At 66.3% G+C, this 57,671-nt stretch carries 56 protein-coding genes and 3 tRNA genes (1 of these 59 cut by a window edge); 31 read left to right on the top strand and 28 right to left on the bottom strand.

Annotated features, from left to right (window positions below; all coding sequences use genetic code 11):
• Positions 1-263 precede the first annotated feature (263 nt).
• Complete coding sequence (locus tag G1H10_RS01025) at positions 264-674, bottom strand: DUF3151 domain-containing protein (protein WP_216852763.1); 411 nt, start codon at positions 672-674, stop codon at positions 264-266.
• Positions 674-1,696: a class II fructose-bisphosphate aldolase gene (gene fbaA / locus G1H10_RS01020; protein WP_163731365.1), complete on the bottom strand. Its 1,023-nt coding sequence runs from the start codon at positions 1,694-1,696 to the stop codon at positions 674-676. The genes G1H10_RS01025 and fbaA overlap by 1 nt, the downstream gene beginning before the upstream one ends.
• A 182-nt stretch (positions 1,697-1,878) precedes the next feature.
• On the opposite strand from fbaA, the gene G1H10_RS01015 reads away from it, so the two are divergent.
• Together G1H10_RS01015 and G1H10_RS01010 are read left to right on the top strand one after the other, a co-directional pair.
• Complete coding sequence (locus G1H10_RS01015; RefSeq protein WP_163731362.1) at positions 1,879-2,148, top strand: HPr family phosphocarrier protein; 270 nt, start codon at positions 1,879-1,881, stop codon at positions 2,146-2,148.
• Between the two features lie 193 nt (positions 2,149-2,341).
• Complete coding sequence (locus G1H10_RS01010) at positions 2,342-2,956, top strand: nitroreductase family protein (protein ID WP_163731359.1); 615 nt, start codon at positions 2,342-2,344, stop codon at positions 2,954-2,956.
• A gap of 148 nt (positions 2,957-3,104) precedes the next feature.
• On the opposite strand, the gene G1H10_RS01005 is transcribed toward G1H10_RS01010, so the two are convergent.
• Positions 3,105-3,893, bottom strand: a complete 789-nt coding sequence (locus tag G1H10_RS01005; protein WP_163731357.1) for a tyrosine-protein phosphatase — start codon at positions 3,891-3,893, stop codon at positions 3,105-3,107.
• A gap of 205 nt (positions 3,894-4,098) precedes the next feature.
• Here G1H10_RS01005 and purD point away from each other — a divergent pair, with 205 nt between their 5' ends.
• From purD to soxR, 9 genes are all read left to right on the top strand, one after another.
• Positions 4,099-5,373, top strand: coding sequence for a phosphoribosylamine--glycine ligase (purD, locus tag G1H10_RS01000; RefSeq protein ID WP_163731354.1), 1,275 nt, complete (start codon positions 4,099-4,101; stop codon positions 5,371-5,373).
• Positions 5,374-5,513: 140 nt separating this feature from the next.
• Complete coding sequence (gene folP / locus G1H10_RS00995; protein ID WP_163731351.1) at positions 5,514-6,338, top strand: dihydropteroate synthase; 825 nt, start codon at positions 5,514-5,516, stop codon at positions 6,336-6,338.
• Between the two features lie 72 nt (positions 6,339-6,410).
• A complete protein-coding gene (folB, locus tag G1H10_RS00990) occupies positions 6,411-6,773 on the top strand; it encodes a dihydroneopterin aldolase (protein ID WP_163731348.1) in 363 nt (120 codons plus the stop codon).
• Positions 6,770-7,336: a 2-amino-4-hydroxy-6-hydroxymethyldihydropteridine diphosphokinase gene (gene folK / locus G1H10_RS00985; protein WP_163731345.1), complete on the top strand. Its 567-nt coding sequence runs from the start codon at positions 6,770-6,772 to the stop codon at positions 7,334-7,336. Before folB ends, folK begins: the two co-directional genes overlap by 4 nt.
• Before the next feature lie 48 nt (positions 7,337-7,384).
• The gene (locus G1H10_RS00980) at positions 7,385-7,864 is read left to right on the top strand and encodes a DUF3180 domain-containing protein (protein ID WP_163731343.1); all 480 of its coding nucleotides are present in this window, start codon (positions 7,385-7,387) and stop codon (positions 7,862-7,864) included.
• A 288-nt stretch (positions 7,865-8,152) separates the two neighbouring features.
• Positions 8,153-9,088, top strand: a complete 936-nt coding sequence (locus G1H10_RS00975; RefSeq protein ID WP_163731340.1) for a CAP domain-containing protein — start codon at positions 8,153-8,155, stop codon at positions 9,086-9,088.
• Between the two features lie 60 nt (positions 9,089-9,148).
• Positions 9,149-9,742 (top strand): TetR/AcrR family transcriptional regulator, encoded by a 594-nt coding sequence (locus G1H10_RS00970; RefSeq protein ID WP_163731338.1) that lies wholly within the window; start codon positions 9,149-9,151, stop codon positions 9,740-9,742.
• A 117-nt stretch (positions 9,743-9,859) separates the two neighbouring features.
• A complete protein-coding gene (locus tag G1H10_RS00965; protein ID WP_163731336.1) occupies positions 9,860-11,092 on the top strand; it encodes a DUF2786 domain-containing protein in 1,233 nt (410 codons plus the stop codon).
• A gap of 139 nt (positions 11,093-11,231) precedes the next feature.
• A complete protein-coding gene (gene soxR / locus G1H10_RS00960; protein ID WP_163732047.1) occupies positions 11,232-11,696 on the top strand; it encodes a redox-sensitive transcriptional activator SoxR in 465 nt (154 codons plus the stop codon).
• A gap of 67 nt (positions 11,697-11,763) precedes the next feature.
• Here the strand turns inward: soxR and G1H10_RS00955 are convergent, their stop codons facing one another.
• From G1H10_RS00955 to G1H10_RS00925, 7 genes are all read right to left on the bottom strand, one after another.
• Positions 11,764-13,872, bottom strand: a complete 2,109-nt coding sequence (locus G1H10_RS00955) for a glucosidase family protein (protein ID WP_163731334.1) — start codon at positions 13,870-13,872, stop codon at positions 11,764-11,766.
• Positions 13,869-15,116 (bottom strand): enolase C-terminal domain-like protein, encoded by a 1,248-nt coding sequence (locus G1H10_RS00950; RefSeq protein WP_163731332.1) that lies wholly within the window; start codon positions 15,114-15,116, stop codon positions 13,869-13,871. The genes G1H10_RS00955 and G1H10_RS00950 overlap by 4 nt, the downstream gene beginning before the upstream one ends.
• 20 nt (positions 15,117-15,136) lie before the next feature.
• On the bottom strand, positions 15,137-15,940 hold the full coding sequence (locus G1H10_RS00945) for an SDR family NAD(P)-dependent oxidoreductase (RefSeq protein WP_163731330.1): 804 nt from the start codon (positions 15,938-15,940) through the stop codon (positions 15,137-15,139).
• Between the two features lie 42 nt (positions 15,941-15,982).
• Positions 15,983-16,798 carry a carbohydrate ABC transporter permease gene (locus G1H10_RS00940; protein ID WP_163731327.1) on the bottom strand — a complete coding sequence of 272 codons (816 nt, stop codon included), beginning with the start codon at positions 16,796-16,798 and terminating at the stop codon, positions 15,983-15,985.
• A gap of 12 nt (positions 16,799-16,810) precedes the next feature.
• Entirely contained in the window at positions 16,811-17,632 is an 822-nt protein-coding gene (locus G1H10_RS32655; protein WP_376778537.1) for a carbohydrate ABC transporter permease, read from the bottom strand.
• A gap of 107 nt (positions 17,633-17,739) precedes the next feature.
• Entirely contained in the window at positions 17,740-19,044 is a 1,305-nt protein-coding gene (locus tag G1H10_RS00930) for an ABC transporter substrate-binding protein (RefSeq protein WP_163731325.1), read from the bottom strand.
• Positions 19,045-19,222: 178 nt separating this feature from the next.
• A complete protein-coding gene (locus G1H10_RS00925) occupies positions 19,223-19,942 on the bottom strand; it encodes a FadR/GntR family transcriptional regulator (protein ID WP_163731322.1) in 720 nt (239 codons plus the stop codon).
• A 259-nt stretch (positions 19,943-20,201) separates the two neighbouring features.
• On the opposite strand from G1H10_RS00925, the gene G1H10_RS00920 reads away from it, so the two are divergent.
• Together G1H10_RS00920 and G1H10_RS00915 are read left to right on the top strand one after the other, a co-directional pair.
• Complete coding sequence (locus G1H10_RS00920) at positions 20,202-21,185, top strand: ATP-binding cassette domain-containing protein (RefSeq protein WP_163731317.1); 984 nt, start codon at positions 20,202-20,204, stop codon at positions 21,183-21,185.
• A complete protein-coding gene (locus tag G1H10_RS00915) occupies positions 21,185-22,039 on the top strand; it encodes an ABC transporter permease (protein WP_163731315.1) in 855 nt (284 codons plus the stop codon). Before G1H10_RS00920 ends, G1H10_RS00915 begins: the two co-directional genes overlap by 1 nt.
• A gap of 539 nt (positions 22,040-22,578) precedes the next feature.
• Here the strand turns inward: G1H10_RS00915 and G1H10_RS00910 are convergent.
• Positions 22,579-22,662: transfer RNA gene (locus tag G1H10_RS00910), tRNA-Leu, on the bottom strand.
• A gap of 204 nt (positions 22,663-22,866) precedes the next feature.
• Here G1H10_RS00910 and G1H10_RS00905 point away from each other — a divergent pair.
• The 6 genes from G1H10_RS00905 to pknB all read left to right on the top strand — a co-directional run bounded on the left by G1H10_RS00905 (position 22,867) and on the right by pknB (position 30,621).
• On the top strand, positions 22,867-23,577 hold the full coding sequence (locus G1H10_RS00905) for an FHA domain-containing protein (RefSeq protein WP_163731312.1): 711 nt from the start codon (positions 22,867-22,869) through the stop codon (positions 23,575-23,577).
• A 3-nt stretch (positions 23,578-23,580) separates the two neighbouring features.
• Positions 23,581-24,048 carry an FHA domain-containing protein FhaB/FipA gene (locus G1H10_RS00900; protein ID WP_163731309.1) on the top strand — a complete coding sequence of 156 codons (468 nt, stop codon included), beginning with the start codon at positions 23,581-23,583 and terminating at the stop codon, positions 24,046-24,048.
• A 7-nt stretch (positions 24,049-24,055) separates the two neighbouring features.
• Complete coding sequence (locus tag G1H10_RS00895; RefSeq protein WP_163731306.1) at positions 24,056-25,672, top strand: PP2C family protein-serine/threonine phosphatase; 1,617 nt, start codon at positions 24,056-24,058, stop codon at positions 25,670-25,672.
• Entirely contained in the window at positions 25,673-27,061 is a 1,389-nt protein-coding gene (locus tag G1H10_RS00890) for an FtsW/RodA/SpoVE family cell cycle protein (RefSeq protein WP_216852761.1), read from the top strand. It begins immediately after the preceding gene.
• Positions 27,058-28,524 (top strand): peptidoglycan D,D-transpeptidase FtsI family protein, encoded by a 1,467-nt coding sequence (locus tag G1H10_RS00885; protein ID WP_163731303.1) that lies wholly within the window; start codon positions 27,058-27,060, stop codon positions 28,522-28,524. The genes G1H10_RS00890 and G1H10_RS00885 overlap by 4 nt, the downstream gene beginning before the upstream one ends.
• Positions 28,525-28,647: 123 nt before the next feature.
• Positions 28,648-30,621, top strand: a complete 1,974-nt coding sequence (gene pknB, locus G1H10_RS00880; RefSeq protein WP_163731300.1) for a Stk1 family PASTA domain-containing Ser/Thr kinase — start codon at positions 28,648-28,650, stop codon at positions 30,619-30,621.
• Positions 30,622-30,758: 137 nt separating this feature from the next.
• Here pknB and G1H10_RS00875 read toward each other — a convergent pair whose 3' ends face one another.
• A complete protein-coding gene (locus G1H10_RS00875) occupies positions 30,759-31,376 on the bottom strand; it encodes an aminodeoxychorismate/anthranilate synthase component II (RefSeq protein ID WP_163731297.1) in 618 nt (205 codons plus the stop codon).
• Positions 31,373-32,104, bottom strand: a complete 732-nt coding sequence (locus G1H10_RS00870) for a DUF881 domain-containing protein (RefSeq protein WP_163731294.1) — start codon at positions 32,102-32,104, stop codon at positions 31,373-31,375. The genes G1H10_RS00875 and G1H10_RS00870 overlap by 4 nt, the downstream gene beginning before the upstream one ends.
• A gap of 120 nt (positions 32,105-32,224) precedes the next feature.
• On the opposite strand from G1H10_RS00870, the gene G1H10_RS00865 reads away from it, so the two are divergent.
• Positions 32,225-32,470: a cell division protein CrgA gene (locus G1H10_RS00865; RefSeq protein WP_163731291.1), complete on the top strand. Its 246-nt coding sequence runs from the start codon at positions 32,225-32,227 to the stop codon at positions 32,468-32,470.
• 264 nt (positions 32,471-32,734) lie between these two features.
• Here the strand turns inward: G1H10_RS00865 and G1H10_RS00860 are convergent, their stop codons facing one another.
• Together G1H10_RS00860 and G1H10_RS00855 are read right to left on the bottom strand one after the other, a co-directional pair.
• Complete coding sequence (locus G1H10_RS00860) at positions 32,735-33,415, bottom strand: rhomboid family intramembrane serine protease (RefSeq protein ID WP_216852760.1); 681 nt, start codon at positions 33,413-33,415, stop codon at positions 32,735-32,737.
• A 252-nt stretch (positions 33,416-33,667) separates the two neighbouring features.
• Positions 33,668-34,192, bottom strand: coding sequence for a peptidylprolyl isomerase (locus G1H10_RS00855; RefSeq protein ID WP_163731287.1), 525 nt, complete (start codon positions 34,190-34,192; stop codon positions 33,668-33,670).
• 318 nt (positions 34,193-34,510) lie between these two features.
• On the opposite strand from G1H10_RS00855, the gene G1H10_RS00850 reads away from it, so the two are divergent.
• On the top strand, positions 34,511-35,308 hold the full coding sequence (locus G1H10_RS00850; protein ID WP_163731284.1) for a hypothetical protein: 798 nt from the start codon (positions 34,511-34,513) through the stop codon (positions 35,306-35,308).
• A 269-nt stretch (positions 35,309-35,577) separates the two neighbouring features.
• On the opposite strand, the gene G1H10_RS00845 is transcribed toward G1H10_RS00850, so the two are convergent.
• The 3 genes from G1H10_RS00845 to G1H10_RS00840 form a co-directional block, all read right to left on the bottom strand.
• Positions 35,578-35,653, bottom strand: a tRNA-Ala gene (locus tag G1H10_RS00845).
• 223 nt (positions 35,654-35,876) lie between these two features.
• The gene (locus tag G1H10_RS32115) at positions 35,877-36,017 is read right to left on the bottom strand and encodes a DLW-39 family protein (protein ID WP_174263945.1); all 141 of its coding nucleotides are present in this window, start codon (positions 36,015-36,017) and stop codon (positions 35,877-35,879) included.
• Between the two features lie 128 nt (positions 36,018-36,145).
• A complete protein-coding gene (locus G1H10_RS00840; RefSeq protein ID WP_163731281.1) occupies positions 36,146-36,388 on the bottom strand; it encodes a helix-turn-helix domain-containing protein in 243 nt (80 codons plus the stop codon).
• A gap of 466 nt (positions 36,389-36,854) precedes the next feature.
• On the opposite strand from G1H10_RS00840, the gene G1H10_RS00835 reads away from it, so the two are divergent.
• Positions 36,855-37,160, top strand: a complete 306-nt coding sequence (locus G1H10_RS00835; protein ID WP_163731278.1) for a hypothetical protein — start codon at positions 36,855-36,857, stop codon at positions 37,158-37,160.
• A gap of 15 nt (positions 37,161-37,175) precedes the next feature.
• A complete protein-coding gene (locus tag G1H10_RS00830) occupies positions 37,176-37,469 on the top strand; it encodes a hypothetical protein (protein ID WP_163731275.1) in 294 nt (97 codons plus the stop codon).
• Between the two features lie 135 nt (positions 37,470-37,604).
• Here the strand turns inward: G1H10_RS00830 and G1H10_RS00825 are convergent.
• From G1H10_RS00825 to dnaA, 9 genes are all read right to left on the bottom strand, one after another.
• Positions 37,605-37,678: transfer RNA gene (locus G1H10_RS00825), tRNA-Ile, on the bottom strand.
• A gap of 80 nt (positions 37,679-37,758) precedes the next feature.
• Positions 37,759-38,301: a DUF3566 domain-containing protein gene (locus G1H10_RS00820; protein ID WP_163731272.1), complete on the bottom strand. Its 543-nt coding sequence runs from the start codon at positions 38,299-38,301 to the stop codon at positions 37,759-37,761.
• A gap of 509 nt (positions 38,302-38,810) precedes the next feature.
• Positions 38,811-42,614, bottom strand: a complete 3,804-nt coding sequence (gene gyrA, locus G1H10_RS00815; protein WP_216852759.1) for an intein-containing DNA gyrase subunit A — start codon at positions 42,612-42,614, stop codon at positions 38,811-38,813.
• An 11-nt stretch (positions 42,615-42,625) separates the two neighbouring features.
• Positions 42,626-44,629, bottom strand: coding sequence for a DNA topoisomerase (ATP-hydrolyzing) subunit B (gene gyrB, locus G1H10_RS00810; RefSeq protein WP_312856510.1), 2,004 nt, complete (start codon positions 44,627-44,629; stop codon positions 42,626-42,628).
• Between the two features lie 279 nt (positions 44,630-44,908).
• Positions 44,909-45,517 carry a DciA family protein gene (locus G1H10_RS00805; protein ID WP_163731270.1) on the bottom strand — a complete coding sequence of 203 codons (609 nt, stop codon included), beginning with the start codon at positions 45,515-45,517 and terminating at the stop codon, positions 44,909-44,911.
• On the bottom strand, positions 45,514-46,689 hold the full coding sequence (gene recF, locus G1H10_RS00800; protein ID WP_163731267.1) for a DNA replication/repair protein RecF: 1,176 nt from the start codon (positions 46,687-46,689) through the stop codon (positions 45,514-45,516). Before recF ends, G1H10_RS00805 begins: the two co-directional genes overlap by 4 nt.
• 9 nt (positions 46,690-46,698) lie before the next feature.
• Positions 46,699-47,616, bottom strand: coding sequence for a phosphogluconate dehydrogenase (NAD(+)-dependent, decarboxylating) (gnd, locus tag G1H10_RS00795; RefSeq protein WP_163731265.1), 918 nt, complete (start codon positions 47,614-47,616; stop codon positions 46,699-46,701).
• Positions 47,617-47,785: 169 nt separating this feature from the next.
• Positions 47,786-48,919 (bottom strand): DNA polymerase III subunit beta, encoded by a 1,134-nt coding sequence (gene dnaN / locus G1H10_RS00790; protein ID WP_163731263.1) that lies wholly within the window; start codon positions 48,917-48,919, stop codon positions 47,786-47,788.
• 433 nt (positions 48,920-49,352) lie between these two features.
• A complete protein-coding gene (gene dnaA / locus G1H10_RS00785; RefSeq protein ID WP_312856509.1) occupies positions 49,353-50,861 on the bottom strand; it encodes a chromosomal replication initiator protein DnaA in 1,509 nt (502 codons plus the stop codon).
• A gap of 490 nt (positions 50,862-51,351) precedes the next feature.
• Here dnaA and rpmH point away from each other — a divergent pair, with 490 nt between their 5' ends.
• From rpmH to G1H10_RS00745, 8 genes are all read left to right on the top strand, one after another.
• The gene (rpmH, locus tag G1H10_RS00780) at positions 51,352-51,486 is read left to right on the top strand and encodes a 50S ribosomal protein L34 (protein WP_163731257.1); all 135 of its coding nucleotides are present in this window, start codon (positions 51,352-51,354) and stop codon (positions 51,484-51,486) included.
• Between the two features lie 26 nt (positions 51,487-51,512).
• A complete protein-coding gene (rnpA, locus tag G1H10_RS00775; RefSeq protein ID WP_163731254.1) occupies positions 51,513-51,863 on the top strand; it encodes a ribonuclease P protein component in 351 nt (116 codons plus the stop codon).
• Positions 51,864-52,217: a membrane protein insertion efficiency factor YidD gene (yidD, locus tag G1H10_RS00770; RefSeq protein ID WP_163731251.1), complete on the top strand. Its 354-nt coding sequence runs from the start codon at positions 51,864-51,866 to the stop codon at positions 52,215-52,217. It begins immediately after the preceding gene.
• 6 nt (positions 52,218-52,223) lie between these two features.
• A complete protein-coding gene (yidC, locus tag G1H10_RS00765; RefSeq protein WP_216852758.1) occupies positions 52,224-53,165 on the top strand; it encodes a membrane protein insertase YidC in 942 nt (313 codons plus the stop codon).
• Positions 53,166-53,250: 85 nt separating this feature from the next.
• On the top strand, positions 53,251-53,742 hold the full coding sequence (locus G1H10_RS34345) for a Jag family protein (RefSeq protein WP_376778536.1): 492 nt from the start codon (positions 53,251-53,253) through the stop codon (positions 53,740-53,742).
• Positions 53,743-53,770: 28 nt separating this feature from the next.
• Positions 53,771-54,415 (top strand): 16S rRNA (guanine(527)-N(7))-methyltransferase RsmG, encoded by a 645-nt coding sequence (gene rsmG, locus G1H10_RS00755; protein ID WP_163731248.1) that lies wholly within the window; start codon positions 53,771-53,773, stop codon positions 54,413-54,415.
• 215 nt (positions 54,416-54,630) lie between these two features.
• Positions 54,631-55,584 (top strand): ParA family protein, encoded by a 954-nt coding sequence (locus G1H10_RS00750; protein ID WP_376778535.1) that lies wholly within the window; start codon positions 54,631-54,633, stop codon positions 55,582-55,584.
• On the top strand, positions 55,581-56,618 hold the full coding sequence (locus G1H10_RS00745) for a ParB/RepB/Spo0J family partition protein (protein WP_163731246.1): 1,038 nt from the start codon (positions 55,581-55,583) through the stop codon (positions 56,616-56,618). Before G1H10_RS00750 ends, G1H10_RS00745 begins: the two co-directional genes overlap by 4 nt.
• A gap of 623 nt (positions 56,619-57,241) precedes the next feature.
• Here the strand turns inward: G1H10_RS00745 and G1H10_RS00740 are convergent.
• Positions 57,242-57,671: the 3' end of a D-alanine--D-alanine ligase family protein gene (locus G1H10_RS00740; protein ID WP_163731242.1), read on the bottom strand. The gene runs 530 nt beyond the window's last position; 430 of the gene's 960 nt are visible here — the last part of the coding sequence; the start codon falls outside the window, past its right edge; its stop codon occupies positions 57,242-57,244.

Here is a 57,671-nt window from a genome sequence, read left to right as displayed (position 1 = left end):
ACGATTACTGAGCTGAGGTTACCGGACGTGTCGGTGGTCACAACCGGCGGCGGGCAGGATGAGCAACCGGCTGCGGCTGCGGCCCGCCGACGTGCATGATGAGGCCAGGAGATCTGTCGGAATCGCAGCAGGGGGCGATTCTGCCTGGTCTCAGCGCGGCCGGGGGGCTTGGCGTCGCCCCGTCGCGACGCCAGGCTCCCCGTCCTTCGCTCGTGTGGTGGTTCGGTCTCCGGCGCGCCGTTACGCGCCAGAGCTCATGACCTTTACAGCAGTTCGTCGGCGGCGGCCGGGCTGGAGTCACGCAGGAACTGCGTGCACCGCTCCGCTTCCTCCGTCTCGCCGATGCCCTCCGCCGCCCGGCCGAGTGCGCGCAACGCCCTCAGGAAGCCACGGTTCGGCTCGTGCTCCCACGGAATCGGACCGTGTCCCTTCCATCCGGCACGCCGGAGCTGGTCGAGACCGCGGTGGTATCCCGTCCGTGCGAACGCGTACGACGTCACGACGTCGCCCGCCTCGAAGGCCCGGTCGGCAAGCTCGGCCCAGGCCAGCGACGACGTCGGATTCGACGCCGCCACGGTGGCCGGATCAACGCCGCTGGACAATGCCTCGCGGGGCGCCGGGTCATCCGGCAGGAGCGTCTCCGGCGGCCCGCCGAGGAGGTCCTCGCCGGGCATCAACGCATCCTCTGCCCAGCCGAACGGAGCCACTGGGTGGCGCTGACGACGCGCTCCGCCATGCCGGCCTCCGCCGACTTGCCCCAGGTACGCGGGTCGTACATCTTCTTGTTGCCGACCTCGTCGTCGATCTTCAGCACTCCGTCGTAGTTCTTGAACATGTGGTCGACGACCGGCCGGGTGAAGGCGTATTGGGTGTCGGTGTCGATGTTCATCTTGATGACGCCGTAGTCGACGGCCGCCGCGACCTCTTCCGCGGTCGAGCCGGAGCCGCCGTGGAAGACCAGGTTGAACGGCTTCTCCTTGCCGTACTTCTCGCCGACGGTCTGCTGGATGTCCCGGAGGATCTCCGGGCGCAGCTTGACGTTGCCCGGCTTATAGACGCCGTGGACGTTACCGAAGGTCAGTGCCGTGAGGTACGTGCCCTTCTCACCCGTACCGAGCGCGGCGGCGGTGGCGAGGCCGTCCTCGACCGTGGTGTACAGCTTCTCGTTGATCTCGTGAGCGACGCCGTCTTCCTCGCCGCCGACCACACCGACCTCGATCTCCAGGAGGGTCTTGGCCTCGTTGGAGAGGGCGAGCAGCTCCTCGGCGAGCTTGAGGTTCTCGTCCAGCGGGACCGCGGAGCCGTCCCACATGTGCGAGCCGAACAGCGGGTCGCCGCCCGCCTTGACCCGCTCAGTCGACGCCGCCAGCAGCGGCTTCACCCAGTGCTCCACCGCATCCTTCGGAGCGTGGTCGGTGTGCAGGGCGATCTGCACGTCATAGCTCTTGGCGACCTCGTGCGCGTAGGCAGCGAAGGCGATGGCGCCGCGGACCCGATCCTTGATGGTCGGGCCGGACAGGTACTCCGCACCACCGGTGGAGACCTGAATGATCCCGTCACTCTCGGCCTCGGCGAATCCACGCAGGGCGGCGTTCAGGGTCTGCGACGACGTCACATTGATGGCCGGATACGCGAACGCGCCGGCCTTGGCGCGGCTGATCATCTCGGCATAGACGTCAGGGGTGGCGATAGGCATCGATACTCCGTTCCAGGTGGGGACAGCGACCAAGTTTCAACAGGCAACTATTCCGCCGTGACGTCCCACGCCTACGGGGGACGCGCCTTCGGCACCAAGTATCCACCGTTACCGCAGTGTTTCGGCAAGTCGGTGCCCAGGTAGTCTTGTATCCGGATTTCCCGGCACTCTGGGGAGGAACTGTGCCCGAGCGCAAGACAGTAGTAGCCAGCAAGTCTGGCCTGCACGCCCGTCCGGCAGCCGTGTTCGTCAAGGCGGCCGCGGAGCAGCCGACAAAGGTCACCATCCGCAAGCCGGACGGTGAGCCGGTGGACGCGTCCAGCATCCTGTCAATCATGACGCTCGGAGTCGAGCAGGGTGACGAGGTCATCCTGTCGGCAGAAGGCGACCGCGCAGGCGAGGCTCTCGATGCCCTCGTCGCGCTGCTGGAGAGAGATCTCGACGCCGAGTAGCCACAACTCGCACCGATGACCATCCGCACGGGCAGTCACACCACCACGGTGTGGCTGCCCGTATCCATGTGAAGACCGGATATCCATGTGACGCCAAGGAGAGACAGACGCGACGCGCCTCGCCGATGTGTCACAACGTCTCCGCGCCCGCCCATGCAACCGCCCATGCCCCCGATCAGGAAGGTGAAGCCTCGTGGAGTTCGCAGAGGTGGTCCGGCGCCGCCGCATGATCCGCAACTACACGGACGAGCCGGTGGATCCCGCCGTCATCGATCGCCTTCTGACCCACGCGATTCATGCACCCAGCGCCGGTTTCAGTCAGGGCTGGTCCTTCCTGCGTCTGGACACGCCCTCTGATGTCCGCCGCTTCTGGGAGGCGTCGACGCCACCGGGAGAGGGCACCGATGCCTGGTCGGAGGGCATGCGTCGCGCGCCTGTGATCATCGTCCCGTTGTCGTGCAAACGGGCCTACCTCGACCGGTACGCCGCGGCGGACAAGGGCTGGACCGATCGCGACGAGTCCCGGTGGCCGGTCCCGTACTGGGACATCGACACCGGCATGGCCGCGCTGCTCATGCTCCTCACCGCGGTGGACGAAGGACTCGGAGCGTGCTTCTTCGGCATCCCACCGGAACGCATCCCCGCCTTCCGAACCACGTTCGGCGTACCAGCCGATTACACGCCCATCGGCGCCATCACGATCGGCCATCGCGCCCCTGACCGTCGCTCACCGTCGCTGAAGCGCGGCCGTCGCGCCCTCGACGACGTCGTCCACCGCGGCCACTGGGGCAACGCCTCGACGAGCTGACCGCAGCCCTCCCCGCACAGGTGGCCAGAGACAGCCGGGGATGAGTTGTTCCCGGCCAGGGTAGGCTCGGGCGTCGGCCTGTGAGGAGCCCCGCGACGATTTGGCCGCGGGCGAGGCCGGGAACAACTCATCCCCGGCGCACGACGACTCACCCGAGCAGCCGCGCCCGCAGGGCGTCGCTGTCCTCGGACGTCCACCCCTCGCTCGACAACCAGGCCGCCAGACCGCCGACGTGCTCATCGGCCAGGTCCAGAAAGCTCTCCATCGCCTCAGGCAAGGCGAAGTGGCTGCTCATCGGCCGGCTGTTCAGGTCGTCGGCGTACGTTGAGGTCCTGGTCAGCCGTTCGACGATGCGCTCGATCCGGGTGTTGGTGAGCGCGTAGTCCTCGACGATCACCTCTCGCGGAACGCCGACGATGGTCAGGGTGAGGGCGACCAGGATGCCGGTACGGTCCTTGCCGGCCGCGCAGTGGGCGAGCGCCGCACCATCGCCGTATGCCATCACCCGCAGCGCGCCGAGGACGGATTCCGGACGCTCCTTCAACGTCTTCAAATAGAACTCGCCGGGCGGCAACCACGTGTTCTCCGCCTGCGCCGGGTAGTCCTTGGTCCACGGCAGCACCGCTTCGCCGTCGACCCCGGACTCGCCCTCGACCTCCGCCAGCAGGGAGAAATGATGAATGGCCACGTCCGGCACCCGGGTGAGCGGCCCCGGACCCTCGAGCGTGATCTCCGCCCCGCTGCGCAGGTCCAACACGTCCCGTAGGCCCAGCGTGTCCACCAGATAGTCGATATCGGCCTCGGTCAGATCCTGCAGGTTGTCGGCTCGCAAGATCCTGCCGAACTTGGTGGTCGAACCATCATGCGTGGGCAGTCCACCGAGGTCTCTGACATTGACCGCACCGACCAGGTCGATCCATCGTCCGTTACTGCTCACATACACCACCGCATGGCTTCGAATCTCACTGTCGAGGTTACCGTCCGGGACCGACAGCCGGCGGGGTCAGCAGACCGCCGGCCCCGCTCGCACTCGCCGCCGGCACGCCGCCCTGCAGCGGCCGCAGCCCAGTACGCAGCGCGGACGCCGCCTCTGCCTATCCTGCGCACGGATCTCGCAGCGGAGGGAGTTACGCTCGTCACACGTGAGGACTCTTGTCATTGGCTCGGGCGGCCGCGAACACGCACTCGTGCGCACTCTTCTCCGCGACCCTGAGGTTTCCGACGTTCACGCCGCCCCCGGGAATGCCGGAATGGCGGCCGATGCGACCATCCATCAGGTAGACCCGGCCGACGGCGATGCGGTGGCCGACCTCGCCGCCCGGATCGACGCGGATCTGGTCGTGGTGGGCCCCGAGGCGCCGCTCGTCGCCGGCGTGGCCGATGCGGTCCGTTCCCGGGGCATCGCGTGCTTCGGCCCGTCCGCCCAGGCTGCCCGGCTGGAGGGGTCGAAGGCGTTCGCCAAGGAGATCATGGCGGCGGCCAACGTTCCAACCGCGATGGCCGTCGTCTGTGACACCTCGGAAGAAGTGGCCGACGCGCTCGACAGGTTCGGAGCACCCTACGTCGTCAAGGATGACGGGCTCGCGGCAGGCAAAGGCGTGGTCGTCACCGACGATCGCGACACGGCGCTCGCGCACGCCGAGGCCTGCGGCAGAGTGGTGATCGAGGAGTACCTGGACGGTCCGGAGGTCTCCCTGTTCTGCGTGACCGACGGTGAGACGGTCATCCCGCTCCCACCGGCACAGGACTTCAAGCGCGCCTACGACGGTGACACCGGGCCGAACACCGGGGGCATGGGAGCGTATTCACCGCTGCCCTGGGCGCCGGAGGGGTTCGTCGACGACGTGTTGGAGCGCATCGTGACGCCCACGATCGCCGAGATGCACCGCCGCGGAACCCCGTTCGTCGGTGCCTTGTACACCGGGCTGGCGATCGGCTCCCGCGGACCGCGCGTCGTCGAGTTCAACGCGCGGTTCGGGGATCCCGACATCCAGCCGGTGTTCGCCCGTCTCCGCTCCGGCCTCGGCGGACTATTGCGTGCTGCGGCCACCGGTGAGCTGGCAGAACATCCGGGACTGCGATGGGACGACCGGGCCGCGGTCAGCGTCGTCATCGCCGCCGAGGGGTACCCGGAATCCCCGCGCAAGGGCGACCCGATACAGGGCCTCGAGGCTGCGGCTGCACTGCCCGACCTCGAGATACTGCACGCTGGTACCCGAGTCGACTCTGCCGGCGTGGTGGTTTCGAGCGGAGGCAGGGTGGTGTCCGTCACAGCTCTGGGCACCGATCTGGATGACGCACGCGCCCGGGCGTACCAAGGCGTGGAGACGATCACACTGGCCGGCAGCCACTACCGCTCGGACATTGCGCTGGCCGCCGCCCGCGGAGAGGTGAAGCTGTCCGCCGCGTCCGGCTGACGGCACGCGCACGCCCGCCGGGCCGCGCGGGCTGCGGCGCGCCGAGGGTGACCCCGTAGCCTGTTGCGGTGAGCACGCAGCGACGAGGACAACCGGCCGCGTACGCCGCCGGACTGCCACGACCTCAACGATGCTTGATCATGGGCGTCGTCAATGTGACCCCGGACTCCTTCTCCGACGGTGGACTGTGGTTCGACCCGAACAGCGCGGTCGAGCACGGCCTGCGGCTGGCAGCCCAGGGCGCGGACATCGTCGACGTCGGGGGAGAGTCCACCAGGCCTGGAGCACGCCGGCCCGACGTCGAGGAGGAGCTGCGCCGGGTGGTACCTGTCATCCGCGAGCTCGCGGCGGCGGGCATCGCCGTCTCCGTGGACACCATGCGGGCGGAGGTGGCCGAGCAGGCCTTGCGGGTGGGAGCGCGACTGGTCAACGACGTCTCCGGCGGCCTCGCCGATCCGGATCTGCTCCGCGTGGTGGCCGCTGCGGACGTGCCCGTGGTGCTCATGCATTGGCGCGGCCACGCCGATCAGATGCAGCGGCACACGCAGTACGACGACGTCGTCACCGACCTGCTGGACGAACTGCGGCCGCGTATCGACACCGCGCGGGCCGCAGGGATCCGTCCGGAGCGCATCGTGATCGACCCGGGGCTCGGCTTCTCTAAGACCTGGGACCACAACTGGACGATCCTGGGGCGGTTGCGCGAGGTGGTGGACACCGGATACCCCGTCCTTGTGGCGGCGTCGCGTAAGACGTTCCTGGGCGAGCTGCTGGCCGACCCCGTCACCGGCGAGCGACGTCCGCCCGCCGAGCGTGATGCGGCGACGGCGGCGCTGACCACCCCGATCGCGCTCGACGGCGTATGGTGCATCCGGGTGCACGACGTGCCGGCCAACATCGACGCCGCCCGGGTCGCCGCTCGCCTCGGATCCGAACGCGACCGGACAACCGGAGCGGCGAGCTGACGAGCGTGCGGGTGTCTCATTCCGCCACCCCTGGGGGAGCACCCGACACCCGCTTGCGGCTAGGGTCGTCTCGTGCCTGACCGTATCGAGTTGACTGGGATCACCGCGCACGGACGCCATGGCTGGTTCCCTCATGAGCAGGAGCAGGGCCAGCGGTTCGTCGTCGACGTCGCACTGACCCTCGATACGAGTCCGGCGGCAGCCACGGACGATTTGTCCGATACTGTCGACTACGGCACCCTCGCCGAGCGAGTGGTCGACATTGTGGAGGGGAAGCCGGTCAAGCTGGTCGAGACTCTTGCCCAGCGGATCGCCGACACGTGCCTGGACGACATCCGGGTGGAAGAAGTCGAAGTGACCGTGCACAAGCCGGAGGCACCCACGACGGTGCCGGTAGGTGATGTGACCGTGACTATTCGAAGGGCCCGCAAGTGAGCAATGTTCCGAACCCGAACGTGGTCGACGCCGATACCCTGACCGGCGATCTCCGCCCGCTGCGGCGCGCAGCGTACGCGCTCGGCAGCAACATGGGTGACCGGCTCGACTACCTGCAAGGCGCCGTCGACGCGCTCACCGACTCCCCGGAGATCGTCGCCGTGGCCGTCTCACCCGTCTATGAGACCGATCCGGTCGGTGGACCCGCTGACCAGCAGAAATACCTCAACGCGGTGCTCGTTGTGGACACTACCCTGTCGCCGCGGTCCATGCTGGAGCGGGCGATGGCCACCGAGATCGCCTACGGACGAACCAGGGAAGAACCCAATGCTCCCCGGACGCTCGATGTCGACGTCCTGGCGGTCGGCGACGTCACGGCCGACGACGACGACCTCAAGGTTCCGCATCCCCGCCTCGCCGACCGTGCGTTCGTCTTGATGCCCTGGGCAGATGTGGATCCGGAGTTCAACGTTCCCGGCCTCGGCCGGGTCGTGGAGCTCAGCTCGGCCGTCGACGCCACCGGGGTCCGGCGCACCGACGACGCCCTCGAACTGCCGTCCTGACTCACGCGTGGCAGGACCGGACTCCGCCGCGTAGGCTCGATCCCCACCATGCAGAAAACGAAGATCGCGACGCTGGTGTGGGTCGCCTTGCTGGCCGCGCCCATCGGCTGGTCGATCAGTCGTGTCATCCAGGACTCCACGCGCGAGTTGCCGCCGGTTCCGGTCGTTCTGCCGGTACTGCTGGCCCTGCTCGCCGCCTTCCTCTTCTTCGCCGCGCGGGAGATCAAGGCCTGGATCCGGGAACGGCGGCATGACCGGCATATCGGTCCGCTTCGGGTCGCTCGCACACTTGCGCTGGCCAAGGCGGCCGAGTTCTTCGGTGCGGCGCTGACCGGGGCCTATCTCGGCTTGGCGACGCTGGCCATCGACCATCTCACCGTCCCGATGGGCCGGGACCGGCTGTTGATGGCCGGCCTCGTCGTCGGCGCCGGCACGCTGGCGACGGTAGCCGCCGTGGTGCTGGAACGTGCCTGCATCGTGCCGCCGGGCGACGACGAGCATGCGCGCGACGCCGCCCGAGAAGACTGAGTGACACCATCTCTCACCCAAGGCCGCATCCGCCGCCGGCACTTGCGCCGCGGACGGGGGACGGACATGTCCGCTTACGGGCCGATATAGCGCGTTCAAGCGATCAACAATAGGACACTCGGCCCATAGTCTTCCCCGAGTGGGTGGAGTACAGTCCGGTGCTCGGAGCGGAAAAAAAGGGGAAGGGTAGGAGAACCGGTGGAGCACCAGCAGCCTCGCCACCGCAAAACCTCGCTGATCTTCGCACGGCTACGTTTCACGGCGGCTGTTGTCGTCCCATTGGCCGTCATGACCAGCGCATACGTGGCAGTTCGAGAGTACGAGCCGTCGGTCGACGACGTGCACACTCTCAGCGGCCCCGCGAAGCACACTCACGGGGCGCTCACCTTGGACGACGGCGTGCCAGGTGACCCCGGCGACGACGCCGGCCCGACGGCGGAGCCCCGGGATCGTCTCGTCCCCGAGCAGGACCCGGAGACGGTGGCACCCGACGATCGGTCCGACGGTGGCTCGCAGCCCGACGGCCAGCTCGGTGACGCCGACCCGGCGCCACGGTCGACTAGCGAAGGCAGAGGTGGCACCCGAGACGGGACACCGACCTCCCGGCGGACACCGGACGAGGCACCGCCACACTCCGAGCCGACCGGGCAGCCGGACGCACCACCACCGTCCCGCGAACCGGACGCACCACCATCGTCCGAAGAACCGGACGCGCCGTCGCACAGCCCGACCGCCGCGCCCACACCGGAGCCGACGCAGACCTACACGGTGCCGCCGCAGCAGCGTCCCACCGCGGAACCATCGCCGACGCCCAGCGACCCGCCACGCCGGATGCCACCGGCGCTCACGTCCGCCGAGCAGGCCGTGCTCGAGGCCACGAACCATGTCCGGCGCGAGGCCGGATGCCCCGACCTGCGGGTCAACGCCGAACTGGTGGACGCTGCCCGCGAGCACACCGCTGACATGCGGAGCCACCGGTATTACTCGCACGTCGGTCCGGACGGTCGAGGACCGCAGGAGCGGGCCCGGGCGGCAGGTTACCGGGGCGAGGTGGAAGAGAACATCGCTCGCGGGATCCGCGGCGGCGACGCGGTGGTCGACAGGTGGACGAAGGACGCCGAGGCACGGCAGAAGATCACCGACTGCGCCTACACCGAGATCGGCGTGGCGAACGAGCGGGGCTTACTGACGCAGTGGTGGACTCAGGTGCTCGGACGCCGTTGAGGCATCGGCGTCGATCGTCTCCCCACGAGGCCTCCGTCACACTAGGTATCATCACATCCGATGAAAGCCGAGCTGGGTCGACGGGAACGCAAGAAGATCGAGGCGATGCACCACATTCAACGGGTGGCACTCGATCTTTTCGAGGCGGACGGCTATGACGCCGTGACCATCGAGCGGATCGCGGCCGAGGCGGAGGTGTCGCCGAGTTCGGTGTATCGCTACTTCGGAACGAAGGAGCGGATCGTTCTCTACGACGAGTACGATCCGCAGCTGGTCGAGGCGTTCGACCGTGAGCTCGCCGGACACGATCCGGTGACCGCGCTGCAGGGCGCCCTCTCCACCGTCTTCCGAGAGATCATGCGGGAGGACGAAGAGCTGATCCGGCGACGGATACGTCTCGCGATGAACCACCCGACGGTGCGTAGCGAACTGATCCGCGACTCGGAGGAGACCGAGGCCCAGGTGCGCGCGATCATCGCTCGCCGCACCGGGCGATCGGCGGACGACCTGGACATCCTGGTGGTGACCGCCGCGATCGTTCGGGCGTTCATGGCGGCCCTCTCGTACTGGCACACCTCGGGATACCAGGAGCCCTTGGACGAGGTCGTAGACCGCACATTGACCGTGATCCGTCGCGGCCTGACGCTGGACTGATCTGCGGCCACCGAAGTTCTCCACAGGCACCGGCAGAAAAACCCGCTCCCGAGGCGACTTATCCACATCGGGCGCTCGAGAGCTGCCGATCCCGTTCACGATCGTCAGGATGGCTGCATGAATGACTTCAGCACCGACCTCGAGAGCGCACGTGCCGCGCTCGAGGCAGCCATACTGCATCAACTCCGCGGGCAACACAGCTCGGTCGACCGGATCGCCGGTGACCTCGCGGCCGACGGGGTCACGGCCCGAGCGGTCGACGCCGCCGCCACGCGGGTCATCCAGAGCCATCTGCAGCGTCTGTGGGACCACGGGTGGCTACCCGACGACGTCTGCCAGATGGTCCGGCGTAAATGCCGGGACATGGCGCTCTCACTCATCGTGGACGCGATCGCCGCACACGCCGCGGCCTACACGGCGGCGACGATCCATCCGCGGTGGCAAGAGCAGCTCGATCGGCTGGATGCCCGAGTGTGGTGGTCCCACAACGAGCCACAACCGAGCCAGTGGTCGCGGCGGCACGGAGTGACCCGGCGGGATCTCCTGCGTACCGTGATCGAGCTCGTGGCGCTGCTCCGGACGTTGGGGCCGCTTCCGCTGATCGTCCCGCCTCCGGGCAAAGCCGCGGACAAACACTCGCCCGGACCCGGCACGGTCACCGACGAGAAGATCCTCAGCAAGATCCGCTCGTTGCTCGCCAAGGCGGAGTCCACCGAGTTCCCGGACGAGGCCGAGGCGTTGTCGGCCAAGGCACAGGAGCTTATGGCGCGTCATTCGATCGAGAATGCGCGGGCCTCTACCACGGGCGCGCGCGAGCCCAGCGCCTCCGCGCGCCGGATATGGATCGACGCACCGTATGTCAGCGCCAAGTCGTACCTGGTGGGCAGCGTCGCCGGCGCCAACCGCTGCCGCTCGGTCAGCTACGACGGCCTCGGTTTCGTCACCGTGATCGGTGACGACATCGACCTCGACCACGTGGAACTGCTCGTCACATCGCTCATGGTGCAGGCCACACGTGCCATGCTGTCGTCCGGGTCGCAGGTCACCGCCACCGGAAAGTCGCGCACCCGATCGTTCCGGCATTCCTTCCTCATCGCTTACGCGGCGCGCGTCGGTGAACGGCTGCGGGAGATCAACCGTCAGAGCATGGCCGCCGCCGGTGCCGAGCTGGTCCCCGTGTTCGCGCGTCGGCGAGAAGCGGTCGACCGGCTATTCGCGTCTCTGTACCCAGGACGACTGGCCACGCGCTCGATCTCGGCCGGAAATGCCGCCGGGTATGGGGCCGGCCGTGCCGCTGCGGATCAGGCCGTCCTGCGGGCGGGGCGGCGGGAGCTCGGGCCACGTCGCTGAGGTCGGTCCACGTCGCTGAGGTCGAGTGCCGTGGGCGTGACCGGTCATGTCGCGCATTGGGGCGGCCTGGCCCTCCGCGGGTACGCTAAACCTCAACCGCTGTTGAGGTCGAGGTGGAAAGGCACGCGTGGACGACGACATGGGCACTCCGAGCTGGGACAAGGGCGAGCTGACCGTCGGCGAGCTGTCCGCACGCAGCGGGGCGGCGGTCTCGGCACTGCACTTCTACGAACGCAAAGGGCTCATCTCGTCGCGACGCACCAGCGGTAACCAACGCCGGTACCCGCGGGTCACGCTGCGCCGGGTCGCCCTGATCCGGGTCGCGCAGCGGGTCGGCATTCCGCTGGCCCAGATCAAAGAGGCACTCGACAATCTGCCGGACGGCCGCACTCCGACCAAGAAGGACTGGGAGAAGCTCTCCCGGGCGTGGCGACAGGAGCTCGATGAACGCATCCACGCATTGCAGCAGCTCCGCGACGACTTCACCGACTGCATCGGGTGCGGCTGTCTGTCATTGAACCGATGCAGCCTGGCCAACGCCCGGGACGAGCTCGGCAGCCACGGCGCCGGAGCGCGCCGTCTGGTGGAGGCCGAAGCCTCATGACCGGCCGATCATCAGCAGCCGGGTCGCCGACCTCGACGGGCCGGACCGGACCGGCAGCCTGACCCGGCTACCGCACCTGCACCGACCCGTCAGCGGCGATGTCGTAACTGGTCCCGCCGACCACCAGTCCGCTGAGTCTGGCCTGTGGGTCCAGCCGTCCCACGATCGGGGTCGCGGTCACCGTGCCGTCGAGCGAGACCGAGACGCCGAACAAGGACTCGATGACGAGCGCGGCCCACGCCCCGGCCGACGAACACGCCCAATCGATCAGGTACGGGAATTGCGGCGGCGATTTGACCGCGCCCCCGTTCACCGGGGCCGCGGCCTCCTCGACGAAATGCGCTTGACCGCACGGACCCTGATTGGCGGTTCGCGCCAGCCCCGGAAGCCAGTCCAGCGCCACGTCGCCGGCGCCCATCGCCACCAACGCGCGCGCGGCATCCGCCGGCCACGCCGGATAGGCGCCGTTCCACTGGTGATCCGGCCGGAGGCTGTAGGTGGCGTCCGCGTCGTACGGAGACAAGGCACGCATCCACGAGGGTGTCTGCAGCTCCCGCTGGAAGAACTCCACCATCTCCGCTCGCTGCTCCGGCGGCACGTCGTCCGGAATGGTCGTACCGACCGTGGCGAAGTCGTAGCAGTGCCGCACCGGAACCAGCGTTCCGTCCGGATACCGGGCGTGGAAGAAGCCGGAACCGGGCGCGTAGAGCTCGAGGACATCGTCGACCAGCCGTTCCGCCTCGCCGCGCAACCGCTGGGCGGCGGCCGCGTCACCGCCGAGCTCGACCATCTCCGCGGCGGCCCGCATGCACCACACGTTGGCGGCGTTGAGACTGGCCACTTCGTGGACGTACGTGCTGACACATTCGAGGAGGTTGTCGATCTCGCCGTAATCCGCGAGCCGGCTACCTCGGCGCAACTGTTTCCACGCCTCCGACCACTGCACAACGTGGCTGCTCAGCGGCTGTTCCCCTGCCCCCGCGGCGGCGAGCGGGTGAGTCAGAAAGGCCCGGTCGCCGCTGAATCGGACATAATCCCGCACCAATCTGGTCATCGCGTAGTCGTTCACCGAGTACCAGTTCCCGACCGGACCGCCGGTCTGCCATTCGGTGCCGAAGTGGGTGTGGATATCGGTCGCCACCCAGTGCTCGATGTGGCGTCGCATCGGCTCCGGGTCGAGTAGCGCATGCACCAGCGAACTGAGGCTGTAATCCCAGATGAACGTGGTGGTCTGCCAATAGCGAGGTGTCAGCGTGTCATAGGTGCGGCCCAGCACGCTCGCGGCGCTGTCCCGCCGGAACCAGATCACACCCAGCACGCCCCACCAATACAACCGGCGCAGCGGTTCGCAGGTGGTGTGCAGGATCGGCATGCTCCCGGAGAACTCACCGGAGCCGGCGGTGAATGCGGCCTCAAGCTGGCGGTTCCAGACCGTCTCCGCGTCCGTGATCGCCAGCGGAACGTCGCGCGCCAGCTCGTCGAAGGTGTCCATCGCGGCGGAGTCGGATCCTGCGAGCACGTGGACGTAGCCGATCTCGGTCGTCTCACCCGGGCTGAGAACGAGGTCGGCGGTCAGCATGCGGGGCGCACCGGCCTCTGCCGACACCGTCGCGGTCGAGCCGCGTGCAGCCCGAGCGTCCAGGCCCTGGACACTGCGCGCGGCCGTCTGGCCGGCACGGCCGATGACGGCTGGTGCTCCGGCGACGGGTGTCAGCGTGTTCGGTTCGCTCGGGGGAATCGAACGGCGCCACGGCGCTTGCTCGGTCACGCTGGAGGCGACGGCGAGCCCGAGCGACATCGTCCGCGTCGCCGACCCCGTGTTCGTCACCCGGATGTCCACAACGACGCCGGTCACGCCGGGCGGGCACGCGGTGGTCGTCTCGATCCGTATCCCGTCCACCTCGGTCCGGCGGTCTACCCGATCCGGCCGCCAGACCACGTGGACCGGGCGACCGTACGACCGGAACAGCCGTCCGTCGAGATACAGGGTTCCGGTCACGGTGTCACCGTGACCGAACGGTGGGAAGTTCACGCTGCGCACAGCGACGATGTCGTGATCGACCTGGACCGCACCGAGGAAGTTGGTCAGTCCGGGTGGGTTGAACATGTCGTCGAAACGATGCGTCAGCACGTCACTGGCGAGGTCGTCGACGGTGGGGATGGTCATATCGGTCACAGTCTGGCCTCGTTCCACGTGGAACCGGGGACGGTCGGGTCGGCGAAATCGGCGTTCGGCAACAGCGGGTACCACCCCGGCCGGCCGGGGTCGCGGTCGTATGGGTAGCCGCCCAGCTCCCGATAGAGCTCGGCGTACTCGGCGACCTTGTCCCCGTCCAGGCGCACACCCAGACCCGGGCCGGAGGGCACCTCGATGGCACCGTCGACGTACGTCAGCTTCCCGCCGTCGATCACGTCGTCGACGAGGTGGTGGTAGTGCGCGTCCGCGGCGAAGCTGAGGTTCGGCACCACCGCACCCATGTGCAGCATCGAGGCCAGCTGAACGCCGAGCTCGCCGGACGAGTGCACGGCCACGGAGAGCTGGAAGGTCTCACAGACCCCGGCCGCTTTGACGCACGGCCTGATGCCACCCCAGAAGGTGGTGTCCAGCAGGATCACATCGACGGCGGGGTCGCGCACGTTGGCCGCCAGCTGCTCGAAGTTGACGACTACGGTGTTCGTCGCGATGGCGAGCGAGGTCTTCTCCCGCACCCGTCGCAGCCCGTTGAGGCCGAAGGTCGGGTCTTCGATGAAGTCGTTCGGCAGATCCTCGATACCCCGGGCGAACCGGACCGCCTCCTCGACGCTGAGCGCCCCGTTGGGGTCGTAGCGGAACCGGTCGCCCGGAAACGCTTCAGCCAGCGCCCGGTAACACTCCAGCTCGTAATCCGGGCTGAAGACACCGCCTTTGACCTTGTGCACCCGGAACCCGTGTGCTCGGCGCAGCCTGCTCGCATGCTCCACCAGTTGCTCGGCCGTGCGTACCTCGCCGTCGCCGTCGGCGCTCGGATACCGGAAGAACAGGTAACTCGCGAACTCGACCCGGTCCCGCACTCGCCCGCCGAGCAGATCGTGCACCGGCACGCCCAGGTGCTGACCCTGCAGATCCAGGCAGGCGAACTCGATCGCCGCCAGCAGCTGGGTGCGGTTGTTGTACAGGCTCGCCGTCGGGTTGGCCAGCATGAATCGCAGCGCCTCGGTTCGCGCCGGATCGTGCCCGACCAGGTAGTCGCGCAGCGCTCGCACCGCCGCCTCCGCGCTTTCACCTCCGCCGCCCATCTCGCCGAGGCCCACGAGCCCGTTGTCGGTCTCCACTTCGACCAGGGTCCGGACGAACCGTCCCCAGTGTGCTCCGTTGCTGTGCCGCAGCGGGGCCTGCAACGGCACCGTGACGGTGGTCGCCCGGACATCGGTGATCCGCATCGTCGCTTCTTCCTCCGGCCCTACTGCGGCAACGCGACGCTGAGCGCCGCCGTCAAGCCGCCGTCGACCCGCAGTTCGGTGCCGGTGACGAAACCGGCCTCAGGTCCGGCGAGATAGGCGATCGCCTGCGCCACCTCGGCGGATGTGGCGACCCGGCCGATCGGGTGTGACCGGCCCCAGTCGGCGACAAGCTGATCCGGTGAGCGGCCGTCGTCCGCGAATCGCTCCGCCGCCCAGCGGAGCATCGGCGTATCCACCGAGCCAGGGCAGACGGTATTCACCCGGATGCCCTCCGCCGCGTGATCCACAGCCATCGCCTTGACGAGCGCCACCAGCGCTCCCTTGCTCGCGGCATACGCGGCGACACCACTCTGCACGGCGAACGCCTGCACGGACGCGACGACCACGATCGCACCGCCGCCACGACGGCGCAGCAGCGGCACGAACTCGCGGCACGCCGCGAAGACGCCACGGACGTTGACGTCCATGACCTCGTCGTAGAGCTCCTTGCTGGTCTGGTCGACGGTGCCGTACCGCTGCACGCCGGCCGCGCAGACCAGCACATCCGCACCCCCGTGCCGACCGGCGATCCGCTCCGCGACCGCCGCCATCTGCTCGTCGTCGCTGACGTCCACCGCCTCGCTCTCCACCCGCAGTCCTTCGGCGGCCCCGGCCTGGACCAACCGCTCCAGCGCATCCGCGTTCCGATCCAGCGCGACCACCGTGTCGCCGCCGCGCGCCAGGTGCAGCACGGCGGCCTCTCCGATTCCGGCCGCGCCTCCGGTCACAGCCACCACGCGTCCGGTGTCATGCGTCGGGCTCATCACTCACTCCATCTACTCGTCGGGTGCCAGGTGGTCGTCTGTCTAGAACTGTCCGAGGGCGAGACCCCGGGAGAAGATTCGCTGCGTGGCGAGGAACAGCAGCACGGTGGGGATGGACACCAGCAGACCGCCCGCCAGCACCACCGGCATCGCCGAGCCGCCGTAGGTGCTCTGCAGGCTGGTCAACGCCGGCATGATCGGGCGCACGTCGTCGGACTGGCTCAGAGTCAGGCCGAGCAGCAGGTCGTTCCAGATGAAGGTCGCCTGCAGGATGAAGATCGCCACCAGGGCGCTGCCGGACATCGGCAGATAGATCCGCCAGAAGATCCGCCACGTCGTCGCGCCGTCCATCACCGCCGCCTCGAATACGTGATGGGCGATGCCGCTGAAGAAGTTCCGCATCACGAACGCGGAGAACGGCACGCTGATCACCGAGTACACCAGGATCAGCCCCAGTCTGGTGTCGTACAGACCTGCGTCGGCGTAGCCGACGAACAGCGGCATCAGGATCATCTGGATCGGGAAGACCGTTCCGCCGAAGACGAAGACGAACCACCAGAAGCCGTGCCGCAGGCGCAGCGCGACGATGGCGAATCCGACACCGGCTCCGATCAGCACGCCGATCAGCGGACCGGTGAGGCTGTAGATGGCGGTGCTCAGCACGGTCACGCTCAAGTCCGCTCGTTCCCACGCGTCTCGCATGTTGTCGAGCAACGCACCACCGAAGGCGGGCTTCCACACCTCAGCCGACGAATAGTCGGCGGGAAGCTTGGCGGCGTTCACGATCAGCAGGTACACCGGCGCCAGCCAGAGCAGGCCGAGCACACCGAGGACGATCGGCCGGATTGCCTTGGTCATCGGGGTCACCTCCTACAGTGCCTTGCGCTCGGACAGCTGCCGGCGCAGGTAGGCGATGGACGCCGTCAGCGTCACCACGGTCAGGAACACCGACACCGCGCCACCGAGGCCGTACCGGCTGTCCACGAACGTCTCCCGGTACATCGTGATCGCCAGAGTCTCCGAGGACCGGCCCGGCCCGCCCTGGGTCATCACCCAGACCACGTCGAATGTCTTCAGGCTGGCCACGATGGACAGACCGACGACGACGGTGGTCAGCGGCCGCAGCATCGGCCACAGGATGCTGCGGAACAGCCGCCAGCCGGACGCGCCGTCCACCCGCGCGGCCTCCACCGGCTCCTTCGGAATCGACTGCAGCCCGATGACGAACAGCAGCGCGTTCACCCCGGAGGCCTGCCACGCCGCGGCGAGGATCATGACGAACGTGTTCAGCGGAGCATCGAGCAACCATCGTGAGTCGGCGCCGGGCACACCGACCGTGTCGAGTGCCTGGCTCAGCGCCCCGCCGCTCTGCAGGATGAAGCTCCAGATGACGCCGACGGCGACGCCGGAGATCGCGTACGGGATGAGGAACGGAAGCCGGAACCACGCCCCGAACCGCATGTTGTATGTCAACACGGCGATCAGCAGGCCGAATCCGACCGGAACGATGATCGTGCCGGCCACCCACAGCGCGGTGTTCCGCAGCGAGGTCAGCAGTGCCGGGTCGGAGAACATGGCCTGGTAGTTGTCCAACCCGGCCCACTCCGGGGAGCCGAGTCCGTTGTACCTGGTGAAGCTGAGGAACGTCGTCCACAGGAACGGCAGATACAGCAGGACCGCGACGATCAGCACGCCAGGGGCGGTGAAGCCCCACGCCGACCACCGGTACGGGCGCGGCCCGCCGGAGCCGGACCCGCGTCCGGTTCCGGCGGGTGCCTCCTGCTGGGCGAACGTCGCTGTCACTGGTTGGCCCAGTGCGCTTCCGCTTCGGCCTGGATCGCCTCCAGGTGCGGCATCGGATCACCCGGATTCGTCACGAATGCGCCGAACTCGTCGAGGGCGACGGTCAGCACCGATGGCGGCGTGGCCTCGAAGTACCGCTCGATCAATCGGACGTCGTCACTGCCGGCCTGCTCGCCCAGGTCGGCCAGGCGTTCGTCGTTGACCTCGGCGCCCGGGTTGAACGAGACGTCGCCGCGGGCGTCCGCCCAGGCAGACTGCGCGTCGGCGGTGACCCACCAGTCGAAGTAGTTCAAGGCCTCCGCTCGATCGTCGGCTTCCTCCGCGGCACAGAGCGGCCCGGACTCCACGATCAGCGACGTCTGCTCCAGGGACGGGTCGACGTTCGGGATCACGAACAGGTCGTAGTCCTCGCCGGAGACCATCCCGAGTTCGTTCAGCGCGCCGGTGAAGAAGGTTCCGAAGTTCAGCATCGCGACGTCGCCGTTGTTCAGCAGCACCTGCGGGTCGTCCGCGGCGCCGGGATCGCTGAAGTATCCCGCCTCCATCATCTCCCGCCACTGCTCCATGGCCGCCACCACGCCGGGGTCGGTGTAGCTCGCCTCGCCGGTGGCCAGTGCCTCGTACAGGTCGGGATCCGACCCGGCGAGCAGCGTCTGGAACCAGACGAACGAGAACAGGATGTTCGTCTGATAGAAGGCCGGAACCCCCTCGGCAGCGAGGGTATCGGCGATGTTGATCAGGTCGTCCCAGGTCTGCGGCGGCTGCAGGCCGTGCTCGTCGAAGACGTGCGTGTTGTAGTACATGACCCAGTAGGACACGTGCAGCGGAACGCAGTACTGCTCGCCGTCGTAGGTGTAGTACTGCTCGAGGTCGGCCGGGATGTCGCCGTTGCTGATCGCCTCGGACCATATCTCACTGGTCGGCGCCACGAGACCCTCGTCTACCAGCTCGCCCAGTTTGTCGCCGGTGTGCCAGGTGAACAGGGTCGGCTTCTCATCGGTGCGGAAGGACTGCTTGATGAACGCGGTGTACGCGTCCGAGTCGGAGTACCCGGTGAAGTCGAGATCGAAGCCGATCTCATCCTCGGACACCTCGCTGACGCGATCGAACTGGGGCTCCCAAGCGGCCTTGTCGGTGTAGAAGCTGAGCGTCCCGCTCGACTCCACCGATTCCTCGCCGCCGCCGGCTCCGCCCCCACCGCTGGTGTTGTCGCCGTCGTCGTCACTGTCGTCGCCACACGCTGTGAGCAGCAGCGCGCCGGCAGCCACCGATGCGATCGCGAACTTTGTGCTGGTTTTCATGACACCACCTCGTTGTGTGTTGACGTCTGTGGTTATGGGTCGTCGCGGCCGGTCCGCGACCGCCGGGCCGAGCCTCGATGTGTCGGCGCGGCACCGAACCCGGAACGCAACCGACCGCCGTCCGACGCCGCGGGCACGCCGGTTGCGCGGGTCGTGCGCGTAGGTGCCTAGTCGCGCCCTAGTCGGATAAGCGCCGCCGGACAATCTGGATGACGTTGTCCAGGTGCTCCGCCATGGCCCGTCGAGCGGCCTGAGCGTCGCCCTCTTCGATGAGCTCGGTGATCTGCCGATGCTCGGTGAAGTCACGTTCCTGATCTCCGTGCAGGCGAAGGATCTCGAGTTGCTCCTCCGCATGGACGAAGACAATGGAGTCGATCACCTCGGCGAGGATGGTGTTTCCACCTGCCGCCGCGATCGCCCGGTGAAAGTTGAGATTGACCAGCCAGAGTTGCTCGTCACCCTCGGCGATGCACCGCTGCGCCTCATCGAGGGTGCTGCGCATCGACCCGACGCCCCGTGGATCCCGGACGGTGGCGGCCAGCGCGGCGATCGGCGGCTCGATCTGCAGCCGCGCTTCCAGCAGCTCGATGAGTACGCCGCCGGTCGGCTTCGGCGACAGCGGGTTGGGCAGCACCATCCGCCGGACGTTGTCTCCCACGTACACGCCGGACCCGTGCCGGAGGAGCACACCGCCCATAGCCTCCAGCCGGCGCAGCGCCTCGCGCATGGTGGGCACGGCGACCTGAAAGCGTTCCGCCAGGGCTTTGACCGAGTCCAGCTGGTCACCGGGCTGCAACGACTCTCGGTGGATCATCGCCGCGACCGCCGTGGCCAGGTCGTTCGACAGATTGCGGCGCTCCGGCTGACCGGGACCGAAAGTCGTTTCGGACGGATACATATAGTGATCTAATCACCTGACGTATCCGCCGTCGAGGCCTGTAACCAAACCGAGACGCTGCCGACCCCGTCGCGCCCTGCCCGCAGACGTTGACCGGCTGCGGGACGGGGAGCAGCATTCAGGGAGGGGGAAGAAGGCTGACCCCCGCGGCGGCCGATGACTTTCCGCCGCGAATCGTGTCTACCCGGCGAGTGATGTTCCGTGCCTGGCGGGACGCGCGCACATAGCTACGCACGAGACGGTCATTCAAGGAGGAACGGTGCCAGAGTCAAGCAGCGATCTCGCGGTCGAAACCTCGGGGCTGGTCAAACATTTCGGCGAGACCCGAGCCGTAGACGGCGTCGACCTCCGCATCGCCACCGGCACGGTCTTCGGCGTTCTGGGACCGAACGGAGCCGGCAAGACCACGACTGTACGGATGCTGGCCACGTTGCTGCTTCCGGATGCCGGCACGGCACGAGTGCTAGGACACGACGTCGTGGCCGAAGCAGACGCCGTGCGCAGCCGGGTCAGCCTCACCGGTCAGTACGCCTCGGTCGACGAGGACCTGACCGGTCTGGAGAACCTCATCCTGCTGGCACGGCTGATCGGGTTCTCCAAGGCGGGCTCGCGGGCGCGGGCAACCGAACTGCTCACCGCCTTCGGCCTGGAAGACGCCGCCGACCGCCAGGTCAAGAAATATTCCGGGGGCATGCGGCGGCGGATCGATATCGCAGCGAGCATCCTCGCGACACCAGACGTGCTCTTTCTGGACGAGCCGACCACCGGGCTGGACCCGCGCAGCCGCAACCAGGTGTGGGACATCATCCGGGTGCTGGTAGCCGGTGGCACGACCGTCGTGCTGACGACGCAGTACCTGGACGAGGCCGACCAGCTCGCCGACAGGATCGCGGTCATCGACCGCGGCACGGTGATCGCCGAGGGCACGAGCGGTGAACTGAAGGCATCCGTGGGCTCCGGCGCTGTCCATATCCGGCTACGCGATGCCGCACAACGGCCCGAAGCCGAGCGTCTGCTGACTCAGCGGTTGGGAAGCGACGTCTATCTGGAACATGACCCGGTGGCGCTCACGGCCCGCTCCGACGACGCAGGACGCGTCTCGGCGGCGATCTCCGACCTCGCCGCGTCCGGCATCACGGTTGCCGAGTTCTCACTCGGGCAGCCGAGCCTGGACGAAGTGTTCCTGGCGCTCACCGGCCATCCCGCCGAAGACCACGACGATGAGACCGAGGAAGCCGCATAATGTCCACCGATTCGACCTCGACCCGCCCGGCGACCCGAACGTCGGCGATCGACGAACACCTCCTGGCGGCACTGGCCACCAGAGAGCGCCCGGTCCGGCCGAACCCGGCCCGGGTCTCGCTGACGTTCGGCTGGCGGGCGCTGCTGAAGATCAAACACGTTCCTGAGCAGCTGTTCGACGTCACGATGTTCCCGATCATGTTCACCCTGATGTTCACCTACCTGTTCGGGGGTGCGCTGGCCGGTTCGCCGCGCGAGTACATCCAGGACCTGCTGCCCGGGATTCTGGTGCTCACGGTGGCGATGATCACCATGTACACCGGCCTGGGGATCAACAAAGACATCAACAAGGGCGTCTTCGACCGGTTCCGGTCGCTGCCGATCTGGCGGCCCGCCGTGCTGGTCGGTGCGCTGTTCGGGGATGTGCTGCGCTACACCCTGGCGTCGCTGATCGTCATCGGCCTGGGACTGCTGATCGGTTTCCGGCCGGACGGGGGAGCGCTGGGCGTCATCGCGGCCGTGGCGCTGCTGCTGGTCTTCGCGTTCAGCCTGTCGTGGGTCTGGACGGCGCTGGGCTTCCTCATGCGCACGGAGGAGTCGCTGATGGCGGTGAGCATGATGATTCTGTTCCCGCTGACATTCATCAGCAACGTCTTCGTCGATCCGGCGACGATGCCCGGTTGGCTGCAGGCCTTCGTCGACGTCAATCCGATCACACACCTATCCTCCGCGTCGCGGGGCCTGATGCACGGTGACGTGGACGCGTCCCAGGTCGGGTGGGTCCTGATCGCGTGTGTCGTCTTCATCGCCGTCTTCGGGCCACTGACGATGCGCCTGTTCCGCCGGAAGCAGTGACGGCGCGGCACAGAGCTCCCACGCGGACCTCATCCGAATCGCGCCACCCCGCTTCAGGTGGCACGACAGACCACACAGTCTGGCGAACACCGGTCTACAGTCACACAACAGTGATGACGGCGGTGGGTTCAGACCACGTGGTCTGCTGGCCCGGCAGTCCTGCTTCACACGACCATTCCCACGACCGGCTCGTGCGGGCGGTCGTGGGAATAGCAGCCGCCCAAGACAGGGTTGTGCGCGCGGTCGTGTGATTCACGCCCGCTGAACTCCGGGTTTCTGCGGCCGTGCGACCCGTCGTGCGCAGAATGACCGCGTAGAGCGGCCAGAACGACCACGACCGGGCACACGACGCCGCGAACTGGCCGGAACTCACACAGCTGAGCACACGACACGGCCGGTCCCAGGGTCGACTGGCCCGAGCCGCAGCCGTCATGCACCCCCACGCCGGGGCGGGGGCCGCTAACTCCGGGCGGTGACCCCCACACAGAATGAAACGGACCCTGCTGACGCTTCATCAGCAGGGTCCGTCCTCCTTCGAGTGCGCGAGGGGGGAGTTGAACCCCCACGTCCTTTCGGACACACGGACCTGAACCGTGCGCGTCTGCCTATTCCGCCACCCGCGCGCGCTGCAACCGACCATAACCTGTCAGGGCGGGCTGCGGCAAAAAGCTTAACACGTACCCGCCGGTCAGCGAATCTCAGCCGAAGGCTCACAATAGGTCTGGTGCGCACGTGAGTGGCGCCTCGGCGGGAACAATCCGGTCACCCGTCGCTACCATCGTGGCACAAGAGACGTCGTTGACGCTCGTGAGGGGAAGGAGGTGGCCATGGGCGTACTTCAGAAGTTCGAGCGACGGCTGGAGAGCCTCGTCCAGGGTGCGTTCACGAAAGCGTTCCGGTCAGAGGTTCAGCCGGTGGAGATCGCCGCTGCGATCCAGCGTGAGCTCGACAACAACGCCCAGATCGTCACCCGGCAACGGTCCCTGGTGCCCAATGCCTTCATCATCGACCTGGGCCCCAGCGACCATGACCGTCTCGGTCCGTACACCGAGACCCTGTCGAACGAGCTCGTCGATATGGCCAAGGAACACGCCGAGCTGCAGCACTACGCGTTTACGGGGCCGGTGTCGGTGGCCTTTGAGCGCCACGAGGACCTCCGCACCGGTGACTTCCGCGTGCGCAGCCAGGTTCGCGCTGGCGTGGACCGGGCGCCGCAGTATGCGCCGCCACAGGCGCCACAGGCGCAGAGCGCCGGCTACCTGGTCATCAACGGCACCCAGCATCCGTTGGTCCCGCCGGGCGTGGTGATCGGGCGTGGCAGCGAGAGCGACATCCGGATCGACGATCCCGGTATCTCCAGGCGTCACGTGGAGATCCGTGTCTACCAGAACGGCCCGGATTTCCAGTTGGTCGCCGTTGATCTAGGCTCCACAAACGGTACGGTGATCGATGGTGCCCGCGTGCCGCAGGCCACAGTCACCGATGGTTCCCAGATCACACTTGGATCGACCGTTGTTTATGTGCACAGATGGAGGTGAGGGGTGTCTGAGCTAACCCTGACGGTTATCAGGCTCGGCTTCCTCGCCGTACTCTGGCTCCTTGTGCTCTCGGTCACGTCAGCGATGCGGGCGGACCTGTTCGGCGTTAGACCACCGAAGCCGCCGAAACAGTCCCGCGCCGCAGCTCGTCAGTCGAAACAGCCGAAGGCGGGCAAGGGCCTGCCCTCCAGGGTCGTCATCGTCGAAGGTCCAGACACGGGTCGCTCCGTCCCTCTGCACGGAGCGCCGGTCACCTTCGGCAGGGGCGACGACTGCACGCTTCCCCTGGCCGATGAGTACATCTCCACGCAGCACGCTCGCCTGAGGTTCCACGAGGGACAGTGGTACGTGGAAGACCTCGGGTCGACGAACGGCACTTACGTCGGCCACGAGCGGCTCACCCGCAGCACGCCGGTCAACGTCAAGAGCAGGTTCCGCCTCGGCAAGACCGTAGTAGAGCTGCGGAAGTAGGCTGGCGATGCCGTTGATGTTGCGCTACGTTGCCCGCTCCGATGTCGGACTGATCCGGGAGGGCAACGAGGACTCCGGGTATGCCGGTCCGCGACTTCTGGCAGTCGCCGACGGCATGGGCGGCCACGCGGCCGGCGAGGTCGCGAGCCAGGCCGCCATTGAAGAGCTCATCGCGGTTGAGGACACGCTCGACGACGACGATCCGCGGGCCGCGCTCAGTTCTGCGATTCAAGCCGCGAACAACCGTATCCGGCAGCTCATCGCGGACGATCCGGCCCGGGAGGGCATGGGGACGACCGTCACCGCATTGCTGTGGACAGGTTCCGCACTGTGCATGGGTCACATCGGCGACTCCCGCGCGTATCTCCTGCGCGACGGCGCCATCACGCAACTCTCCCACGATCACACCTTCGTGCAGTCGCTCGTCGACGAGGGCCGCATCTCGCTCGAGGAAGCGGGCGTCCATCCCGCCAGGTCACTCATTCTCAAGGCGCTCCAAGGGCAGGGGCCGGTCGAACCTGACCTCGAGATGATCGACATCGTGCCGGGGGACCGGCTTCTGGTCTGCAGCGACGGGCTCTCCGGTGTGGTCTCCGACGACACGCTGGCCGAAACCCTGGCGTCGGTGGATCAGCTGGATGCCGCCGCAGATGAGCTCATCCGGCTCGCCTTGTCCGGGGGTGCGCCGGACAACGTCACGCTGATCGTCGCCGACGTGGTCGAGACAGCGATCGCCCCGTCACCCGACGACACCGCGGAGTCGTACCTGGTCGGAGCCGCCGCGGGCGACCACGCTCCGCAACCGGAACGTCCACACCGCCGCCGCCCCGCCGCCGCGCTTCGCGTTCTGCTCGGCGGCGAGGAGAAGCCGGCCGACCCGGAGGAACTCGAGGCTCTGCGGTACGCACCACGGCCGCCACGGAAGTATCGCTGGGTCCGGCCCGTGGTGCTCCTGCTGATCGTCGCTCTGGCCGCGTGGGGCGGCCTGGCGCTGGCGAACGACTGGGTGCGGTCGCAGTACTACGTCGGGCAGAACTCGGGTGAGGTCGCCATCTTCCAAGGTGTCAGCCAGGAGATCGGGTTCATCAGCCTGTCCAGGCTGCACGAGATTCCCGACGGCCTGCCCGTTGACGCACTGCCTGGCATCTATCAAGACCAGGTCGAAGGGACAATCACCGCGGACAGCATCGAGGACGCCAAGGAGATCGTCTCGACGTTGCGCCGGCAGGCGTGCCGGGCCGCCGGCGCGCTGGAGCCCGAGCCCGATCCGGATCCGACCGACACGCCGGACCCGACCGACAGGCCGGATCCCACCGGCACGCCGGATCCCACCGGAAGCCCGAACCCGGGCGCCAGTCGGAGCCCGAATGCCGCGAACCCTGGCCCCACAGCCACACAGAGTCCGAACACGAACACCGACGCGGCCGGGACCGGAGCGGCAGCAGGCACTCCTGCGCCGACTGGGACCCAGAATGACAACCCGCGACGCGGCCAGCCATCCGGCACGGTGGAGCCGAACCCGAACACCAGCACGCCCGCCGGTGAAACCGATACGGACGATTCCACGTCAGAAGACGGATGGGTCTCGACCGATGGTCGTCTGGATTGCACGGGGGTACGCTGAGTGAGCCTGAATCAGCGCCTGCCGCGGAGCGAGGCCACCGATGATGAGGCGGTGGTGCCGCGCCGGGGCCGCGGCACCGAGTTGCTGCTACTGATCTTCGCGGTCGGTATCTCTACCTTCGCCTACGTCAACGTCGATCTCGGCGCGCTCGGCGAGGTACCCGCCGACGCCATGGCGTATCTAGGCGGCTTCTTCGTCGTCTCCTGTGTCGCTCACATCGTGATCCGGATCCGAGCGCCATACGCCGATCCCGTGATTCTGCCGATCGTGGTGACGCTATGTGGACTCGGTCTGGCGATGATTCACCGCCTCGACCTGGCCGATGACTCCTCCCACGCGACGACGCAGCTCACCTGGATGCTGGTCGGCGTCGCCCTGTTCATCACCGTGCTCTTCCTGATCCGAGACCACCGGATTCTGGCACGCTATCCCTACCTCATGGGTCTCACCGGCCTGGTCTTGCTCATCCTTCCGTTGATGCCGATCATCGGGCACTCGATCCGGGGCGCCCAGATCTGGATCCGGGTCGGAGGGATGAGCTTCCAGCCCAATGAGGCCGCGAAGATCGTACTCACCATCGCTTTCGCCGGATTCCTGGTGCAGACCAGGGATGCGCTTGCGCTGGCCGGCCGACGTTTCCTCGGCGTCGACCTACCGCGCGCCCGCGACCTCGGGCCGATCCTCATCGTCTGGCTTACCGCGCTCGGGATCCTCACGGTGCAGAACGACGTGGGCCCGTCGGTGCTGCTGTTCGGTAGCTTTGTGCTGCTCATTTACATCGCCACCGAGCGGATCTCCTGGATCATCCTCGGCCTGATGCTCATCGGCTTCGGCATCTATGCCGCCTACAACGTGGTATCGCACGTGCGCCAGCGGTTCGACCTCTGGCTCGACCCATTCATCGACCCCACGGGCCAGCTCGCCCAGTCGCTGTTCGGCCTCGCCTACGGCGGGACCATCGGCACCGGGCTCGGCCAGGGCCACCCGGACATGATCCCGATCGCGGAGAGCGACTTCATCGGCGCTGCGCTGGGTGAGGAGCTGGGCCTCGCCGGATTGACCGCCATCATCCTTCTCTACGCGTTGCTGGTCTCACGTGGCCTGCGTGCCTCCCTGGTGCTGCGTGACCCGTTCGGCAAGCTGCTCGCCGCGGGTCTGGCGACCGGCCTGTTGCTTCAGGTCTTCGTCGTCCTCGGCGGCGTCACGCGACTCATCCCGATGTCCGGTCTGACCACGCCGTTCCTGGCTCTTGGCGGGTCGTCGCTGGTGATGAACTGGGTGCTCGTCGCGCTGCTGATCCGGCTCTCCGACGCTGCCCGCAGGCCGGCGCCCACGGATAAGCCCACCTTCACCGACGACGCCGTGACCCAAGTGGTGAGAGTGCCATGAACTCGCCGATCAGACGTGTCTCCGCAGGCTGCCTGCTGCTCGTGCTGGCACTGCTAGTCAATATCACCTACATTCAGGCATTCCAGGCCGACGAGCTGAACTCTCGCGGGGACAACCGACGAGTGATCATCGACGAGTACGCCCGGGAACGAGGACCGATCCTCACCCGCGACGATGAGCCGATCGCGATCTCTGAGGAAGTCGGTGGAGACTTCCAGTTCCTCCGCAACTACCCGGAGGCCACTTTGTATGCGCCGGTGACCGGCTACTACTCGTACCAGTACCAGCGCTCGGCCCTCGAGCGGGCCCAGAACGACATCCTGTCCGGCGACGACGACCGGCTGTTCGTCCGTCGTCTGATCGATCTCGTCACCGGTGAGGAGCCCAAGGGCGGTGCGGTCAAGACGACGATCGACTCGGAGGCGCAGCGCGCCGCCTACGACGGCCTGGAGGGATACAAGGGCGCCGTCGTGGCTCTGGACGTTCAGACCGGTGAGATTCTGACCATGGCCAGCACGCCGTCGTACGACCCGAATCCACTGGCCAGCCACTCGTTCAGCGAGCAGAACGAATACTGGCAGACTCTCAAGGACGACGAGGACAAGCCGGACCTGAATCGGGCGATCGCCCAGACCCTGCCGCCCGGCTCAGTATTCAAGCTGGTCACAGCCGCGGCGGCGATCGAGTCCGGGGACTACGACGCCGAGTCTGTCATTCCGGGCCCAGCCGAGTATCCGCTCCCGCTGACCGACCGTACGCTGGGCAACCAGAGCGGCCAGGCATGCGGCAGCGATGACGAAACCACGCTGACCAATGCCTTGCGGATCTCCTGCAACACCGCCTTCGCCTATCTCGGCGACGAGCTCGGTGACGACGTGCTGCGGGATCAAGCCGAACGGTTCGGCTTCAACGCGCAGCCGCTCACCGAAGACGAGATGAACGCCGCCACCAGCAGGTTCCCCGATGACCCGGATGAGCCACAGACGGTCCTCTCGGCCATCGGTCAGTACGACGTCCGGGTGACTCCGCTGCAGATCGCCATGGTCTCGGCCGCCATCGCCAACGACGGCGTGCTGATGGATCCGTACATCGTCCGGGAGGTGCTCGCCCCCGACCTCGTCTCCACCATCGAACAGACCGAACCCGAGGAACTCTCCCGTGCGGTGTCGCCGGATACCGCGCAGCAGTTGACTGAGATGATGGTCGAGGTAGTCGAGAACGGAACCGGAACGAACGCGCAGATCTCGGGGATCGAGGTCGCAGGGAAGACGGGCACCGCTCAGAGCGACCCGGATCGCCCGCCGTATGCGTGGTTCACGTCGTTCGCGCCTGCGGACGACCCGAGAGTAGCCGTCGCGGTGGTCATCGAGGAAGCACCGGACACCGCCCGCGACGACATCGGCGGCGGTGCGCTCGCCGCGCCGATCGCCAGAGCCGTGATGGAGGCGGTGTTGGGAGCATGAGAATGCGATGGGCCCGTCGTCCGTGTCTCATCTATCGAACAGATGTCACGGACCGCGCGGCGATGAGCATGCTAGTGCCGGTAGCGTTCCCGAGCGCGACGAATATGTGAGAAAGGGCCAACGATGAGCGAGCTGCAACTCCTCGGCGATCGCTATGAGCTCGGCGAGGTTATCGGCCGTGGCGGCATGGCCGAGGTACGGCGGGGGCGGGATACCCGTCTCGGCCGTATCGTCGCGCTCAAGATGCTCCGGGTGGACCACTCCACGGACGCGACGTTCCAGGCGCGGTTCCGGCGGGAGGCCCAGTCCGCGGCGTCCCTGAACCATCGCAACATCGTCGCGGTCTACGACACCGGCGAGGACATGATCGATGGCCATCGCATCCCGTACATCGTGATGGAGTACGTCGAGGGTCAGACGCTGCGCGAGATGGTCCGCGACCAGGTGCGGTTCCTGCCCGAACGGTCCATCGAGGTGCTCAGCGCCACCCTCGACGCACTCGACTACAGCCACCGCGCCGGCATCGTGCATCGGGACATCAAGCCGGGCAACATCATGATCACGACGACCGGCGAGGTCAAGGTGATGGACTTCGGGATCGCACGATCCCTGGCCGACACCGGCATGGCCCTGACCCAGACCGCCGCAGTGGTCGGCACGGCCCAGTACATCTCGCCGGAGCAGGCACGTGGCGAACAGGCCGACGCGCGCAGCGACCTGTACGCCTGCGGGTGCGTGCTGTACGAATTGCTCACCGGCCGCCCTCCGTTCATCGGCGAGTCGCTGGTGTCGGTCGCCGTCTCACACGTGCGCGAGTACGCCACGCCACCGTCCGCGCTCGACCCGTCGATCCCTCCAGAGCTGGACGCCATCGTCATGAAGGCACTGGCCAAAGGTCGGGACGAGCGCTACCAGAGTGCCTACGAGATGCGTGCCGACCTGCAGCGAGCTGCGGCCGGTCTGCCGGTGGCCGCCTACGCCGACACATCCGCCGCGACGCAGCTCATGGCCGGTGGCGCACCCGTCTACGACGAGACCCAGGTGGCCGGCGAGGACACCTTGGAAGGCGACGAGATCGACGAGGACGACGAGGCGAAGGGGGTCAGCTGGTGGGCTGTGGCACTCGGCTCCCTCGCTGTGCTGGCCATAGCCGGCCTGGTCGGTTTCCTCATCTTCCGCAACTCGGGCGGACCACCGATGGTGACCGTTCCGTCGTTGACCGGGGAGACCCGCGAGGTCGCCGAAGAGATGTTGACCGACCGAGGACTCGTTCCGGCCATCGACTCCCAGGAGACCAACGACGCGGATCAGGTCGGCACGGTGCTCAGCCAGGACCCGCCGCCGAACGAGCAACTGGAGGAGGGATCGACGGTCACCATCGCCGTCGGCGTGGAGCCGGACATGGTGATCGTCCCGTCGGTGGTCGGCCGGACTCAGGAAGAGGCCGAGGCGATGATCCAAGAGGAAGGATTGAACGTCGGCAACGTCAGCCGGGAAGACAGCGATCGTCCCGAGGGTGAGGTGCTGGAGACCGATCCCGAAGGCGGAGCATCTGTGGAACCGGATAGCACCGTGAACCTGACGGTCTCTACCGGCGTTCAGGAGATCGAGGTCCCCGGCCTGGTGGGCGAGTCGCGCGAGTCAGCAGAGGCGGAGTTGGATCGCCGCGGCCTGAACGTCCAGGTCATCACCGAGCCCGCAGATGCCCCGGAGGGCCAGGTCTTCCGGCAGAGCCCGGAAGAGGGTTCTTCGATCGACGAGGGCGGCACCGTCATCATCTGGGTTGCCGAGCAGCCGGAAGATCAAGGAGACGGCAACGAGGGCGGCGACGGGAACGGCGACGGAAACGGGAACGGCAACGGTAACGACGGCGGAGACAACGGCGGCGGCGGTGATCAAGGTGACGATACCGGCACCGACGAGGGCACCGACAACGGTGGCGGAGACGACACCGGCACCGACGAAGGCACCGACAACGGTGGCGGAGACGACACCGGCACCGACGAAGGCACCGACAACGGTGGCGGGGAAGGTGCCGACGACGGTGGAGGCGAAGGCAGCGAGTCGGATTGGAACAGCCAGACACCGACGCCCTAGCGGCGCCAGGACCGGCGTCGGGCACACATAGTGAGAAGAAACCGGGGTGGTAGCTGGATTGCCCAGCTACCACCCCGGTGTCGTACGTACGTCAGCCTCAGCGCCGTCCGATATGCCTGAGGTCGCCAGGGTCGGTGTTACCGAGAGACCACAGGCGCAAGTCCGGCCGACTGCGTCACGGCGTCGGGGTCGCCGCACACCGCGAGCCAGTTGGCTAGCATCCGATGGCCGCCCTCGGTCAGCACTGACTCAGGATGGAACTGCACGCCTTCCACGGCGAGCTGTCGGTGCCGTGCACCCATCACCACACCGTTCTGCGTCCACGCGGTCACCTCGAGCTCGGTGGGCACGGTATGCGGCTCGATGGCGAGCGAGTGGTATCGGGTCGCGGTCAGTGGAGTGTCGAGACCGTCGAACGCGCCGGCGCCGGCGTGATGCACCTCGCTGGTCTTACCATGCAGCAGCTCCGGCGCGCGGTCCACTTTGGCCCCGAAAGCCACGCCGATCGCCTGCAGCCCCAGACACACACCGAAGATGGGCACCGTGCCGGCGTGTTCCCGGATGAGCTCCACGCAGACGCCGGCTCGCTCCGGGGTCCCCGGGCCGGGCGAGAGGAGCACACCGTCAAAACCTTCGATGCCGGGCACGTCATCGTTTCGCCGAACCTCACATTCGGCGCCGAGCTGCTGAAGGTACTGGACGATGTTGAAGACGAAGCTGTCGTAGTTGTCGACAACCAGGATCCTGGACGTCACGACTCCGACCTCGACAGTCGCGACCCTTCGTATGCCGGCATAGTGATCAGGTCCTCCATTTCCACCTCATAGCCCAGCCCGTACGCATCGGCGGCGGCACGGAACCACTCCACAGCTTCAGACCGCTCGAGCGCGTCGAGCATGGCGTCGGTGTCACCGATGGCCGAGATCGTGTAGGGCGGAGAGTATTGCTTGCCTTCCAGCTGCAACACCGGACCGACACACCGGACCGTACTCGTGTTGCCGATGCGCTGGTCCATGACCATCATCGCGTCGGCACCACCGGCCCACAGCGCATTCATCACGGCCTCGAGGTCCTGCTGATGGATGATGTAATCCTCCACGTGCGTACCCGGGGCCAAATCCTGCTCGGGGGTGTCGGCCTGCGGCGAGTCGTCGAGCGTCACGGTGATGCCGCTACCCTCGACGGAACCGAGCGCGGCGGTGGTCTGGAGCTCCTCGAGCTGCTGCTGGATCTCTTTCGTCTCGTTATCGCCCAGTTGCTCGGTGAGCTCGTCGATCTCCGACCTCAGGTTCTCCGCATCGGCGATCAGTTCTTCGACGCGTCGTTCCTCCGCGCGGACGAGGTCCGGCATCTCCAGGACCTCGCTACCGCGTAGGTCGGTACCTCCAGAGGTCTTCGCGGTGATGACCAGGAGCGCACCGCATGCCGCGAGAACCACGGGCGCCAGCATCTTCCAGCCGCGCGCAGGTGCAGACTCTGGCACTGCAAGGACCTCCCCTGGGACGATGATAGAGAGTGGAGCAATGAACTACTACGCTATCCGAGCGTCTTGATTTCATGGAAACGCACTGTCACCATCCGCTTCACCTGAGAGGAACCCACCGTGCCGAGTCTGCGCCGCCGCAAGAAGGATGACTCCGTGGCCCCAGAGCGCCGCGACAACACGGCTTCTGGCCGTTGGGTGGTCCCGACCATGCTGACCCTGCTCATCCTGGGTTTGGTCTGGATCGTGGTGTACTACCTGCTCCGTGAGGAGATCGGGTTCATGGAAACGCTGGGCGGCTGGAACCTGGTGATCGGTATGGGCTTGATCACCGGTGGTTTCATCACCGCCACCCAGTGGAAATAGCCTGCGGCTCAACCCACCCAGGACCGCCCCGTCCCCATGCTGTGCCCGTGCCGCACAGCATGGGGACGTTTGCGTTGGGGACAACGTCAACCGTCATCGACGATTATCCTCGATCAAGCACCCTGTCCGAGCATCGTTACCGACATGACCTGCGAAAACAAGGTTGTCCACAGACTATTACACACCTGTGATTACACGCTTGTAGTTCGTCCCCAGTGGGGATAACCCCTGTGGATAACTCGTACCGTTTGAACTCCTCGCGCGCTACGCCACCGTCGCGATGATGGTCCCCGCAATCGCTGCCCCAACGACGGCGCAACCGAGTATCGACCACATCAGCCGGTGTTCACGCGGAGCGTGCGCGTAGAACAAGGACACGAGTCCTCCGGCGACCAGGCCGCCGAGATGCGCACGCCAGTCGATTCCCGAGGCGGTGAACCCGATCACCACGTTGATGCCCAGGATCGCGACCACCGCGCTGACGTCCCGCCCCAGCCGCCTCATGACGACGAAGAGGGCACCCATGAGGCCGAAGACCGCCCCGGATGCGCCCAGGGACATCGTGTAGTCGCCGGCGCCGAGCAGCGACACGGCGGAACCGCCCAGGGCGGACAGCACGTACAGCGCGATGAACCGCCAGCGACCCAGCACTGGTTCCAAGGCGCTGCCCAGGATCCACAGTGCCAGCATGTTCATGCCGATGTGCCACCACGCGTCATGCATGAAGGCAGCCGTGAGCAGCCGGTACCACTGCCCGTCCACCACGCCGAACGTCAGTGCGTCACCGGACACGCCTTTGATGAGGGCGAATCGGGCACTGAGGTCGGTCGATCCAACCTGCGCCGCGTATTGCGCATAGATGGAATTGACCACAGAACCGCTGCTGTAGACCATGCCGAACAACCAGAGCGCGACGTTGATCCCCACCAGACTCTTGGTGATCACGTCTCCGTGCTGACGTATCTGTCCGCCCAGGACGGTCCGCGGTTCGCGACCCGTCTTCGAACCCTGCTGGATGCACTCCGGACATTGGAACCCCACAGGGGCTGCCGTCATGCACTCCGGGCAGATGAACCGGTGACACCGCGAGCATCGGATATAGGTCTCGCGATCCGTATGCCGGTAGCAGACCGGCACCGCGGCACCGTCCTGTGGCGGATGATCGGCGCGACCAGACCCAGTCATACGTCCGTGACTTCAGCTACGGACGATCGAGACCGAGTTGACCACGACCGGCTCCTGCGGCCGATCGAGACGGTCGGTGGGCACCGCGGCGATGGTGTCCACTACCTGTCGGCCGGCGGTGTCCGCCACCTCACCGAAGATGGTGTGTTTCCGGTTCAGGTGAGGCTGTGGGCCAACGGTGATGAAGAACTGCGAACCGTTCGTGTTCGGCCCCGCGTTCGCCATCGCCAGCAGGTATGGACGGTCGAAGACGAGTTCCGGATGGAACTCGTCGGCGAAGTCGTAGCCAGGGCCACCACGGCCGTTGCCCAGCGGATCCCCGCCCTGAATCATGAAACCCTGAATGACCCGGTGGAAGACCGTCCCGTCATAGAGCTTCTCCGAACTCTTCTGCCCGGTTTCCGGGTGCACCCACTCTCGGGTGCCCTCGGCAAGTTCCACAAAGTTACGCACGGTCTTCGGCGCGTGATTGGGTAACAGGTTCAGCGTGATGTCGCCGTGGTTGGTGTGCAGGATGGCTTGGAGGTCGTTGGCCACAGTGTGCCTTTCCGAATTGGTTGGTCCGATTACCCCTCATCTTCCCACGGAGAGCCTCTGGTAGGCATAGGGTCGGATACAAGGCATGATCTATGAAGGGTCTGAGAAGGTACGAGGTTGTACGGACGGGGCAGCAGATGGAACAGACAAGCCTCCCGGCACCGATCGAGCCAGGGGGCGGAAACTGACATGGAACCATCGGGCGTCGCTCCCTACCGGGAACGGGCTGCCGTGGACACGGCCGGCCCGGAATCCGGTACGGATGCGCCCGTGCGGCCTCTGAAGGGCCAGGAAGAACAATCAACGAGGAGGCCCGTCTTGCGGAAGATGCTCGGCAAGAGACGGAAGAAACACCCTGAGGAAGCGGTCACGGACGTCCGCGAGGCCGCTGTTCATGCACGTGAGGCCGCGCGCAAGGCCGGCAAGCGAGCTCGCGACGCCGCCTCGCCCGCGCTCAGCTCGGCCCGCGAGCGGGTCACACCGGTGGTGGAATCGGCCGCCGAACGTGTGGGTCCGACGGTCGAAGCCGCCCGCGCCAAGGTCGGCCCGAAGGCGTCGCAGGCCAAAGACTCGCTCATGAATGACGTCGTGCCCAAGATGGCCGAATCGCTGGCGGGAGCAGCAGACAGGCTCTCGGAGAGGGCACATGATCTCTCCGAGCGTGCCGCAGACATCGCCGAGGAGCCGAAGCGCAGACGGCGCAAGAAGCGACGCCGCACGGTCATGCTGGTGCTCGGCGGTTTCGCGGCCGCTGGAGCGGCGGTTGCCGGCGTCCTGCGCCGGCGTAGCGCCGAGGAGCAATGGACCACGTACGACCCCGCGACGGGTCCCTGGGCGCCGGCTCCCGAGCCGAGCGACAAGCCATCCGAGGCCGAGGGTGACGCGAAGCCGGAGTCGAAGACGGCCGGCGCGGCGACCACGGCTGGTGCGGGGACTGAGACGGACTCCGCAACCGGCCAGAAGGACAAGGAAGGCGAGGCTCAGGCCGAGCCGGCCAAGAAGAGCACCGCCAAGAAGACGACCGCGAAGAAGACTACGGCCAAGAAGAGCACCGCCGCGAAGTCGAACAGCAGCGGCGAGAGCAACAGCCAGGCCACGCTCGACAGTCAGAACTGAGACCTGGCGAATTTCGAGCGGTACGGCCCCGAACGTGGGCCCCGGGCAGGACGCTCGGGGCCCACGTTGCTTGTGCGGACCTCACGAGCGTATACGCACCGCTGGCACGCCCTCCCCGCCCGGAAATCTCGGTTGATCAGGGCCGTCGGCGTTCCGGGATCTCCGGTCACGTGTTCGACCGTCAGGAGGGTGGCGATGCGCCACGTCACCACTGGCACGGGGATGGCACGCACGCCAAGGATCTGGACTTCGGATCTTGACGTTCGTGCTGGTGGAGACGAGGGGATTTGAACCCCTAACCCCCGCCTTGCAAAGGCGGTGCTCTGCCAATTGAGCTACGCCCCCGGGAACGGCTCGACCGCTGATCCGCGCATCGAGCCTTGACAAGAATAGCGCGTCTTCGCTCCGAGGCCGAATCCGTCACCCCACACGCTGGGCTTGGGACTGTCACGACAGTGACGAGGCACACCTTCCGGTGACAACTCCACCCGCAGGCCAATGTCACGCGTGCGGGCGGCGCTGCCACCGGAGTGCGATCAGGCCACCATCGGAGAGAACGCCACGGTGGTCATGCCTTGTCAGCGGGTGGCACCGGATCTGTCGCTTCGGCCCACAAGTCACGTTCCTCCTGACCTGACTGATAACGCTTATATCCGACATAACCGGCAATAGCGACCAGCGCCGTAAACACGAGCTTCTTCTTGGACACGTTGGTCCGCCTCCAGACGTATTACTGAACTCACGGCGAGGCTAACCTATGGGTCTGCACGGCGCCTAGCCGATTCGATGGAGTGCCGCCGTCTGTCCTGACCGCGTGCGGTCGGAACGGCGCAGCGCCTATTCCTCTACCTCTGCCACGGCCTCGTCACGCGTCATCGGGTTGTGCTTCACCCACTCCGCGGTCTCTTCGTGAGCTCGGTCGATGTACTGGCTCAGGCGCTCGGGGTGCACTCGCCATTGCCCACGACCACCCATCTTCATGGCCGGCAGTTCTCCACTGCGGACGAGTGCGTACACCTGTGCGGAAGAGGCGTTCAAGAGCTCAGCGACGTCGGCAAGAGTCAGTAGCTTCTGTTCCATGACATCAGCTTATGTCCTCCACCACGTAGATGTGGAAGCGTGTCGGCGCTGCCATCCTCAGACTTTCGTTCAGCCGTCGCCACAGATCTCCGCGCGGGTGACCAGCGCACCGACAACGTTCGTGGTGCACGGATCCACGGCCACGTAGGGCGTCGCAACCCGCCCTCCACCGATGCGAGTAGTTGTGCCCTCAATTAGAACATGCTCGTTTCAAGTTCGTTGCAAGCGGCGTCTTGACTACACAAGCTCATCACGGAGATAGTGATAAGTAAACGTGAATGTAGTGAGGAGAGTTTGAAGTCTGGCGAACCGGCGCCGTCATCCTTGTCCTGCCATTCATTGACTATCACACCGTACGCTGGACCCTGTTCATCCTCGGACCAGCAGCACACATCGTACTTGCGAGTGAGTCCATGTCAGTATCGCCCGCGTAGCGCGGGCGTCCTTCGGCTTCCGAGGGGGCATCATGCAGGTTGAGGAGCGAAGGTTCGGCGATCACGTCGCCTACGCGGACCACGTTCATGGCGTCGGGCTGTTCGTGGAGGCGCCGGAGTCATTCATCAAATGGTGGGAAGATGCGATCGATTGGCAGCAAGAGGCGGGCTGGCAGATTGTCGAGCGCCCGCAGCAAGACGGGTTCAAGATCGCTGGACGGACCAAAGACGGGAAGGTGGCATTCTTGATGACCCGTAACGATATGAAGAGATCAGATATCGACAAAGATGCACTCAAAACGCTCGCGCGCAGCATCGGTGTGCGACTGACGCTTTGACGTGGGAGGTCCACAGTGGAGGAGGGACCAGACCTCACGGACGCCGTAGAGCGCGCCATGGAGCTGGGGCACGATATCGCCTGGTCTCCGGTCGTCGACGAGTTCGAGATGCTGCACGCATGGGTGTGCGGCAACTGTGGCGGGGCCATGATCGAAGGACTGGCAGGCACGACGGACGGACTCAGTGATCCCTGTCCCAAGCCCACATGCCTGCACTACTGGCAGTCTCACCAGGATTCGCATATCTGCGACCTGCCACGCGGACACGACGGTGAGCACCGCATGACCGGGCGACGGCGGCGTCGATAGGCAGAGCTCCCGGCCGAACGACTGGCATTCACACCGCGAGGATGCACACTGGCCCCCGCCTGATACGGCCGGCGTGCAAGGGCGGGCGAAGGCTGCAAGGCCCGGGAAATGCGACTGAGCTGGATAAACGAACGGTGGGCCTAACTGGACTTGAACCAGTGACCTCTTCCTTATCAGGGAAGCGCTCTAACCGTCTGAGCTATAGGCCCGTGCACTCAGCTGCGACCAGAAGACTACCGCATCGGTACCGGCCGGCCCAAACCGGCCGGTACCGCATCGCATGGCCGGCTCAGTCGTCCTCGGCCAGGGTGAGCTCCAGGCCGCCCAGCAAGCTCGCGGACAGGTTGTACAAGAAAGCACCCAGCGTCGCCAATGCCGTGATGAGCACCACGTTGACGACACCGATGAGGGTCGTGAAGCCCAGAACCCGAGAGAGTGCGACATAGTCGTTGATGTTGATGCCCTCGCTGGTGCTGGACTGGGTGAAGTCGAGCACCAATTCGCTGACCGACTCGAAGACGCCAGCGGCGTCCAGGACCGACCAGAGCACCGCCACCGCCACGAAGAGGGCAATCCCCAGCGCCACAGATAACAGGAAGGCAGACTTCATGACCGACCAGGGATCGACCCGGACCAGCCGCAGGCGTGCCTTGCGGACTCGCGGCGGTCGGCGCGTGCCGCTGCTGCGCTGCTGGGCGGTCCCTCCGGCGTCGACCGATGGCCGCTCTGGGCTCTGCTGGTAAGCATCGGCGCGGGCCGACGGACGCGCATCGAGGCTGACCTGCGTGTCCTCCGTCGGACGGGAAGCCGGCGGCGCGGCCGGCGCGGCCATCGCTTGCGGTGGTGCCTGCGGCGGCTGAGCCTGTGCCTGAGCGGACGGCGGCGGCACGGGTTCCGGCCGCGGACCACGGGCCGGACCGGACGGCTTCGGGGCCTTCCGCGAGTGTGCCTGGGCCGCCTCGGCTGCCTGCACAACCGCCGGCGGCGCTACCGGTGGAGGCGGCGAGCTGGATGGCTGTGCCGGACCCGGCTGCTGCCGATTGGCAGACTGTTGCTGCGGGCCGGCTCCACCCGGAGGCGGTGCTGGTGGCGGCTGGACAGGGCCCGAGTCTGATCCAGGCTCGGGCCGCGTCTGGCGCCGCCCTTTCGTGGCCGAGCGAGCGGCGGCCGCGCCTCGAGGCCCCGCTTGCGGGCCGTTCGAAGGCGATGGCCGCCGCGCCTGAACGGCGGGATCTGGCGCGTTCCCGTTGCCGGAAGCGCCGCCCGACGATTCCGTGGCGCCGTCGCCGGCCTGCTCACGCTCCTCTTCAGCTGTGGGACGTCCGGCCCTTCCGGAACTCGTCACAAGCCATCACCTTCCGAGTTGCTATCAGTATCCGGGGTTTCGGATTCATCGACCGCATCATCGTCCTCCTCCTCGGCACTGTGCGCAATCGCCACGACCGCATCATCGGCGCCCAGCGAGACGAACTTGACACCCATGGTGTCACGTCCCTTCGCCGGAACGTCCGCCACCGAGCTCCGCGTGACGCCACCCGAAGCGCGGATGGCCAGGACGTCATCGCTGTCGCCGACGACCAGAGCGCCCACCAGAGAACCTCGATCCTCGTTGATCTTCATTGCCTTGATGCCGAGTCCACCCCGGCCCTGTACCCGATACTCCTCCACAACGGTCCGTTTTGCGAACCCACCATCTGTGACGGTGAAGACATACGATTCGGTTCCATCGCGGACCACGGACATCGAGAGCAACTCGTCGTTCTCACGGAATTTCATGCCGACGACGCCGCCGGTGGGCCGGCCCATCGGACGTAGCTGTTCGTCGTTGGCAGTGAACCGGAGCGCTTGCGCCTTCTTGGAGACCAGGAGGATGTCGTCGTCGGCGCTGGCGAGCTCGGCGCCGATCAACTCGTCGTCGTCGCGCCGGAAGGTCAGCGCGATGACGCCGCCCGACCGGTTCGAGTCGTACTCCGACAGACGCGTCTTCTTCACCATGCCGTGCCGGGTGGCGAGCACCAGGTAAGGCGCCTGCTCGTAGTCGCGCAGCGTCATGACCCGGGCGATCTTCTCATCCGGCTGGAACGCCAGCAGGTTCGCGACATGCTGACCCTTGGAGTCACGCGCCATCTCCGGCAACTCGTAGGCCTTGGCCCGGTACACGCGGCCGCGGTTGGTGAAGAAGAGCACCCAGTGGTGCGTCGTCGTGACGAAGAACTGGTCGACGACGTCGTCCTCACGCAGCTGGGCGCCACGAACGCCCTTGCCGCCACGCTTCTGCACGCGGTAGAGGTCCGACTTGGTGCGCTTGGCATAGCCGCCGCGGGTGATGGTGACCACGACCGGTTCCTCGGTGATGAGGTCCTCAGCCGTCAGGTCGCCCTCGCCTGGGATGATGGCCGTGCGTCGCTCGTCGCCGTACTTCTCGACGATCTCAGCCAGCTCGTCCCGGATGATCTGATGCTTGCGAACGTCGGACGCGAGGATGTCCTCCAGGTCCGCGATGTCCGTCACCAATCCGTCATGCTCGGCCTGCAGCTCGTCACGGGACAGCGCAGTCAGCCGTCGCAACTGCATGTCGAGGATGGCGGTGGCCTGAATCTCGTCGATATCGAGCAGCTGCATCAGGCCGGTCCGTGCCTCGTCCACGTCGGCCGACCTGCGGATCAGGGCGATGACTTCGTCGATCGCATCGATCGCCTTGAGCAGGCCGCGGACGATGTGCAGCCGTTCCCGCTTCTTCCGGAGCCGGAACTCGGTCCTGCGCCGGATCACCTCGACCTGATGCGTCACCCAATGCCGGACGAACGCATCGAGCGAGAGCGTCCGCGGCACGCCGTCCACCAGGGCGACCATGTTGCAGCCGAAGGTGTCCTGCAGCTGTGTGTGTTTGTAGAGGTTGTTCCGGACCACCGTCGCCACCGCGTCGCGCTTCAACACGACGACGAGTCGCATACCGGTCCGCGACGACGAGTCGTCCCGCAGGTCGGCGATGCCCGGGACCTTTCCGGAGTCCGCGAGCTCGGCGATCTTCCGGGTCAGGGCGTCGGGGTTCACCTGATACGGCAGCTCGCTGATGACCAGGCACGTCCGGCCGCGGTTGTCTTCCTCGACCTCGACGACGGCGCGCATCGTGACCGAGCCCCGGCCCGTGCGATACGCCTGCTCGATTCCGCTGGTCCCGACGATCAGTCCGTTGGTCGGAAAGTCGGGACCCTTGATCCGTTCCAGGAGCGCCTCGAGCAACTCCTCGCTACTCGCGTCCGGATGCTCGAGGTACCAATCCACCCCGGCCGCGACCTCGCGGAGGTTGTGCGGCGGGATGTTCGTCGCCATCCCCACGGCGATTCCGCCGGAACCGTTGACCAGGAGGTTGGGGAACCGGCTCGGCAAGACGTCCGGCTCGGCCCCACGCCCGTCGTAGTTCGGCGAGAAGTCGACTGTGTCCTCTTCGATATCCCTGACCATCTCCATGGCCAGCGGCGCCATCCGGCACTCGGTGTTATGACTCACCAGACCGTCGGTGACGAACGCGTGGTCGTCGGTGTCTACCCGCACGCTGAACACGTCGCGGACACCGGCGTCCTCGACGGAGACGACCTCTGCGTAGTAGAAGCGACCGTCAAGGAGTGGCTCGACGACGGCGAACGCTTCGTCCGTCAACCTGTCCATGATGTCGGTGCGTTCCCACCGATCGATGCGGTCGACATTGTGGTACTTCAGCCACTGATGATCGGCTGCGCTCCGAGCCGCCTCCGGACGTCGCAGGAACTCGGCCACAAACGGGACATGATCGCCGCTGCGGCCCCGAGCCGGATAAGGCAAGCCCTGCAGGATGTCCCGGAGCTTGGCCTGCTTCGCGCCGAGGAAGCCCACACGGCGGGCGAAGAGTTCAGCATCTCGGCGGTTACCGATGACCACCTTGATCTCGCCCGAGTCATAGGCGCACAGGCTGGAGACGACACCGAACTCCAACAGCAGTTGCTGAACCTCACGAGCCAGTTTCCTGCTGCGTGTGGAGTAACTGATCTGTACCGAATGGCGCGGCAGACTGGAGGCCGATCCATCACCCTCGAACAACGACTGCAGGAAGAGCTGCTTGACCGACGCCGTCGCACGCCAGACGAACTCCGGCACACTCTTGTCGGCACTTCGCTGTCCGACCATGTCGCCCAGGACGCTGCTCCGCAGTGCCGACAGGTCCTGAACGTCGAGCTCGTGCAGGACAGATCCGGAAGCGATCTCTCGCTGGTACACATAGTGTGGCCCGCCGACGACCGAATCGTACGCGTCGACAACTGTCTTGAAATACTCCGCGTCGACGTTGCTGAACCCGGCCCGCTTCTCCGAGACGAAGCTCTCACTCACAAAGGCGCCGGCCAGTACCGCAGCATCGTGCGCGTCGCGGCCAGGCAGCTCGTGCTCGGGGATCTCGGTGCGCGAGGCGACGACGTAGTCGCCCGGCTGGATCTCCTCCAGGAGCTTCCACAGAAGCGTGGGTACCCCACCCACGGAGACCAGGCAGAGCACGGGATGGTTATACGTCCCAGTGAGTTCGAACCCGTTCCTCGTCCGAAGCCGTTTGGTCGGATGTGCGCCAGAGTGGAAAAACTTCGTCGCACGGACGAGTTCTCCGCTGCGGCCGGCAAGCTTGAGTTCGATGTCATGCTCAGAGTTAGCCGCAGCGTCGGGTACGACGTCGGCGATCCGGACCGAGCCCGACCCGACCGTACGGATCCGCGTGTCACCGACGACGCAGTAGCGCATCGCGGCTTGGCGGTCGTCTCCGCGCGATCCGAAGTTCCCCTGACCCTGCACCAGCAGGTAACGCATCGACCACCACTGACCGAGACGCACCAAGGTGTCGTAGATCGCAGAGTCACCGTGCGGATGGTAATTGCCCATCACGTCGCCGACGACGCGGGAACACTTGGAGAATCCGCGGTCGGGTCGGTAGCCACCGTCGAACATCGCGTACAGCACACGGCGATGCACGGGTTTGAGGCCGTCACGAACGTCAGGCAACGCGCGGCCGACGATGACCGTCATGGCGTAGTCGAGATAGCTCCGCTGCATCTCGACCTGAAGGTCGACAGGCTCGATTCTGCTGCCACCGAATCCTTCGGCGGTGCTGATGTCGTCAGTCACTAGCGATTCCTCTAAATGTCCAGGAAGCGGACGTCGCGGGCGTTACGTTGGATGAACTTGCGGCGGCTTTCGACGTCCTCACCCATCAGGGTGCTGAAGACCTCGTCCGCCTGCGCGGCGTCGTCGAGGGTCACTTGCAGGAGCAGGCGCTGGTCGGGGTCCATGGTGGTGTCCCACAGCTCGTCGTCGTTCATCTCACCGAGACCCTTGTATCGCTGCATGCCGTCGTCCTTGGGCAGCCGCTTGCCGGCCTCCCGGCCAGCGGCGATCAGCGCATCCCGTTCCCTGTCGGAGTATGCGTACTCGTGCGGGACGTCGCGGCCGACCCACTTCAGCTTGTACAGCGGTGGCTGTGCCAGGAAGACGTAACCCTGTTCCACGACCGGACGCATGAACCGGAACAGCAGCGTCAGCAAAAGGGTGCGGATGTGCTGGCCGTCCACGTCGGCGTCGGCCATCAACACGATCTTGTGATAGCGCAGCCGGTTGATGTCGAAGTCCTCGTGCACACCGGTACCGAGGGCGTTGATGATCGCCTGTACCTCTTGATTCTGCAGGATCCGGTCGATCCGCGCCTTCTCGACGTTCAGGATCTTCCCGCGGATCGGCAGGATGGCCTGAATCTTCGGATCCCGGCCCTGCTTGGCCGGCCCGCCGGCGGAATCACCCTCGACGATGAAGAGTTCGCACTCTTCAGGATTGGTGGACTGGCAGTCCGCCAGCTTGCCCGGCAGACCCGCGCCACCCATCAGCCCCTTCCGGCTGCGCGCCGCATCACGCGCCTTGCGCGCAGCGACACGTGCGACCGCCGCGCTCTGCGCCTTGCGGGCGATCAGCTTGCCCTCGGTCGGGTTCTTCTCGAACCAGTAGCCCATCTGCTCGTTGAAGATGCGCTGCACGAAGCTCTTCGCCTCGGTGTTGCCGAGCTTGGTCTTGGTCTGTCCCTCGAACTGCGGCTCGGCCAGCTTGATGCTGATGATCGCCGTCAGCCCTTCACGGACGTCGTCGCCGGTGAGGTTCGGATCCTTCTCCTTGAGCACGCCCCAGTCCCGGGCGAACTTGTTCAGCAGATACGTCAGCGCCGCACGGAACCCTTCCTCGTGCGTGCCGCCCTCGTGCGTGTTGATCGCGTTCGCGAACGTGTGCACCGATTCGGTGAACTGGTCGTTCCACTGCAGCGCCATCTCGAGGCTCATCGCTTGTCCGTCACCGTTCTCCGCCTCGGCCTCGAACGCGATGACGCTGCTGTGGATCGGTGACTTGGACGAGTTCAGATACTTGACATAGTCGATCAGACCGTCGGCGTAGGTGTACCGGACCTCACGAGGCTCACTGGTCTCGTCGGTCGCGACGTCTTCCTCGGCTCCCTCGTCGCGGCCTTCCGGCCGCTCATCTCGCAGACCGATGGTCAGTCCCTTGTTCAGGAACGCCATCTCTCGGAACCGGTTGGCCAGGGTCTCGAAGGAGTACGTGGTCGTTTCGAAGATCTCGTCGCTGGCCCAGAACGTGATGGTCGTACCCGTACGGTCGGTAGCCTCGTGCCGCTGCAGCGGGGCCTCCGGTTCGCCTCGGAGGTAGGTCTGCGTCCAGCGATATCCATCGCGGAACACCTCGACGTCGAGCCGGGAGGACAGCGCGTTGACCACCGAGACACCGACGCCGTGCAGGCCGCCGGAGACCTTGTAGCCTCCGCCACCGAACTTCCCGCCGGCGTGCAACTGGGTCAGCACCAGCTCCACTGCGGGCTTCTTCTCGATGGGATGCTCGGCCACGGGGATACCGCGGCCGTTGTCCACGACCCGCACACCTCCGTCGGCGAGCAAGGTGATGTCGATGGTGTCACAGATGCCGGCCATAGCCTCGTCGACCGAGTTGTCCACGACCTCGTAGACGAGGTGGTGGAGGCCTCGTTCACCGGTGGAACCGATGTACATGCCGGGCCGCTTACGAACGGCCTCAAGCCCCTCGAGGACAGTGATGTCGCTAGCATCGTAGGACGTGATGTCGTCCGTCACGAACAGGGACCTCCAGCTGAAATGTGCACAAGGAAGCCCGCTCACCTGTAGGCCGCGTACAGGCCCCAGGAGACCGAGCGGCCTATTGGACGCCTCAAGTCTACCCTGTGATCGCACCAGGATGGTGCTTCAACGGCCCAGAAATGCCGTTTGGGGGCTACAGATCGCGCCCGGTTAATCCCCATACCCGAGGAGCCCTCCCGGTGACGCGAGTGCGGCGCAGATCGGCGCCGACGCCCTCGCCGCGGCCGACCACCGCTCACCGGTGCCGGCGGTCCGCTAGCCGTAGGTGTCTCGGGGGCCTCGTCCGCGCACGCTCAGCGGCCCCTTCGTCCAGCTGCGAGCCTGCGGACCAAGCACATTGACCCTGGTCAACGTCCCGTGCCCGATCTCGGTATTGATCTTGCGGACAAGTTCCGCCGCCAGCAGCCGGACCTGCGTCGCCCACGCCGTGGAGTCGGCACGGACCGTCAAGACCGTGTCGTCGTAGCTCTCCGGCCGCACATGCTCGGCGACCTCAGGCCCCACGAGTTCCTCCCAGCGCGCGATCACACCGTGCACGGACAGATCTTCGTCCCAGCCGTGCTCATTGGAGAGCCGCTCCACGGCGGCGCCCAACGGTTGCGGATCACGCTCATCGGCACCCGGCCCGCTCCATCCTGTTCCGGCGGCCGAGCGCGGGTTCGACGCCGACTTGCGACCTAGGCGGGGGCGTTGCCGTGACACCCGGATGCGACCACCGGCTTTGGCACGGGCCAGCAGTGCCTTCGCCAGGTCCACCCCGTCCGGATCCCACCCTCCCGCATCCCGGGCGGCCGGATCCACAGCAGCAGGGTCCACACCGTCAGCGTTCCGGTCTTCGGGGCGGTCGCCACCGTCGTCGCTCATGACACTCTCCTGACGTCGCCGCCCAGCACGTCCACCCGCGCACCGGTCAACGTCTCCGGCACGTCGGCCGCCACGGCCGCGGTCACGAGCACCTGCTCGGCCGGCGACACCAGCTCCGCGAGCCGCTGCCGACGCCCCGTGTCGAGTTCGGCGAAGACGTCGTCGAGGACCAGGACCGGATCACTGCCGATGGTCCGCAGCAACTCGTATGACGCCAGCCGCAGCGCCAGCGCGAACGACCACGACTCGCCATGACTGGCGTATCCCTTGGCCGGCATCGGTCCCAGGCCCAGCACCAGATCGTCCCGATGCGGACCGACCAGCGACACACCGCGCTCGATCTCGTCCCGGCGTGCCCGTCCGGTCGCCTCGACCATCGCCTCGGCCAGCGCCGATCGGTCCGGCGTCAGTTCGACGTCCGGCCCCAGCGACGACTTGTAGTCCAGCCTGGCGTCGATGTTATTGGTGCCCGACCCGGTGGCCGCGACGGACTCGTACGCCTTAGCCACCAGCGGCCGGATCGCGTCGATCAGCTCGAGCCGTGCGGCCAGCAGCTCGGCCCCCGCCTGCGCCAGGTGGGTGTCCCACACGTCCAGCGTCCCGAGATTCGGTTCGGATCCGCCGCCCTTGCCCCGGCTCGCTCTCATCGCCGCACCGGCCGATTTGAGCAACGCGTTGCGTTGCTTCAGCACACGCTCGTAATCCGACCGGACGCCCGCGTACCGCGGCGCCCGCGCAACCAAGAGCTCATCCATGAACCGGCGGCGATCCGAAGGATCACCCTTCACCAAGGCGAGATCTTCGGGCGCGAACAACACCGTCCGCAGCGTGCCGAGGATGTCTCGAGGGCGCTTCACGGCGGAGCGGTTCAGCCGGGCTCGATTCGTCTTACCCGGTGTGATCTCGATCTCCACCAGCGCGGGCCTGCTCTGCGGGTCGGTACTGGGTGCGACGCTGGCGCGCACGACGGAACGTTCCGCGCCGACCCGCACCAGCGGACCGTCGTTCGAGACCCGGTGGCTGCCCAACGTCGCCAGATAACCGACCGCCTCCACCAGGTTCGTCTTGCCCTGCCCGTTCGGACCGATGAAGGCCGTCACGCCACTGTCGAGCGGCAGCTCGACCGCCGGATAGGAGCGGAAGTCGACGAGCGACAGGTGCGTCACATGCATGGGACGCGTTCAGCCGTCTTGACCGGTCGCTCCCGGCGCCTCCCCGGGAGCCTGTCGAGTGGCATGGCCACCGAACTCCTGGCGTAACGCGGCCACCGCACGCATCGCCGGCGAATCCTCCTGACGCGAGGCGAACCGAGCGAACAGCGCGGCGGTCATGACGGGAGCGGGTACCGCGTGGTCGATCGCCTCCTGCACGGTCCACCGTCCCTCGCCGGAGTCTTCGACGTAGCCGACGAGTTTCTGCAGATCAGGGTCGTCCTCGAGGGCGCTGACCAGGAGATCGAGCAGCCACGACCGCACGACCGTTCCGCGTGACCACGCTTTGAGCACTCCCGGCACATCGTCGACGACCTCGGCGGCCTCGAGCAGCTCATAGCCTTCGGCGTAGGCCTGCATCAGCCCATACTCGATCCCGTTGTGGACCATCTTCGCGTAATGGCCGGCCCCCACACCGCCGGCGTGCACGAAACCTTCGCTCCGTGGCCCTTCCGGACGCAGCGCGTCGAAGATCGGCAACAGGCGCTCGACGTGCTCGGCGTCTCCGCCCACCATCAGGCCGTAACCGTTCTCCTTGCCCCACACACCGCCGGAGACGCCGCAATCGACGTAACCGATCCCGTTCTCGGCCAGCAGCCTGGCATGCTCGGCGTCGTCGGTGTACCGAGAATTGCCACCCTCGACAACCACGTCGCCCGCACTCAGCAGCTCTGCCAGCTGGGCGATGGTGTCACGAGTCGGGTCTCCGGACGGCACCATGACCCACACCGCTCGCGGCGCGGACAGTCGGTCGACCATCTCCGCGAGGCTGTCGACGTCGCGACCCTCCGGATCCAGGGCATAGCCGAACACCGTATGGCCGGACGCCCGAAGGCGATCTCGCATGTTGCCGCCCATGCGTCCCAGCCCGATAAGACCTAGTTCCACGTCTCCACTCTTTCACGCATGCCGTCAACGCACGACTGATGGCCAGGTACCCCGCCCCAGTGTGACGCACACCCGCACGCCGCGGTCCGGGAACCCAGCGGCTGCACGCCCATCACCGACGCGTCGTCCGCTCGTCTGCGGCGCCCGCAAACGACCGCGGCGGCAGACGTCAGCTGGAGAGCCGGATCGGCATCGCCAGGTAGCGGTACCCGCTGTTCGGCTCCGCCTCGAGGCTCTCGATCCCCTCGACGACCACGGGCTTGAGTGGCGTGTCGGTGAAGGACATGTGCACGAACGGCGTTCCGAGCGCCTGCAAGCCGTCCAGCAAGTAGTTCGGGTTGAACCCGGTGGCGATGGCAGGGCCGTCCACGTGCGCCTGCAGCGCTTCCGATGCCTGGGCGTCGTCGCCGCTGCCTGCCTCGAGGACCACCTGGCCGTCGTCGAAGGCAAGCCTGATCGGCGTGTTCCGCTCGGCGACCAGGGCCACCCGCTTGACCGAGTCGATCAGCGAGGCGATCTCGACCTTCGCGACCGTGGCGATCTCGGCGGGGAACAGCCGGCGATAGTTGGGTACCCACTCGCCGTCGATCAGCCTGCTGGTGGTGTGCCGGCCGCCGGCCGCGAGCCCGATCAGGCTGTCGTCCGTCTCGCTGCCGAGAGCGAGCGTGACCTCACCCGTCGAGGCGAGTGTCTTCGCTGCGTCGACCAGAGTCCGTGCGGGGACAAGGGCCACGGCGGACAGATCGGGGCGGACCGGATTCCAGGTCAGTTCGCGCACCGCGAGCCGATACCGGTCGGTGGCGCCGAGGGTGACGGTCTCACCCTCGATCTCGATGCGGATGCCGGTGAGCGTGGGAAGCATGTCGTCACGCCCAGCTGCGACCGCGACCTGGCTGATGGCCTCGGCGAAGACGGTCCCGTCGACGGTACCGGATGCGGCCGGCAGCGCGGGCAGTTCCGGGTACTCTTCGACGGGCAGCGTCACCAGAGTAAACCGTGCGTTTCCGCACGTGATGACGACCTTCGAGCCGTCGGCGGTGAACTCCACCGGCTTGGCCGGCAACGAGCGGGCAATGTCCGCCAGCAGTTTTCCGGAGACCAGGACGGTCCCAGGATCGGCGACCTCGGCCGGTACCGAGACCTTCCCGGAAACCTCGTAATCGAACGACGAGAAGGCGACTTCTCCATCGGAGGCGTCCAGCCGGAGCCCGGCCAATACCGGAACCGTGGGCCGGTTGGGCAGGGTGCGAGCCGCCCAGGCGACCGCCTCGGCCAAGATGTCACGTTCGAGCCGAAACTTCACGGGTCTCACCGTCCTCCCCGCGGGACGAACCCGGCGGATGTGCTGTACGTCAGGTCTGAACTGTCAGTGTCAAGCCCCGTCATCCTTGCACGGAGGTCCGACACGTCACCCACATGGTCTCTCCTCGTGGCTGGGTACGCACAGCCCGCATGGCCGGGGCGGCCCGGAGTTTGTGGTTCTTTGTGATTCATAGATGTACTCGTCTTATCCGTAGCGGGGGTGGAAAATGTGGATAACTCGAGACATCGCAGGTGAACCCGTCTCTGATTATCCACTCCGGTTGTGCGCGGAAATCTGGATGCTGGTGGACGGTGAAGCGTCGTCCACGGGACCACAGTCGGCGTCCACCGATCGTCCACCGCACCCGTGGACAGTCCACAGAGCTATCCACAGCCTGTGTGGAAAGAGCTGTTCGCGTGGTCGTGTGCATGGCTCAGGCCTGCCGGGCTTGCTGCTTGATCCGGTTGGTCAGCTCGGTGACCTGGTTGAAGACGCTGCGCCGTTCGGCCATCAGGGTCCGGATCTTGCGTTGCGCGTGCATCACTGTGGTGTGGTCCCGGCCGCCGAACTGTTGACCGATCTTCGGCAGCGAGAGGTCGGTCAGTTCACGACAGAGGTACATGGCGATCTGTCGGGCGGTGACCAGAACCCGGCTCCGGCTGGTGCCTTGGAGGTCGTCGATGGTGAGACCGAAGTAGCCGGCTGTCTGCGCCATGATGGTGGCCGCGGTGATCTCTGGTCCCGTATCCATGTCGACGAGATCGCGCAGGACGACCTCGGCGAGGTTCTGATCGACCGGCTGGCGGTTCAGACTGGCGAATGCGGTGACCCGGATGAGCGCGCCCTCGAGCTCGCGGATGTTGGTGACGACCCGGCTCGCGATGTACTCCAGGACGTCTGAGGGAACGTTCAGGCTGTCCTGCGCCGCCTTCTTGGACAGGATGGCGATCCGCGTCTCCAGGTCTGGCGGCTGGACGTCGCAGATCAGACCCCATTCGAAGCGGTTGCGGAGGCGATCCTCGAGGGCGGAGAGCTGTTTCGGCGGTCGATCCGATGTGATGACGATCTGCTTGCTGGCGTTGTGCAGCGTATTGAACGTATGAAAGAACTCCTCTTGGGTCTGGATCTTTCCCTCGAGGAACTGGATGTCGTCGATCAGCAGCACGTCGACGTCGCGGTAGCGGCGTTGGAAGGCGGATGCCTTGTCGTCGCGGATGGAATTGATGAAGTCGTTGGTGAACTCTTCGGAACTGACATACCGGACCCGGGTCCCGGGATACATGTCGCGCGCGTAGTGCCCGATCGCGTGCAGCAAGTGCGTCTTCCCGAGTCCGGACTCCCCGTAGACGAGCAGGGGGTTGTACGCCTTGCCCGGCGCTTCGGCCACCGCGACGGCGGCGGCGTGCGCGAATCGATTGCTGGAGCCGATGACGAACGAGTCAAAGGTGTATCGAGAGTTCAGATGCGGGCCTTCGTCCGCTTTGGGTGTTCCGGCGGTGGACGGCGCCGGAACGGGTGCGGCCTCGTTTCGCTGTACAGCCGACGGCACCCGCTCGTCGTCCAGGAGGGGTTGCCGGGGACGGGGCGGTGCGGCATTGCCCTCGAACGCGTCGACGGAGGGCTGGTCGTCCGGGGCGTGGGTCGGTGACACTCGGCTCTCGGACACATGCTCGGGCGTAGGGGACACACTGATCGCGAGCGAGATCGACATACCGAGGACGTCACTGAGCGCTTCCACGAGCGGATTCCGCAGGCGCTGCTCCACCTGGGCTCGGGTGAAGTCATTGGGGACTGCGATCACGGCAGTGCCTTCGACGAGCGTCACCGGCCTCGTTTGCGTGAGAAAGGCGCGCTGCTGCGGGCCGATCTGCTCACTGTGTTCCAACACAGCGAGCGCCTTGGCCCACGCGACGTTGAAGTCGCTAGCCGGCTGCTCGGTCACGTCATACTCCAAACTGGCGACACGACGGACGCCGCCCCCGTAACATGTTGTCCACATCGTCCTCCACAACCTGTGGAAGACACCAGCGACATGTGGAAAGTACCAAGATTCCGTACCTGAGCTGCATCGAGGCCCCGGACGAAGATCGTTTCATGGCCCCTTCCCGCATGCTGTCGAACACGTGACGGTAACAACATGCGGCCCGGCATTCAACCGATGTCCACAGGTTTGGCGCTGGTATGTCGGCGTGTCGCTATCCTGCCACGGGGCGCACGAGTGAGAGGCTGTTCGGTTGCCTTGCGTACGTTACGCCAACCGCGGCGTTTGACCTTGGGTGCCGCGTGCGCGTACCGTTGTTTGGTCCGGCGAGGACTCTGTTTAGCGTGCCCAAGGCTGGTATGCCGACGACGCGTGGGTGTCGGTCGCCGGACACGAATCCATTCCGTATGCAAGCAGACAGCCTGTCTCAACGATCGTCAGGAGCCCGGACGTGAAGCGCACCTTCCAGCCGAACAACCGCCGTCGTGCCAGGACCCACGGCTTCCGGCTGCGCATGCGCACCCGCGCCGGCCGAGCCATTCTGGGTGCTCGCCGCCGTAAGGGCCGCGCCAAGCTGTCGGCCTGAGCGTTGACGGCCCGCTGGATACGAGGGTGCTGAAGGCTGAGCACCGGCTTCGACGGTCGCAAGACTTCACGTCGACTGTCCGTCGGGGCGCGGCGGCGCGTCGGGATTCGCTGGTCGTGCACGCACATGTGCCCAACGACCACGGACCGGCGAAGGTCGGCTTCGTTGTGGGGCGGGCGGTAGGAGGCGCCGTGGTGAGGAACACGGTGCGCCGGCGACTGCGGCACCTTGTCGCCTGCCGGGTCACCGAGTTGCCCGATGGTTCGACGGTGGTGGTGCGTGCGCTGCCCGATGCCGGTCGAGTCTCGAGGGAGACCTTGGCCGCAGATCTGCGTGGCGCGCTCGGCACGGCCGTGCGGCGTGCTCGGAGTCGTTAGATGACCCGGCTGCTGATATCGATCGTGAAGCTGTACCGGCTGGTGGTGAGTCCGCTCTACGGGCAGACGTGCCGGTATTACCCGTCCTGTTCGGCCTATGCGCTGGGGTCTCTCGAGGCGCACGGCGCCGTGCGAGGCGGGTGGCTGGCGTTGCGTCGATTGGGCCGATGTCATCCTTGGTGCGAAGGCGGGGTCGACTTGGTCCCCACGCGGGCGAACTATCGATGGTGGGGCCGTGCCGACGGCACGGACGGCGAGGACGACACGCCTGCGACGATCGAAGGCAACGCTCGGCCGACGTCCGGGCACGTTCAGGGCGGACAGTTCGGTTCGCACGACCTCATAGGAGCTTGAGCACCAGTGGATACCATTCTCGCGCCGTTGCTGTGGCTGGTCAGCTGGATCATGATCGGCTGGCACTGGCTCTTCGCAGAGCTGATCGGGATCGATCACGACGGCGTGAACTGGGCGTTGTCGATCATTGGGCTCGTCGTCGTCATCCGCATTCTGTTGATCCCGCTCTTCGTGCGGCAGATCCGGTCGCAGCGGAAGATGCAGTTGTTGCAGCCGCAACTACGTGAGCTACAGAAGAAGTACAAGGGCGATCGTGAGCGTCTCCAGCAGGAGATGATGAAGCTCTACAAGGAGACGGGCACCAACCCATTCGCCTCGTGCCTTCCGATCCTGCTCCAGGCACCGTTCCTGTTCTCGCTGTTCCGCGTGCTGGACGGCATCGCGAAAGACCATCCTCGAGGTGCGTTCCAGGATCACCAGGAGCTCTTCGAGTCGGCCGGCCGCGCGAAGATTTTCGGTGCCGAGCTTGCCGAATCGTTTCTGACGACGGATGTTCTCAATACGCGCATCATGGCCGCGATCATGGTGATCGGCATGGTGGCCTCGCAGTACATCACACAGCTGCAGATCATGCGGAAGAACATGCCGAAGGAGTCCCTGGAGGGACCGTTCGCCCAGCAGCAGAAGATCTTGTTGTACGTCCTGCCGTTGGTGTTCCTGTTCTCCGGCGTCTATTTCCCGCTGGGCACGGTGTTGTACTGGTTGACATCGAACATCTGGACCATGGGTCAGCAGCTATACGTGATTCGCCGCATGCCTGCTCCGGGTAGCGAAGCGGAGAAGGTGGCGCAGCGTCGCAAGGCGGAGAAGGCGCGACGCAAGGGTCTGACGGTGGCGGAGCCGGAGGAGCCAGAGGTGCAGCCCGGCCAGCAGAACGGATCCACGGGCGAGATCCGGCGCCAGCAGCCGAAGCGTACAAGCCGGGCGGAGCGGAAGAAGAAGCGTTGAGACGTGCTGTCGCCGCTAGGGGCGCGGGCATACGGATGAGGTTGTTGAGGAGTCGATTGTGAGCGATCGGGAAACGGGCGGGACCGTGGTGTCGGAGGGCGATGGCACCGAGGTACCGAGCGTCAGCCAGCTTGAGCATGAGGGTGACGTGGCCGCGGACTACCTCGAGGCATTGCTCGACATCGCCGATCTTGATGGCGACATTGACATGGACGTGGAGAACGATCGTGCGGTCGTGTCGATCGTCGGCGATGGCCTGGACCCGTTGATCGGCTCGGACGGCGAAGTGCTGGAGGCGCTCCAGGAGCTGACTCGGTTGGCGGTGTGGCGCGAGACCGGCATGCGGACCCGACTGATGCTGGATGTCGGTGGATTCCGTGCCCGGCGGCGTTCTGAGCTCGTTGAGCTGGCGAAGCGGGCGGTGGAGGCGGTGCGTTCCACGGGCGAGCCCGAGTCACTGGGCGCTATGACGCCGTTCGAGCGGAAGGTCGTGCACGACGCGGTAGCCGAGGCCGGCTTGCGCAGTGAGTCTGAAGGCGTGGAGCCTCGTCGGTACGTGGTGGTTCTGCCGGCGTGATGATGGCAAGAGCCGTGCTCGGTTTCACGTGAAACTCGAATGGGAGCCGCCGGATGGCGCGGCCACGGTCTTCGGGCCCCGACTCCAGGTAGCCCGTCGGTATGTCGAGTGGCTCGGGACGGCCGGGATCGAACGAGGGTTGGTGGGGCCGCGGGAAGCGGACCGCCTCTGGGAACGACATGTACTCAACTGTGCCGTCGTCGGTGACCTCATTGATGAGGGCGAGCGCGTGTGTGACGTCGGCTCCGGGGCCGGGTTGCCTGGTGTGGCCCTGGCGATCGCGCGCCCGGATCTCGACGTCGTGCTTCTTGAGCCGATGCAGCGACGGGTGGACTTCCTCGAAGAGACGGTAGAGCGGCTGGGGCTCCCCGGAGTCACCGTGGTGCGGGGACGAGGAGGCGAGTTCCGGCCGGATGTGCCGTTCGACGTGACGACGGCCCGTGCCGTGGCCAAAATGGGACGGTTGGCGGAATGGAGTGCGGGACTCCTCCGGCCCGGCGGGCGACTGTTGGCGCTTAAGGGAGAGTCCGTGTACGAGGAGCTTCGACGCGAAGCCAAGGTGTTGAGGCGACACGGCATGTCGTCTTGGACCGTGGAATCGGTCGGAGGAGACGTAGTCAGTCCGGCTACCGTTGTGGCTGTGGTGATGAACGACGGTCGGAGCGGCCCATAGGGTAGCGGAACTGTCGGGAAGGACGCCCTGAGAGTATGTGTTCCGTGGTGCGTAGCCTTGGTTGGCCACAGATCGAACGGCCGGCGCCAGGGCCGGGGGACGGACCAGTGGGGTGGCTTGTGCAGAACAGGACACCGGAAGATCCAGAGTCGGCACGACCTCCGAAGGATGAATCGGTGAACACTGAGGATCTGAACACCCGGTTTGGTGCGTCGATTGACGAGCGGCCGTCGATCGACCTGAGTGATGGAGAGCCGGCGAACGCGTTCGCCGGCAATGACACTCCCATCGCTCAACAGGCGGCGGCTGCGCTCGTCGCCGCCGGTAAGAGCCGCATGCCGATGCCGAAGCCGGATTCGCCGAGAATACTGGTGGTCGCGAACCAGAAGGGCGGCGTCGGGAAGACGACGACGGCTGTGAATCTGGCCGCGGCGATGGCGATGGGGGGCCTTAAGGTGCTCGTCATCGATCTGGACCCGCAGGGTAATGCGTCGACGGCTCTGGGAGTGGATCATCACGCGGAGATTCCGAGCGTCTACGACGTGCTGATCGAAGGCATGCCGATGGCCGACGTGGTGCAGCAGGTCGAGGGCTTCGAGAATCTCTGGTGTATACCGGCCACCATCGACCTGGCGGGCTCGGAGATCGAACTTGTGTCGTTGGAGAGCCGCGAAGCGAGATTGCGGCGCGCTCTCGAGGATCACGTGAAGAACGAACCCGGCAACTATGATTATGTGTTCATCGATTGCCCTCCGTCGCTGGGATTGCTGACGGTGAACGCCCTCGTGGGCGGCAATGAGGTGCTGATTCCGATCCAGTGCGAGTACTACGCACTTGAAGGGCTGAGCCAGCTACTCAAGAACATCGACCTGGTGCGGGCGCATCTGAATCCAGAGCTGGCCGTCTCCACCATCGCGCTGACGATGTACGACGGACGTACCAGGCTGGCATCACAGGTCGCTGACGAGGTCCGGCGATACTTCGGGGATACTGTACTGAGCACTGCGGTTCCGCGATCGGTCCGGATCAGTGAGGCTCCGAGCTACGGTCAGACGGTGATGACGTACGACCCGGCTTCGAGTGGTGCGCTCTCGTACCTGGAGGCGGCGCGCGAGATCGCCAATCGTGGTGTGGGTATCCAATCGACGGGGGACGAAGGGCAGGCATGAGCGAACGACGGCGAGGTCTGGGGCGCGGCCTCGGGGCCCTGATTCCGACGGCACCTGCGGACGAAGGGCCGGGCACGCCATCTGCGACCGAAGCCTTCGTCGCAGATTCGACCGTCGCGGCCTGGGGAAACGGGGGATCGGCACCTGCGGGTGGGCGTGTTTCACGTGAAACCGAGGAAGCGGCGGCGGCCAGCGGGCCCGATGACCTGGTGCCGGTCGAGGGTGCGACTTTCGCCGAAGTCCCGGTTGATGCAATCACGCCCAACCCCCGGCAGCCTCGGCAGGAGTTCGAGCAAGAGGCCTTGGATGAGCTGGCGTACTCGATCAAAGAGATCGGGCTGCTGCAGCCGATCGTGGTGCGACATCTCGGTGACGAACGCTACGAACTCGTCATGGGCGAGCGACGGTGGCGGGCGTCGCAGAGCGTGGGCCTCGAAACGATCCCCGCGATCGTGCGGTCGACGTCCGACGACGAGATGCTCCGAGATGCGCTGCTGGAGAATCTGCATCGAAGCCAGCTCAACCCGTTGGAAGAGGCAGCGGCCTATCAGCAACTGTTGGATGACTTCTCGTGCACTCATGATGAGCTCGCGGACCGCATCGGACGTAGCCGCCCGCAGATCTCCAATACGCTGCGCCTATTGAAGCTACCGCCACTGGTGCAGCGTCGGGTGGCAGCCGGCATCCTGTCGGCCGGTCACGCGCGTGCGCTACTCGGGCTAGAAGATGGTGCCGCGCAGGAGCGGCTCGCACAACGGATCGTGGCGGAAGGCCTCAGTGTGCGGAGTGTCGAAGAGATCGTCGCCATTGGTGACGGCGACGGCGAATCGGCGCAGCGACGGAAGAAGCGCAATCAGAAGCCGGTGGCGCCGAGACTCAATGACATCGCAAGCGCACTGTCGGAGCGGCTCGATACACGGGTGAAGGTCGATCTGGGCCGTAGCAAGGGTAAGGTCACCATCGAGTTCGCCAGTATTGACGACCTGGAACGTATCGTGACGACAATCGACCCCGGCATGAGGCCGGGCGACTGAGCCGTCACCGGAATCCGCGCCGGTTTCACGTGAAACGGGATCTCGCACCACGGAATCGCACCGTGCACCGTCAGCCACTCCCTCCGGCAGGCCCGATCACACCCGGGGCGACTACCGCGGCAACGCCGGAAACTCCCGATCGAGCCGCTGTGTGCCAGAACCACGCCCGACCGATCATGGGATTCGAGAAACAGGAACCCAGCCAGGACAGCGATGGACCGTTGCGGCCGCCGCTGGTGATACGGAAGGCCGCGACAGTCCAGCACGGGCCCGAAGGAGCCGTTGGACGGGGCCACCGACTGGAGCCCACAGGTTGGCTGGCGTCAACCGCGGCCCACAGGCGGGATAACGTCCCGCCTCATCGCCGAAGTCGGGACATCAACCCGAACAGCAGGCGGAAAGTCGAGCGGCAGGACACGCCACTGATCCCAGCACATGCCGCCGGAGAACAGCACCGGTAGTCGGACAGGTGGGCCCCCTTTGAGGTGACCAGGAGGCTAATCCGGACAGTGGCCTACGCAGAGTCGAACACGCTCAGACGCTCGCTCAATGAACCTGCTCGCCCAGTGGACCTCGGCGCATGCTGGTTCAGCGTGGCCAGCTATCCGGGCGACGCGTTGTATCTAGGCTTCCGCGTGCCGTTTCACCGCGGCCGCCAGCAGATCGCGCGCGAGCTCGCCTAGGCCTATACCGGCTGCACGCACCGACTGAGGTAGCAGCGAGGTCTCCGTCATACCCGGAGCGACATTCACATCGAGCAGCCATGGCGTGCCGCTACTGTCCACGATCATGTCGGTACGCGAGACGTCCCTGAGCCCGAGCGTTCGATGTGCACGCACAGCCGCCTGTGCGACGTCGTCAGCGACTGCCGAGGGAAGCCGAGCTGGCACGAAATACTCGGTGGTGCCCGCGGTGTAGCGAGCGTGGTAGTCATAGGTGCCGGACTCCGCCACGATCTCCACTGCAGGCAGCGCTACCGGCCCGTCTCCAGTGTCCACCACGGAGACGGATACCTCAGAACCTTCGATCTTACGTTCGATCATGGCCGAGTCA

The organism is Phytoactinopolyspora halotolerans, from assembly GCF_010550675.1.
Taxonomy (GTDB): domain Bacteria; phylum Actinomycetota; class Actinomycetes; order Jiangellales; family Jiangellaceae; genus Phytoactinopolyspora; species Phytoactinopolyspora halotolerans.
This window is presented reverse-complemented; position numbering and strand designations above follow the sequence as displayed.

Excerpts from the sequence above, each read along its gene's own strand:
- G1H10_RS01025 (WP_216852763.1), bottom strand. The coding sequence starts at position 674 with ATGCCCGGCGAGGACCTCCTCGGCGGGCCGCCGGAGACGCTCCTGCCG.
- fbaA (WP_163731365.1), bottom strand. The coding sequence starts at position 1,696 with ATGCCTATCGCCACCCCTGACGTCTATGCCGAGATGATCAGCCGCGCC.
- folP (WP_163731351.1), top strand. The coding sequence starts at position 5,514 with ATGGGCGTCGTCAATGTGACCCCGGACTCCTTCTCCGACGGTGGACTG.
- G1H10_RS00980 (WP_163731343.1), top strand. The coding sequence starts at position 7,385 with ATGCAGAAAACGAAGATCGCGACGCTGGTGTGGGTCGCCTTGCTGGCC.
- G1H10_RS00975 (WP_163731340.1), top strand. The coding sequence starts at position 8,153 with ATGACCAGCGCATACGTGGCAGTTCGAGAGTACGAGCCGTCGGTCGAC.
- G1H10_RS00970 (WP_163731338.1), top strand. The coding sequence starts at position 9,149 with ATGAAAGCCGAGCTGGGTCGACGGGAACGCAAGAAGATCGAGGCGATG.
- G1H10_RS00965 (WP_163731336.1), top strand. The coding sequence starts at position 9,860 with ATGAATGACTTCAGCACCGACCTCGAGAGCGCACGTGCCGCGCTCGAG.
- soxR (WP_163732047.1), top strand. The coding sequence starts at position 11,232 with ATGGGCACTCCGAGCTGGGACAAGGGCGAGCTGACCGTCGGCGAGCTG.
- G1H10_RS00950 (WP_163731332.1), bottom strand. The coding sequence starts at position 15,116 with ATGCGGATCACCGATGTCCGGGCGACCACCGTCACGGTGCCGTTGCAG.
- G1H10_RS00945 (WP_163731330.1), bottom strand. The coding sequence starts at position 15,940 with ATGAGCCCGACGCATGACACCGGACGCGTGGTGGCTGTGACCGGAGGC.
- G1H10_RS00940 (WP_163731327.1), bottom strand. The coding sequence starts at position 16,798 with ATGACCAAGGCAATCCGGCCGATCGTCCTCGGTGTGCTCGGCCTGCTC.
- G1H10_RS00930 (WP_163731325.1), bottom strand. The coding sequence starts at position 19,044 with ATGAAAACCAGCACAAAGTTCGCGATCGCATCGGTGGCTGCCGGCGCG.
- G1H10_RS00925 (WP_163731322.1), bottom strand. The coding sequence starts at position 19,942 with ATGTATCCGTCCGAAACGACTTTCGGTCCCGGTCAGCCGGAGCGCCGC.
- G1H10_RS00915 (WP_163731315.1), top strand. The coding sequence starts at position 21,185 with ATGTCCACCGATTCGACCTCGACCCGCCCGGCGACCCGAACGTCGGCG.
- G1H10_RS00905 (WP_163731312.1), top strand. The coding sequence starts at position 22,867 with ATGGGCGTACTTCAGAAGTTCGAGCGACGGCTGGAGAGCCTCGTCCAG.
- G1H10_RS00895 (WP_163731306.1), top strand. The coding sequence starts at position 24,056 with ATGCCGTTGATGTTGCGCTACGTTGCCCGCTCCGATGTCGGACTGATC.
- G1H10_RS00885 (WP_163731303.1), top strand. The coding sequence starts at position 27,058 with ATGAACTCGCCGATCAGACGTGTCTCCGCAGGCTGCCTGCTGCTCGTG.
- pknB (WP_163731300.1), top strand. The coding sequence starts at position 28,648 with ATGAGCGAGCTGCAACTCCTCGGCGATCGCTATGAGCTCGGCGAGGTT.
- G1H10_RS00840 (WP_163731281.1), bottom strand. The coding sequence starts at position 36,388 with ATGGAACAGAAGCTACTGACTCTTGCCGACGTCGCTGAGCTCTTGAAC.
- G1H10_RS00835 (WP_163731278.1), top strand. The coding sequence starts at position 36,855 with ATGCAGGTTGAGGAGCGAAGGTTCGGCGATCACGTCGCCTACGCGGAC.
- G1H10_RS00820 (WP_163731272.1), bottom strand. The coding sequence starts at position 38,301 with ATGGCCGCGCCGGCCGCGCCGCCGGCTTCCCGTCCGACGGAGGACACG.
- G1H10_RS00805 (WP_163731270.1), bottom strand. The coding sequence starts at position 45,517 with ATGAGCGACGACGGTGGCGACCGCCCCGAAGACCGGAACGCTGACGGT.
- recF (WP_163731267.1), bottom strand. The coding sequence starts at position 46,689 with ATGCATGTGACGCACCTGTCGCTCGTCGACTTCCGCTCCTATCCGGCG.
- yidD (WP_163731251.1), top strand. The coding sequence starts at position 51,864 with ATGACCCGGCTGCTGATATCGATCGTGAAGCTGTACCGGCTGGTGGTG.
- G1H10_RS00745 (WP_163731246.1), top strand. The coding sequence starts at position 55,581 with ATGAGCGAACGACGGCGAGGTCTGGGGCGCGGCCTCGGGGCCCTGATT.